This is a genomic window from Acidithiobacillus sp. IBUN Pt1247-S3, assembly GCF_041146875.1.
GTDB lineage: Bacteria > Pseudomonadota > Gammaproteobacteria > Acidithiobacillales > Acidithiobacillaceae > Igneacidithiobacillus.
Window position 1 is genome coordinate 1 of sequence record NZ_JBFRXP010000002.1, and the last position, 57,223, is coordinate 57,223.

Annotated in this window: 53 protein-coding genes, 3 tRNA genes and 1 pseudogene (1 of these 57 cut by a window edge); 37 read left to right on the forward strand and 20 right to left on the reverse strand. The window is 57.7% G+C overall.

The genetic code is table 11. The features are described 5' to 3' along the window. Window positions 1-290 precede the first annotated feature (290 nt). From AB4090_RS01920 to AB4090_RS01930, 3 genes are all read left to right on the forward strand, one after another. A complete protein-coding gene (locus tag AB4090_RS01920) occupies window positions 291-1,703 on the forward strand; it encodes an APC family permease (RefSeq protein WP_369572172.1) in 1,413 nt (470 codons plus the stop codon). 95 nt (window positions 1,704-1,798) lie between these two features. Next, a complete protein-coding gene (locus AB4090_RS01925; protein WP_369572173.1) occupies window positions 1,799-2,008 on the forward strand; it encodes a plasmid stabilization protein in 210 nt (69 codons plus the stop codon). Further along, window positions 2,001-2,423, forward strand: coding sequence for a type II toxin-antitoxin system VapC family toxin (locus AB4090_RS01930; protein ID WP_369572174.1), 423 nt, complete (start codon window positions 2,001-2,003; stop codon window positions 2,421-2,423). Before AB4090_RS01925 ends, AB4090_RS01930 begins: the two co-directional genes overlap by 8 nt. Before the next feature lie 19 nt (window positions 2,424-2,442). On the opposite strand, the gene AB4090_RS01935 is transcribed toward AB4090_RS01930, so the two are convergent. Both AB4090_RS01935 and AB4090_RS01940 read right to left on the reverse strand, forming a co-directional pair. After that, window positions 2,443-3,597, reverse strand: a complete 1,155-nt coding sequence (locus AB4090_RS01935; protein WP_369572175.1) for a D-alanyl-D-alanine carboxypeptidase family protein — start codon at window positions 3,595-3,597, stop codon at window positions 2,443-2,445. A 12-nt stretch (window positions 3,598-3,609) separates the two neighbouring features. Continuing rightward, window positions 3,610-5,082, reverse strand: coding sequence for a Do family serine endopeptidase (locus AB4090_RS01940; RefSeq protein WP_369572176.1), 1,473 nt, complete (start codon window positions 5,080-5,082; stop codon window positions 3,610-3,612). A 136-nt stretch (window positions 5,083-5,218) separates the two neighbouring features. Here AB4090_RS01940 and mrdA point away from each other — a divergent pair, with 136 nt between their 5' ends. Both mrdA and kch read left to right on the forward strand, forming a co-directional pair. After that, window positions 5,219-7,066, forward strand: a complete 1,848-nt coding sequence (mrdA, locus tag AB4090_RS01945; protein ID WP_369572177.1) for a penicillin-binding protein 2 — start codon at window positions 5,219-5,221, stop codon at window positions 7,064-7,066. A 215-nt stretch (window positions 7,067-7,281) separates the two neighbouring features. Further along, entirely contained in the window at window positions 7,282-8,520 is a 1,239-nt protein-coding gene (gene kch / locus AB4090_RS01950) for a voltage-gated potassium channel protein (RefSeq protein ID WP_369572178.1), read from the forward strand. On the opposite strand, the gene AB4090_RS01955 is transcribed toward kch, so the two are convergent. The 3 genes from AB4090_RS01955 to AB4090_RS01965 form a co-directional block, all read right to left on the reverse strand. Then, window positions 8,521-9,552 (reverse strand): septal ring lytic transglycosylase RlpA family protein, encoded by a 1,032-nt coding sequence (locus AB4090_RS01955; protein WP_369572179.1) that lies wholly within the window; start codon window positions 9,550-9,552, stop codon window positions 8,521-8,523. 124 nt (window positions 9,553-9,676) lie between these two features. Continuing rightward, the gene (locus tag AB4090_RS01960) at window positions 9,677-10,180 is read right to left on the reverse strand and encodes a hypothetical protein (protein ID WP_369572180.1); all 504 of its coding nucleotides are present in this window, start codon (window positions 10,178-10,180) and stop codon (window positions 9,677-9,679) included. A 14-nt stretch (window positions 10,181-10,194) separates the two neighbouring features. Further along, a complete protein-coding gene (locus tag AB4090_RS01965) occupies window positions 10,195-10,575 on the reverse strand; it encodes a glycine zipper domain-containing protein (protein ID WP_369572181.1) in 381 nt (126 codons plus the stop codon). Window positions 10,576-10,711: 136 nt separating this feature from the next. Here AB4090_RS01965 and AB4090_RS01970 point away from each other — a divergent pair, with 136 nt between their 5' ends. The 3 genes from AB4090_RS01970 to AB4090_RS01980 are packed head-to-tail and all read left to right on the forward strand — an operon-like array spanning window position 10,712 to window position 12,705. Next, window positions 10,712-11,104, forward strand: a complete 393-nt coding sequence (locus tag AB4090_RS01970) for a hypothetical protein (protein WP_369572182.1) — start codon at window positions 10,712-10,714, stop codon at window positions 11,102-11,104. Then, window positions 11,104-11,739 carry an ATP/GTP-binding protein gene (locus AB4090_RS01975; protein WP_369572183.1) on the forward strand — a complete coding sequence of 212 codons (636 nt, stop codon included), beginning with the start codon at window positions 11,104-11,106 and terminating at the stop codon, window positions 11,737-11,739. The genes AB4090_RS01970 and AB4090_RS01975 overlap by 1 nt, the downstream gene beginning before the upstream one ends. Window positions 11,740-11,796: 57 nt before the next feature. Then, window positions 11,797-12,705, forward strand: a complete 909-nt coding sequence (locus AB4090_RS01980; RefSeq protein ID WP_369572184.1) for a hypothetical protein — start codon at window positions 11,797-11,799, stop codon at window positions 12,703-12,705. On the opposite strand, the gene AB4090_RS01985 is transcribed toward AB4090_RS01980, so the two are convergent. The 15 genes and pseudogenes from AB4090_RS01985 to AB4090_RS02055 all read right to left on the reverse strand — a co-directional run bounded on the left by AB4090_RS01985 (window position 12,706) and on the right by AB4090_RS02055 (window position 30,687). Continuing rightward, on the reverse strand, window positions 12,706-14,292 hold the full coding sequence (locus AB4090_RS01985) for a SulP family inorganic anion transporter (protein WP_369572185.1): 1,587 nt from the start codon (window positions 14,290-14,292) through the stop codon (window positions 12,706-12,708). A 128-nt stretch (window positions 14,293-14,420) separates the two neighbouring features. Then, window positions 14,421-16,769, reverse strand: a complete 2,349-nt coding sequence (gene metE, locus AB4090_RS01990) for a 5-methyltetrahydropteroyltriglutamate--homocysteine S-methyltransferase (RefSeq protein WP_369572186.1) — start codon at window positions 16,767-16,769, stop codon at window positions 14,421-14,423. Between the two features lie 103 nt (window positions 16,770-16,872). Further along, entirely contained in the window at window positions 16,873-17,652 is a 780-nt protein-coding gene (gene ubiE / locus AB4090_RS01995) for a bifunctional demethylmenaquinone methyltransferase/2-methoxy-6-polyprenyl-1,4-benzoquinol methylase UbiE (protein WP_369572187.1), read from the reverse strand. Window positions 17,653-17,663: 11 nt separating this feature from the next. After that, window positions 17,664-18,320, reverse strand: a complete 657-nt coding sequence (locus AB4090_RS02000) for a glutathione S-transferase family protein (RefSeq protein ID WP_369572188.1) — start codon at window positions 18,318-18,320, stop codon at window positions 17,664-17,666. 22 nt (window positions 18,321-18,342) lie between these two features. Beyond that, a complete protein-coding gene (gene metW, locus AB4090_RS02005; RefSeq protein ID WP_369572189.1) occupies window positions 18,343-18,951 on the reverse strand; it encodes a methionine biosynthesis protein MetW in 609 nt (202 codons plus the stop codon). After that, complete coding sequence (locus tag AB4090_RS02010; RefSeq protein ID WP_369572190.1) at window positions 18,948-20,099, reverse strand: homoserine O-acetyltransferase; 1,152 nt, start codon at window positions 20,097-20,099, stop codon at window positions 18,948-18,950. The genes metW and AB4090_RS02010 overlap by 4 nt, the downstream gene beginning before the upstream one ends. 95 nt (window positions 20,100-20,194) lie before the next feature. Next, a complete protein-coding gene (locus AB4090_RS02015; RefSeq protein WP_369572191.1) occupies window positions 20,195-20,878 on the reverse strand; it encodes a hypothetical protein in 684 nt (227 codons plus the stop codon). A 16-nt stretch (window positions 20,879-20,894) separates the two neighbouring features. Then, window positions 20,895-22,511 carry an ABC transporter permease gene (locus AB4090_RS02020; protein WP_369572192.1) on the reverse strand — a complete coding sequence of 539 codons (1,617 nt, stop codon included), beginning with the start codon at window positions 22,509-22,511 and terminating at the stop codon, window positions 20,895-20,897. Next, window positions 22,508-23,485, reverse strand: a complete 978-nt coding sequence (locus AB4090_RS02025) for an extracellular solute-binding protein (RefSeq protein ID WP_369572193.1) — start codon at window positions 23,483-23,485, stop codon at window positions 22,508-22,510. The genes AB4090_RS02020 and AB4090_RS02025 overlap by 4 nt, the downstream gene beginning before the upstream one ends. After that, window positions 23,482-24,588: an ABC transporter ATP-binding protein gene (locus AB4090_RS02030; protein ID WP_369572194.1), complete on the reverse strand. Its 1,107-nt coding sequence runs from the start codon at window positions 24,586-24,588 to the stop codon at window positions 23,482-23,484. Before AB4090_RS02030 ends, AB4090_RS02025 begins: the two co-directional genes overlap by 4 nt. Beyond that, the gene (locus tag AB4090_RS02035; RefSeq protein WP_369572195.1) at window positions 24,578-25,573 is read right to left on the reverse strand and encodes an OprD family outer membrane porin; all 996 of its coding nucleotides are present in this window, start codon (window positions 25,571-25,573) and stop codon (window positions 24,578-24,580) included. The genes AB4090_RS02030 and AB4090_RS02035 overlap by 11 nt, the downstream gene beginning before the upstream one ends. A 430-nt stretch (window positions 25,574-26,003) precedes the next feature. Further along, window positions 26,004-26,141, reverse strand: a pseudogene (locus AB4090_RS02040) (IS3 family transposase); the annotation flags it as partial. A 433-nt stretch (window positions 26,142-26,574) separates the two neighbouring features. Continuing rightward, a tRNA-His gene (locus AB4090_RS02045) sits at window positions 26,575-26,650 on the reverse strand. A 67-nt stretch (window positions 26,651-26,717) separates the two neighbouring features. Beyond that, window positions 26,718-27,794, reverse strand: a complete 1,077-nt coding sequence (locus AB4090_RS02050; RefSeq protein ID WP_369572358.1) for a ribonucleotide-diphosphate reductase subunit beta — start codon at window positions 27,792-27,794, stop codon at window positions 26,718-26,720. Window positions 27,795-27,858: 64 nt separating this feature from the next. Next, window positions 27,859-30,687 (reverse strand): ribonucleoside-diphosphate reductase subunit alpha, encoded by a 2,829-nt coding sequence (locus AB4090_RS02055; RefSeq protein WP_369572196.1) that lies wholly within the window; start codon window positions 30,685-30,687, stop codon window positions 27,859-27,861. Window positions 30,688-30,876: 189 nt separating this feature from the next. On the opposite strand from AB4090_RS02055, the gene tldD reads away from it, so the two are divergent. The 29 genes from tldD to pheT form a co-directional block, all read left to right on the forward strand. Continuing rightward, window positions 30,877-32,319, forward strand: a complete 1,443-nt coding sequence (gene tldD / locus AB4090_RS02060; protein WP_369572197.1) for a metalloprotease TldD — start codon at window positions 30,877-30,879, stop codon at window positions 32,317-32,319. 113 nt (window positions 32,320-32,432) lie between these two features. Then, entirely contained in the window at window positions 32,433-34,355 is a 1,923-nt protein-coding gene (gene ftsH / locus AB4090_RS02065) for an ATP-dependent zinc metalloprotease FtsH (protein WP_369572198.1), read from the forward strand. Then, window positions 34,352-35,197 (forward strand): dihydropteroate synthase, encoded by an 846-nt coding sequence (gene folP, locus AB4090_RS02070; RefSeq protein ID WP_369572199.1) that lies wholly within the window; start codon window positions 34,352-34,354, stop codon window positions 35,195-35,197. The genes ftsH and folP overlap by 4 nt, the downstream gene beginning before the upstream one ends. Window positions 35,198-35,204: 7 nt before the next feature. Next, window positions 35,205-36,557 (forward strand): phosphoglucosamine mutase, encoded by a 1,353-nt coding sequence (glmM, locus tag AB4090_RS02075; protein ID WP_369572200.1) that lies wholly within the window; start codon window positions 35,205-35,207, stop codon window positions 36,555-36,557. A 69-nt stretch (window positions 36,558-36,626) separates the two neighbouring features. Beyond that, window positions 36,627-37,424, forward strand: coding sequence for a triose-phosphate isomerase (tpiA, locus tag AB4090_RS02080; protein ID WP_369572201.1), 798 nt, complete (start codon window positions 36,627-36,629; stop codon window positions 37,422-37,424). Window positions 37,425-37,426: 2 nt separating this feature from the next. Beyond that, window positions 37,427-37,834: a preprotein translocase subunit SecG gene (gene secG, locus AB4090_RS02085; RefSeq protein ID WP_369572202.1), complete on the forward strand. Its 408-nt coding sequence runs from the start codon at window positions 37,427-37,429 to the stop codon at window positions 37,832-37,834. Window positions 37,835-37,871: 37 nt separating this feature from the next. Beyond that, window positions 37,872-37,956: transfer RNA gene (locus AB4090_RS02090), tRNA-Leu, on the forward strand. Window positions 37,957-38,080: 124 nt separating this feature from the next. Continuing rightward, on the forward strand, window positions 38,081-38,437 hold the full coding sequence (locus AB4090_RS02095; protein WP_369572359.1) for an NADH-quinone oxidoreductase subunit A: 357 nt from the start codon (window positions 38,081-38,083) through the stop codon (window positions 38,435-38,437). Further along, on the forward strand, window positions 38,428-38,904 hold the full coding sequence (locus tag AB4090_RS02100) for an NADH-quinone oxidoreductase subunit B family protein (protein ID WP_215871631.1): 477 nt from the start codon (window positions 38,428-38,430) through the stop codon (window positions 38,902-38,904). Before AB4090_RS02095 ends, AB4090_RS02100 begins: the two co-directional genes overlap by 10 nt. 5 nt (window positions 38,905-38,909) lie before the next feature. Then, window positions 38,910-39,506: an NADH-quinone oxidoreductase subunit C gene (locus tag AB4090_RS02105; protein WP_369572203.1), complete on the forward strand. Its 597-nt coding sequence runs from the start codon at window positions 38,910-38,912 to the stop codon at window positions 39,504-39,506. Beyond that, entirely contained in the window at window positions 39,493-40,746 is a 1,254-nt protein-coding gene (locus tag AB4090_RS02110) for an NADH-quinone oxidoreductase subunit D (protein WP_369572204.1), read from the forward strand. The genes AB4090_RS02105 and AB4090_RS02110 overlap by 14 nt, the downstream gene beginning before the upstream one ends. Further along, window positions 40,743-41,231, forward strand: a complete 489-nt coding sequence (gene nuoE / locus AB4090_RS02115) for an NADH-quinone oxidoreductase subunit NuoE (RefSeq protein ID WP_369572205.1) — start codon at window positions 40,743-40,745, stop codon at window positions 41,229-41,231. Before AB4090_RS02110 ends, nuoE begins: the two co-directional genes overlap by 4 nt. A 3-nt stretch (window positions 41,232-41,234) precedes the next feature. Beyond that, on the forward strand, window positions 41,235-42,542 hold the full coding sequence (nuoF, locus tag AB4090_RS02120) for an NADH-quinone oxidoreductase subunit NuoF (RefSeq protein ID WP_369572206.1): 1,308 nt from the start codon (window positions 41,235-41,237) through the stop codon (window positions 42,540-42,542). Further along, window positions 42,542-44,860: an NADH-quinone oxidoreductase subunit NuoG gene (nuoG, locus tag AB4090_RS02125; protein WP_369572207.1), complete on the forward strand. Its 2,319-nt coding sequence runs from the start codon at window positions 42,542-42,544 to the stop codon at window positions 44,858-44,860. The genes nuoF and nuoG overlap by 1 nt, the downstream gene beginning before the upstream one ends. Window positions 44,861-44,869: 9 nt before the next feature. After that, window positions 44,870-45,895, forward strand: coding sequence for an NADH-quinone oxidoreductase subunit NuoH (nuoH, locus tag AB4090_RS02130; protein ID WP_369572208.1), 1,026 nt, complete (start codon window positions 44,870-44,872; stop codon window positions 45,893-45,895). A gap of 10 nt (window positions 45,896-45,905) precedes the next feature. After that, the gene (gene nuoI / locus AB4090_RS02135; RefSeq protein WP_369572209.1) at window positions 45,906-46,397 is read left to right on the forward strand and encodes an NADH-quinone oxidoreductase subunit NuoI; all 492 of its coding nucleotides are present in this window, start codon (window positions 45,906-45,908) and stop codon (window positions 46,395-46,397) included. 18 nt (window positions 46,398-46,415) lie between these two features. Beyond that, on the forward strand, window positions 46,416-47,015 hold the full coding sequence (locus AB4090_RS02140) for an NADH-quinone oxidoreductase subunit J (RefSeq protein ID WP_369572210.1): 600 nt from the start codon (window positions 46,416-46,418) through the stop codon (window positions 47,013-47,015). Beyond that, on the forward strand, window positions 47,012-47,317 hold the full coding sequence (nuoK, locus tag AB4090_RS02145) for an NADH-quinone oxidoreductase subunit NuoK (protein WP_308389300.1): 306 nt from the start codon (window positions 47,012-47,014) through the stop codon (window positions 47,315-47,317). Before AB4090_RS02140 ends, nuoK begins: the two co-directional genes overlap by 4 nt. A gap of 1 nt (window position 47,318) precedes the next feature. Further along, window positions 47,319-49,301, forward strand: coding sequence for an NADH-quinone oxidoreductase subunit L (gene nuoL, locus AB4090_RS02150; protein WP_369572211.1), 1,983 nt, complete (start codon window positions 47,319-47,321; stop codon window positions 49,299-49,301). A 3-nt stretch (window positions 49,302-49,304) separates the two neighbouring features. Beyond that, entirely contained in the window at window positions 49,305-50,792 is a 1,488-nt protein-coding gene (locus AB4090_RS02155; protein WP_369572212.1) for an NADH-quinone oxidoreductase subunit M, read from the forward strand. A gap of 9 nt (window positions 50,793-50,801) precedes the next feature. Next, the gene (gene nuoN, locus AB4090_RS02160; protein ID WP_369572213.1) at window positions 50,802-52,247 is read left to right on the forward strand and encodes an NADH-quinone oxidoreductase subunit NuoN; all 1,446 of its coding nucleotides are present in this window, start codon (window positions 50,802-50,804) and stop codon (window positions 52,245-52,247) included. Next, entirely contained in the window at window positions 52,247-52,561 is a 315-nt protein-coding gene (locus AB4090_RS02165; protein ID WP_369572214.1) for a DUF2818 family protein, read from the forward strand. The genes nuoN and AB4090_RS02165 overlap by 1 nt, the downstream gene beginning before the upstream one ends. Window positions 52,562-52,597: 36 nt before the next feature. Beyond that, window positions 52,598-52,672: transfer RNA gene (locus AB4090_RS02170), tRNA-Val, on the forward strand. Window positions 52,673-52,723: 51 nt separating this feature from the next. Continuing rightward, complete coding sequence (gene thrS / locus AB4090_RS02175) at window positions 52,724-54,655, forward strand: threonine--tRNA ligase (protein ID WP_369572215.1); 1,932 nt, start codon at window positions 52,724-52,726, stop codon at window positions 54,653-54,655. 15 nt (window positions 54,656-54,670) lie between these two features. Further along, complete coding sequence (infC, locus tag AB4090_RS02180) at window positions 54,671-55,189, forward strand: translation initiation factor IF-3 (protein ID WP_369572360.1); 519 nt, start codon at window positions 54,671-54,673, stop codon at window positions 55,187-55,189. 10 nt (window positions 55,190-55,199) lie between these two features. Continuing rightward, entirely contained in the window at window positions 55,200-55,397 is a 198-nt protein-coding gene (gene rpmI / locus AB4090_RS02185) for a 50S ribosomal protein L35 (RefSeq protein ID WP_215871617.1), read from the forward strand. Window positions 55,398-55,415: 18 nt separating this feature from the next. Further along, entirely contained in the window at window positions 55,416-55,778 is a 363-nt protein-coding gene (rplT, locus tag AB4090_RS02190) for a 50S ribosomal protein L20 (RefSeq protein ID WP_369572216.1), read from the forward strand. 17 nt (window positions 55,779-55,795) lie between these two features. Further along, window positions 55,796-56,824 (forward strand): phenylalanine--tRNA ligase subunit alpha, encoded by a 1,029-nt coding sequence (gene pheS / locus AB4090_RS02195; protein ID WP_369572361.1) that lies wholly within the window; start codon window positions 55,796-55,798, stop codon window positions 56,822-56,824. A gap of 8 nt (window positions 56,825-56,832) precedes the next feature. Further along, window positions 56,833-57,223: the 5' end (the start) of a phenylalanine--tRNA ligase subunit beta gene (pheT, locus tag AB4090_RS02200; protein WP_369572217.1), read on the forward strand. 1,976 nt of this gene lie beyond the right edge of the window; the window shows 391 of its 2,367 coding nt (coding positions 1-391); it begins with the start codon at window positions 56,833-56,835; its stop codon lies off the right edge, out of view.

Below are 57,223 nucleotides of genomic sequence, written 5' to 3' on the forward strand. Positions count from 1 at the left end.
CTCCACCAAAACTAGTGCTTCGTTCCCTTCGACGCAGGGTACGGCTGCCTCGCGTGCGAAAAACCGGGCTATACCACCCTCAAATCCGCCCAAACAACACAGCCCCACGGCGTGATCCCCGCTGGAACCTTCCGGCAACCACGCTACACAGCCAGAATCGCTCTACCCATGCCCGCAATGCGTAGGACTGCGAGGGCAATCGCGGAAATTGGGACCTTATAATAATCTTGACAATCGCTGAGTACGCGCTAGCATGTGTGCAACTTAGTTGCAAAATAGGTGTCCGCAAAATGTCCGAGGCCAGCGCCAGCGCCTTACAGAAAGATGTCGTGGGTTTTTGGGGCCTGGTTGGCCAGAGTATTTCGGGGATGGCGCCGACCTGTGATGTCGTTGCCTTCATGACTGCGGGTGCTGCCTTCGCCCTGGTTGCCATGCCGCTTTCCTACCTGGCGGCCTTTATTTTGATGTTCATTGAGGTGAATACCATCTACCACCTCACCAAGCATCGTGCGTCGGCGGGGGGGTATTACAGCTTCGTGTCTGCTGGCTTGGGGGCGCCCGCGGCGATGGTGACCGGTTTTATGGTCATTTTTTACCAAACCTTGAGTGTGGGGGCGATCCCGGTGTATGTGGGCGGCGTCTTCCTGCCGGGCCTGGCGCGTGGTCTGGGCATCGATCTTCCTTCCTGGTTTTGGATTGCCAGTATCCTGTTTTTTATTGGCGTGCCCTGGCTCTTGAGTGTGGCGGGCATTCGCCCGAGCATTCGCACCGTCGCGATCACCAGCTTGCTGGAAATCGCCTTTCTGGTTGGCAGTTCGCTGTTCATCATCAGTCGGGCGCTGCCCACGCATCCCTTGGAGCCATTCAGCTTTACGGACGTGGGCTTCAAGGGCGTGGCCATGGGGATGATCTTTGCCATTACCAGCTTCATCGGTATCGGTAGCCATACCCCGCTGGGCGAGGAGGCGCGCGGGGTACGCACGCAAAATGGGCGAGTGATCGGCAAGGCGGCATTGGTGTCTTTGAGTCTGGTTGGTGCTGCCTTGATTCTCTCAGCTTATGCCTTGACGGTAGGCTGGGGCATGCACGACATGCATGCGTTTTCCGAAAACGGGGCGCCGGGGGTGGTGGTCTTTCAGCGCTATTTGGGGTTTTGGGGGGCGGTGGCCTTGGTAATTCTGGCGATCAACAGCGCCATGGCTGATGGCTTGGCACTACTCAATGGCTCGGCGCGGGTGCTCTTTGCCATTGCCCGCGACCGCTTGCTGCATACCCGTTTTGCTTTGGTGAACGGGCAGCGCGCGCCGCAAGGGGCAATCAACTTTCTTGCCGCCCTTGCGCTGGGGCTGGCAATACTCTTTGGCCTCGTCTTTGGCCCCAGCAATGGCTTCAATGTAATGACCACGGCAGTGCTGATTGGCCTGGTCACCGCGCACACCCTGATGAATCTTGCCCTGATGCGCCTGCATACGGGGAGCGACTCGCGTGTGGGTCTTATCTTTTTTCACTATTTTCTGCCAGTCGTTGCCACGCTGCTTTTTTGGTGGGTACTGTGGGAGTCCCTATTCCCCCTGGCCTATCCCTTGGGTTGGTCTTTGGCCTTATGGTTGCTGGCCTTGGTCCCTGCCCTCGGTTACGCCATTTTCCGTTCACGCAGACTATCCCATTCGCAGGCGCATGAACTGGGCACAGGGGCACCCTGAGGCAGGGGTTACAGCCAGGGTCCAGCGCGTGGCATTGCATGGGCAGTGATTTGAACTTAAATTGCAATCAATGCAATCATTAAAAAGAGGGCGATATGGCTAGCAATCTCATTGTACGTAATATTGAATCATCGGTGGTGCAGGCCCTGAAGCAATCGGCGGCTCGCCACGGCCGCAGCGCCGAAGCGGAGCACCGAGAGATTCTTCGCGCCGCCCTGCTTCAGCTACCACGGCGCCCACTTGCAGAGGTTATCGCCAGCATGCCAAATGTCGGCAACGACGAAGACTTCAACACACGTGGATGAGTCTGGCTATCTGGTCGACACCAATGTGATCAGCGAGGCCCGTAAGGGGAAAAATGCAGATCCCGGCGTGCTTGCATTCTGGCAGGAAGTGAACAGCAACTGCCTGTATCTGGCTGTGCAGAGCATTGGCGAGATTCGTCGTGGCGTCGAAAATCTGCGTTATCGGGGTGACCCGGCGCAAGCGCAACGCTTGGGTGAGTGGTTGCGCTTATTGATCGATGGTTATCAGGACCGCATTCTGCCATTCGACGCGGACTGCGCCGAGATTTGGGGTAAGCTGATGTCTCCGCATCCGCACCACCCGGTAGACAAACAGATAGCGGCAATTGCGCTGAGCTATGGTTTGACGGTGGTAACGCGCAATGTTCGTGATTTTGCCGACTCGGGGGTGGCGCTACTTAATCCTTTTCAATGAACTCTGCGCGAAGACTTTCTTACAACGCATTCTCCGCCTCATGCCAGAGGGTACCGATGGTGCCGGCGGGCTTGGATGCGTTGGCCGCTACCAGAGGGGTTTCCCCAACGACCTTGCCGTGTAGCGTAATACGCAGTTGACCGACGACGGCGCCGGCGGCTATACCGTGGTCCCCGAGCTGGTTATAACTGACGCTGCGTTGTAGGCCTTTCTGTTCGCCCTGGGGTACGGTAACCCAAACATCTTTTGCGGCCTTAACGGCAAACTCCTCGGGATCCAGTTGTGGGTCCCGATATTTGCCCAATACCGTCCCGGCTTTCACCGCTTCCACATCGCGGGTAAAGGTATAGCCGTAGTCGAGCAGGGCGACCACATCATTCACTCCGGCGGGCCAGTTTGGTGCCCCCATGACCACGGCAATCAAGCGCCGTCCATCGCGAATGGCGGTGGTGTCCATACAATGCCCAGCAGCATTGGTATGGCCGGTTTTTAGGCCATCAATGCTGGGATGACCAAAGAGGGCAGGATTCCAACTGCGCTGGGTAATGTGGTTGTAGCGGTAATATTTAATCTTAGAAATGTTGATGACCTGCGGATAATCGTGGATCAAATTACGGGAAATGGTGGTAATGTTTAAGGCCGAGAGGTGCAGGCCGGGATCGGGTAAGCCATCGACATCGGTATAGTGTGCCCCTTGCAGGTTCATTTTACGCGCTTCGGCATTCATCTCGTCGACAAAGGTGGCGCGGCTGCCAGCGACCGCTTGGGCCAGGGCCACCGCAGCATCATTACCAGAATCAATGATCAGCCCATGCATGAGCTGACTCACCGTTACCGGTAGGTTGGGCTGAATAAACATGCTCGACCCACCGGTGTGCCAGGCAACATTGCTGACGGGAATTTCTTGATTCCAATGCAGTCGCCCTGCGGCGATGGCGCGGTAGCTGAGATAGGCCGTCATCAGCTTGGTGAGACTGGCTGGCGGGAGCTGCAGGTTGGGATCCTTCTCGGCAATAATGGCGCCAGTGCGGAAGTCCATTAGTACGTAACTTTTACAGTCGGGTATCGGCGGTGGTGGGGGCTGCAGATCCGCAGCCAGCGCGAAGGTACTGCTAAGAGGGAGCAAGGCAATAACCACGAGAGGCGCCCGCAGGCGCCGCAGGGAAAGATTCATCTGTCGATATCCTTAATTTTTGGGCAGATGGACGACCACGAAGAGGCTGTTATGCCCCTGGCGGACTAGCAAAGAGATGGGCTGATGCGCGGGGAGACCCTTAACGATACTCGCCAATTGTTCCGGGCTATCAACGGGCTGCTCGGCGATCTCCTGAATGGCCATGCCCTCATGCAAACCGATCTGTGCCGCCGGACCGGGATAGACACTTTCAATGAGGACTCCGTGCCGTATGCCGAGCGCTTTCTTTTCCGACGCGTCCAGTGTCGTCACGCGCAGGCCTAGGCGACGGATGTCAGCAATCTTTTGCATTTCGGCGTGGCGCATCTTTTGCGGCATGACGCCAATGGTGGCATTGATGGTTTCGGCCTTGCCGTCACGCAAGACGCCAATCGGAACCACGGTGCCCGGCAGGGTGTCACCCACCAGTGGCGGCAACTGTCCAACGCTATATACTGGTTTGTGATCATAGGTAACGATGACGTCACCGGTCTTCAAGCCGGCCTTTGCTGCGGCTTCTCCAGGTTCCACGTTTGCTACTAACGCACCCACCGGCTCTTTCAGGTGCAGTGCCTGTGCCATCTGCGGCGTTACATCCTGAACATCGACGCCGAGCCAACCGAACTGCAATTTTTTGTGGGCGAGAAAATCGTCTACGGCGCGCATGGCGGTATTGATAGGGATGCTGAACGATAGCCCCATGTAGCCACCGTCATTGGTGTAAATCTGGTCATTAATACCGACCACCTGACCCGACATATTGAAGATCGGCCCACCCGAGTTGCCGGGATTGATGGGTACGTCGCTCTGAATGAAGGGAATGTATTCGTCGTCATTGGGCAGGGAGCGATCAAGGGCACTGACCACGCCTTGGGTTACAGTGTTGTAAAAGCCAAAGGGCATGCCGATGGCGAGCAGCCATTGACCAACTTTGAGGTCGTTGGAATTCCCGAGCTGCACCGTGGGCAGGTCGTGGGCATCGATCTTCAAGAGCGCCGTATCATAGCGCACGGAAAGGCCGAGCACTTTGGCGGGATAGGCGTGATGATTGGTTAAGGTAACGATGATGTGATGCATGCCGCGTACCACGTGGCCAGCGGTGACGATGTAGCCGTTGGGAGAGATGATGAAGCCAGATCCGAGGGCCTCTTCTTTCTCTTTTTGCGGTGGCTGAGCCCCAGGCATGTTTTGGAAAAACTGATAGAAAGGTGAGTTTTTCGGGAAAGGGTTTTGCCCTTGATTGCTACCAACAACCTTGGTATCGGAATCGTCGATCTTGACGATGGCATTGCCATATTTCTCGACGATGGGGCTGAAATCGGGCACCGGTACCATTTTCGGCCCAGGTGCATGCAGCACTGGCTTAGGGATAGGCATTTCCTCATTGGCCGCAAAGGAGACACCAACGGCTCCCAGGCTAAGGGCAAAGAGGGCACTGCTGACGCCCAAGATTACTTTACGAGATTTTGCGAGTTTAGCGGTCATAATCGGCTGTTCCCCTTTTGTTTGACGAAAACTATGACGGAATGGCCGCGGGGAAGTTCCCAGACACACTATGAACAAGGATAAATCTGTTCCCGTGCGGGGAACTCTTTCGCCTCAGAAGCCTCTATCATTGCACATGGATACGCACTGGGATGAATCGCGTCGTTTCCGACGACGCCTGGGTTGGGCGGCGCTGATTTTGCTGGTGCTGCTGCTGGTGCTTCTGGGCCGGGTTATTGTTTTACAAGTCTTCCATTACCAGCGCTTTCGCCAATTGGCACATGCCAATCACACCGCCATTGTTCCTCTCGCCCCGCCGCGCGGCCTGATTTTGGCGGATCATGGGCAAGTCCTCGCCGCCAACCGTGCCCACTACGTCCTCGAAATCTTCCCTGATGAGATCCATCACCTGCACGCGACCCTGAGAAAGCTGCGGCAGGAGTTTCCCATCCCGAAAAAGACCGAACGGCACCTGCTGCATACCATTGATGATAAACCGGCCTACCTGCCGCGCGTCCTGCTCGCGAAGCTTACACCCGACCTCGTTGCGCGTTTTGCCGTGCGGCAAGAAAATTATCCTGGTGTTCACCTTGCTGTCCGCTGGCATCGCTACTATCCCTACGGAAGCTTGTTTGCCAACACCATTGGCTATGTTGGTCCAGTTACCAAAAGAGATCTGCAAGGCTTCGATCCACAACAGTACCTGTACCGGCGCACTATTGGCGTCAACGGTTTGGAGTACACGCTCGAGCGCCAATTGCGCGGGCACTTTGGCTATGACGTCCGCAGTGTGAATGCCTTGGGCGATCCTGTGGCACCCTTGCAGCGGGTAGCGCCCAAGGCTGGTGATGTGCTGCGCACCACCCTGCGTTTACGCGTGCAACAGGCGGTCGCGCACGTGATGAGGAAGGAGCATTACCGTGGCGCCCTCATCGCCATCAATCCCAACACTGGCGCTATCCTCGCCAGCGTCAGCAATCCCAGCTTCAACCCCAACTGGTTTGTCGGTGGCATCAGCAGCAAACATTGGAATAAGCTTCTGCACGACCCTTACCACCCCTTGCTCAACCGTACCCTTGCAGGGCTCTATCCTCCCGGCTCTACCATCAAGCCGTTCTATTCTCTCGAGGCATTACAAAAAGGGGTTATCAGTCCTGGTTTTCACACCTACTGCCCTGGTTACATCAGGGTTGGTGGCCATATCTTTTGGGATTGGTATCGCTCGGGTTTTGGTGAGACGGGACTGCGCAAAGCGCTGGCTTGGTCGGTGGATGTCTTTTTTTACAAATTGGCAATGAAGATGGGTATTCACCTGCAGGACCATACGTTGTGGCGTTTTGGTTTTGGCAAACCCGCGCCCATTGACCTCGCGGGCAGTGCTGCGGGGTTTGTGCCGACGCCATCTTGGAAGGTACGTCATCTGCATCAAGATTGGTATACCGGCGATACCGTGATTCTCGGCATCGGCCAGGGCTATCTGTTGGTAACGCCAACGCAGTTGGTGCGGGGGGTGGCGGCCATTGCCAATGGTGGGCGCTTGCCATATTTGCATTTGGTGAAGAATTTGCGCAATCCGAATAGCGGCGAGATCGTTCAGCCGGATTTTCCGGCGGCGCGTCAGTTGCATATCCCGCATTTTGCCTTGCGTGCCGTGCGCGGCGGCATGCACGCCTGCGTTACCTCCGGCACCTGCAAGACGATGGCTTATCCCGGGATTAGCGTCGCCGGCAAAACCGGCACCGCAGAAGTGCCGGTAGGCTACCAACACGGACGAACGATCTATAACGATGACTCTCTCTTTATCGGCTGGGCGCCCTATCATCACCCCAAAATTGCCGTGGCGGCGGTGGTCGAGGATGGTGGTGGAAATGCCTGGCAGGCACTGCCCTTGGCCAAGGCTGCCATCCTCTCGTATTTGCGCCCGAAGCTAAAATTGCATACGTTCACCAATATTGTCGTCGACCCGGCCCAAGCCTTTGGCTGAAGTCGCTTGGAACTTGGGTGTATGCTTGTGTTCTAATACAGTCTCTAGTCAACCGTAAGAATAAAGGTGGGTGTAGATATGTTTTATGCGTTGTTTATCGTTTTGAGTTTGCTCTGGGTCATTGCCATGGTCATGGGCATGAAAAGTACCTTTACCAGTGATGACGCCAGCGATCACTCGTAACCCGTCAAGCTCCGTAGCAGGCACGTGATCTGATGATGCGTGCTACGGAGCTCTTTCATTTTTCGCCCTGGCAGCGGGTCCGCCGCTGGGGCACGCGGGTGCGCGCGGTTTTGCGCCTGGACCGCTGGTTTCCGCAAATCCCGCTAGCTTTGGCGGTGGCGGGCCTCGGCGCTATCTCCGTTTTGCAAGCGCTACCTGCCTTGCAGTCCCTGATCCCGCAGTTGGCGGTCATTACCCCAAGCAGGACTCTGACTGAGCTCCCGGTGATGTCTGATCTTGGGGCTATCCCTGCTCTGGTCATCGGTGTCATTCTCTTGATCATGGCCCTTGGGTTGGTTTTTCGTTCCCGCCTGTCCTGGGCCCTGACGCTAATCATTTCGGCGATCAGTCTTGCGCTCTTGTTGCATCGTTTTCAACATCTCAGTGTTGCGATGTTGATCTTCAACGGGATGATTTTGGTTGGATTACTAGTTTTCCGGCGCCATTTTTCTCGTTCGAGCGTTGCCGCAGGTACTCTCTTCGCGTCTCTTTCCATCATTCTGTTGATGAGCTACGCGGTCTTCGGCTCCTACGTTTTGGGTGCAGGCTTCAGTCCACAGATCAAATCACTAGAGTCCGCCCTTTATTTCGCAGTAGTGACCATGTCCACGGTGGGATATGGTGATATCGTCCCCAAGAGCCCAGAAGCGCGCTATTTCGTCATCTCCATCATTATCCTCGGCATCACCGTTTTTGCTACCTCGATTTCTGCAGTGGTTGTGCCCCTGATCAATGGCCGTATGCAGCGTCTCCTCCTGGGGGAGAAAAGATCGGATTGGAGTGATCACTACGTCCTGATCGGTGACAACCTCTTCGCGCAAAATACCTACCGTGCTCTACGGAGGCGACATTTGCGGGTTTTGGTGGTGGCCCGGGCGCGACCGGAGCCACTGTGGTTACCAGAGGAAGATCTCTTCGTCGGTGACCCGACCGATCCGGCAGTGCTGCGGCGAGCTGGCGCCATGCGCGCCCTGGGGGTGTTGGCACTACGTAATGACGATAGTGAAAATGCCTTTATCGTCCTTACCGCGAAAGAAATGGCGGTTCCCGGGAAAACCGTAGCCTTGGTCGGGAACCAGCGGCATCTGCAGCGCCTGCGCCAGACTGGAGTAGATTTGGTCATTGCGCCCGAGGTCTTAGGTGGGCAGCTCTTGGTGGAAAGCCTGATGGGTGAGGGTTTTCAGGGAGATGCCATGCTTGATACCATTTTTAGTACCGGCGCCAAGGCCTGATCAGTCAACGCCCTTTTGGCTGAGTTGAAAATTTCCCAGTTGTAGTCTACGTAGGCTATGCACATAGCCGGCGGTGTCGTCGGTGCTCGCCAGTGGCCCAATCTTAACGGCATATCCTTGCGCGGCGGGGACCAAATGCGCAGTGGTGATGCCAAAGGCATGCAATTTTTGCTCTTCATGGCGTGCCTGTGGTAGTTCCATGGGCTCGGCGCTAATCAAGTAAATGACGTCTTCCAGTTGTGGGGCTGTGAATACTGGCTGGGCCTGCGATGCAATCGGTGCCGCTCGGCGTGGTGCAGGCCTTGGCTGTGCCGCGACCGGTTGTGCTGGCGGCGCGCCGAAGGCGTTGGCAACCACGGAGCGCAGTTGTGCGCGGGAATGCTGCTGTATCTCAGGAATTGCTGCCGTTGTCGTGGGTGTTTGGCCAGGCACGGTTGGCTGGATATTTTGCACTGGAACCAACTGCTGGAATAACGGTGAGCGATAGGGTGCCGGCGCGCCACTTTGCACGGCCTGAATGCGCACTTGGCTCGTGCCCTGATTGACGATCCCCAAGGCGCGAGCGCTACCAATCGACAGATCCATGATGCGCCCGGAGACGAAGGGGCCGCGATCATTTACCAAGACGAGAATGCTGCGGCCATTTTGTAAATTGGTGACGCGGACGCAAGTGGGGAGGGGTAGCACGCGGCTTGCCGCCGTCAGGCGGTTATCGTGAAAAGTGGTGCCCATGGCGGTCACGTGACTGGAGGACGCGATGTTGTACCAGGAAGCAATGCCTGTTTGCGCGTAACCTTGCGCACTTGGCAATGGGTGGTACCACTGTCCATTGATCTCGTAAGGCTGGTTGTAGGCCGCCTGCAGGTTGGGAGACGGGGCATAACAGGTGGTACCCGTAGAATACGCCACTCCCGGGCTAGGACTGCGTACTGAAGGCGATGGTGTGGATACGCTGGCACAACCGGCCAAGGTGGCGAGTCCCGCAGCAACGCAAGACCAGCGCAGTAGGCTATTGAGTGCCGATTCCTGCATGAGTCTGGCTACCCCCGTTCCAAATGGCGATCTACCGCGCAGGAGTGATATGAAACACTACGCGAGGTGTTGATCTTAGTCCAATGAAAGATAGAAGAAAAAGATGGTTTTGCCAAGTGTTGCGCTACCCTTCTCCCTTCCAGATTTTTTGCCGACTCTGTAGCCAGCTTTGCATGGTATGTAGGTCCCGCCGCAGCAGACTGGCCATGATCGCAAGGGAAAAACATAGAACCCCCAGAGCCGTCCACCACAGAAACGTGGGCATGCCAAAGATCATGTTGACGAGAAAAACACCCAGTATCGGCCCGAAGAGAAACAAACTCAGCATCCATTCGCGCCGAAGTAGTTCTATGCTCGCCCCGAGACGATCCAGTCGGAGGGGGTGGGGGATACCATCAGTGGTTTTCAGTGCGATGATTTCGTTGCGGTGCAATAAGACTTCGCAGTTTTCATGGTCAGCTGTTCGTCGCGAGGAGGGCACCTGTAGCGCCATCTCTTTCTCATTAATGGCTACCCTCGCCCAGCGTAGGGGTCCGGGGCCGGCAACGACGATGCCCTGTCGTTGCCAAAGCGGAACGGATTTACGCCAAATAAGATCCCCTTGCAGCCATTCGCTATCCTTTCCCAAAGTGCAGCTTGTCCTTAGTTAGGCGAACAGGTATAGCCGGGAGGGCAGCTAGGTGGCGTTTGATACTGTGGCGCCGTAGGGGTACAGGTATATCCTGGGGGGCATGGCACACTATTGGCCGGCGGCGCGTAATACCCAGGTTGCGGTGCTTGCGGGTACTGTTGCTCCTGCGACCTCGAGATGCCGTAGCCAGCCAAGCCGCCAAGGCCCGCACCAATGGCAGCTCCGGCCAAGGGTGAACCCGTCTGATTGCCAATGACCGCACCAGCGATTGTACCCAAGAGCGCGCCACCAGTGGCGTTAGCCGTGGTTCCGTTACTGGCGTACGGATTATTGGCACAACCCGCCAAGACGACGGGAACAAATGCTATAGCTATCCAACGCTTTGTTGACATTGATAACTCCCCTCTATCCATACTATAAGGATTAGCTTTATACAACTTCCGTATGATAGCATTTATAGCGTAGTGCAAGTATATGCCCTGTTATTGTCTGAGGCTTGCAGAGACCCCGTAAAAAGAGGATAACTCCATGAAAAAGAATGTGATAATGATGGCGTTGTTGCTCGGAGTGACAGGCTCGTTAAGCGCCTGTAGTTCCACTGTTGCGCCCCAAATCAATCCAGTACCCTATTATACCTATTATCCGGCATCCCTGGCCACGGTTGTGAATGCTACGGAAAGAGCTTTGCCCGCGGCGGGTATGCGCTTTACCGGCACGAAAACCGTGAATCCCCAGACGGTGGAGCTACGTGGATTTACCGCTGGCGGGGATGCAATTTTGATTACTTTGCATGGGGTTGGAGCGTCCGTTACAAAATTTGACGCGCGGATTGGGTTGTATGGACACCTGCGCGATGTGCAGGAGATAGAGCACTGGGTCGGTCAATACGTCGGGCAATCGATGCCGGCTCCTGCTTCTTGATGACGAGTACTGATACAGACCCGTCTCTGCCATTAGCACCGCGCAAGACAAGAAAGATTTTGATTGCCGGTCATGTCGGAGCGGGAAAGACTACGGTACTGCAAACGCTGTTCGGTGATCAGGCGCTTACCACCGACGCGCGTTACAGTGAGGCCGTAATGAGCGGCAAAACGAGCACCACCGTTGCCATGGACTATGGCGTGATCGATTGCCCAGCGAGTAATGACCGACTACACATTTATGCAATCCCTGGGCAAGAGCGTTTCCAGTTCATGTGGGAAATCCTCAGCAAGAATGCAGCGGGGATTCTTCTGTTGATGGATGCACGTATTTCCAAGCCTCTGCAGGCAATCCACCTCTATTTGGATCGTATCCTACCCTATCTTCACCAACCCGCGGGGGTCGTTGCGCTCAATAAACTTTCTAACGCGGAGCGCGGCCAGCTTCATCTGCCAGCCTATCTTCGCCACGGCGACCTCCGTTTGCGCCTCACTACTACCGACGTGCGTAACCAGGAGGAAGTGCTCACCCTATTGCGTCTCCTCATCGGCGAAATCGGCCAGAGGAATGCTATGCATGATGAGCTTTCCTTAGGGGGTATCCGCAGTGAGGCGCCAAAACCCTCTCCGCGGTAAAATTTTTGTTTTCGACTAAGTGTCCGGGTATGCAGAGGCAAGTCAGGAGCGTGATCCGTGCAGGGTTTGATGCTGATCCTGGAAATTGTGGTGGTGGCTTTGATCGCCATCGAGGTATACATCCGTTTTACTGGGCGACGCAAAGGCAAGAAGCTTGTGCGCGAGCCGGAGCCGCCCCCGGTTTCTACCGAAGCTGGGCAAGTAGCTTCCGCCCCGGTTCCAACGACTCCAAGAGCCGTGCAGGGGCAAGTGGTACAAGAGGAGGCCCTCAGCGGGGAAGACCTGCTGCGGGAAGCCGATATTTACATGCAGTATGGCCATTACTCCCAGGCAGCAACCGTTCTGCGCTGGTATGTGGATCTGCAGCCCGGTGATGGTCGCGCCATTAACCAATTGCTTGACGCCTATCTCGCCCTAGAGGAGCTGAATGCCTATGCACAGCTTCTGGACAGTCTTGGTGAGGCGGGAGCTGCACCTGGTGACCAGGCGTGGTGGAAACAACGTGTTGGCGAAGGTTTGCGTCGCGACCCCGGAAACCTGGAGTTGCTCGTGCTGGCGGAAAAGATGGGTATGCCTATTCCCTCTCCGGAAGCGGAGTTGCAGGAACCAATGACTGCGGCCAAGGCGCTGGCATTAGTGTCGCGTAATTCTGATCCTCAGTATGGCATTGCCATACTTCATGCAGCGATTCTGGAAGAACCGCTACGCTTGCCGCTCTATGCGGAACTATTGCGAATTACCCACAATCAACGAGATATTGAGCGCTACATCAATGCCCTGATCCTGATGAACTTGGCTCTTGGTGATGGTGGCGGCAGTATTCGTGAGCGTATGTTGCGTGCGGGCATGAACCTTGGTCCCCATCCTCTTTGGGAGCGTCTTGCTGTCGATGGCAGAGACCCTGCCGCGTTACGGCGATTCGCATCTGAGCGTAATCTCAAGCTATCTACGAAGCTGCCAGAATAACTAGATCTTGGCGCTTAGCACCGGGTTGTCGAAGTGTTGTTCATAGACGTGAATCTGGCGCAGGGGTGCGGATTGCTCAAAATTGCGGATTACTTCCAGCACATCATGGTCGATGAAGGCAACCTGCGCGCCATCCAGGGTGATGCTGCTGCCGTTGGGCAGGGAGTCCAGCAGGCGTGCCAAGCGCGCCTTGTTCACGAAGGTCAGTTCCCGCTTGAAGCATAGCAAGTAGTTACCGGGGCCTTCTTGGCGTAGCTCCAACGCACTGTGATAATTTGCACGCAGCACGAAAAATAAACCGACAACAAGCCCCACGCCCACACCAATCAACAGATCAGTAAAGAGCACGGCAACAATGGTAATCACGAAGGGCAGGTATTGTGTCTTGCCCAGGTGGAACATGTGTCGAAAGACGCGCGGATGCGCGAGCTTGAAACCAACGACAATGAGTACGGTAGCGAGACTGGCTAGGGGGATCAGGTTCAAAGCACGCGCTAAAAAGATCACTGCAATCAGTAGGAAGATCCCGTGCAGAAAGGCCGAAGCCTTGGTGCGACCACCTGCGGTGATGTTGGCACTGCTGCGGACAATGACCGCGGTAACCGGCAGTCCGCCAATGACACCGCTGACCAGATTGGCGACACCTTGACCGATCAATTCACCATCCAACGGAGTGCGGCGCTTGAAGGGATCAAGCTTGTCGGCGGCCTCGATAGAGAGCAGGCTCTCGAGGCTAGCCACAATGGCTATGGTCACACCTACAACCCATACTTCTTGATTACTAAGGGCCCTCCAATCCGGGAACTGAAACAGCCTGCCGACATCTTCGATGGAGTGAATGACGGGTAATTGCACCAGACTATCGGCAGAGAGATGCAGGATCGGTAAAAATTGCGAAAAACCAAGGTTGAGTAAGGTCCCCGCCAGCACCGCGACCAGCGGGCCAGAAAACCAGTTCTGGCGCTTTAGGGCAGGTGTCACATCCCAGACAATCAGAATGCCCAGGCAAAGCAGGCTGATCAACAGCGCACCCCACTCCACGTGTGCCAAGGCCGCGTAGATACCGGAGAAGGTATTGTCGGTCGTGCCGCTGGCAAATTCCTGACTACCGAATTGGCCAAGATCGAAGCCCACCGCGTAGGGAAACTGCTTCATGATGAGGATGATACCAATGGCTGCGAGCATGCCCTCGATAACCGCTGACGGAAAAAAGTAGGCAATACTACCTGCACGCAAAAAACCCAGTAGCAGCTGAATGGCACCGGCGATGACTACCGCCAGCAAAAAGGCCGAAAAACTATGCAAATCCTGGAGCGCGACAAGAATGATGGCGGTGAGTCCGGCGGCCGGGCCGCTGACCGAGAGGGCCGAGCGGCTGAAAAATGGCACCACAATCCCGCCAACGATGCCAGCCAAAACGCCCGCTAACAATGGCGCACCCGACGCCAGTGCGACGCCTAGGCACAACGGGATTGCCACCAAGGCGACGACCAGCGCGGCGGGGATGTCATGACGCAGGTTGCGCAAGGGCGAGAGAGATGACGCTACGCTGTCGCCAGCGCTGCTGGCAGACGGATCTACAGGCATGATTTTCGCTCCCATTTTGGTTTCGTTGGTTAGACTAGACGATTGCACGTCCGGTTCCAAGGCACCAGTTCCACGGCATAAAAAACCCCCGCAGGGCGGGGGTGATTTTGCTATTTGTGGCTTTGGGGTCAGGCTAAACGCTGGCGAATTTCCTTGGTCGCCTTGACCATGTTCTCCAGCGCCGGGGTGACCTCGGCCCACTTCCGGGTTTTGAGGCCGCAGTCGGGGTTGATCCAGAGCCGTTCGGCTGGCACTACCTTGGCGGCTTTCTCCATGAGCTGCACCATCTCTTCCACGCTCGGAACGCGCGGGGAGTGGATGTCATAGACGCCCGGTCCGATTTCGTTGGGGTAGTTGAAGGTGGCGAAGGCGTCCAGCAATTCCATCTGCGAGCGCGAAGTCTCGATGGTGATAACGTCAGCGTCCATGGCGGCAATGGCCGGCAGGATGTCGTTGAACTCTGAGTAGCACATGTGGGTGTGGATCTGCACGTCATCGGCAGCAATCTGCGCCGAGATACGGAAGGCACGCGAGGCCCAGGCTAAGTACTTGTCCCAATCCTTGCGCTTGAGGGGCAGACCTTCGCGGTAGGCCGGTTCGTCAATCTGGATAATGCCAATGCCGGCGTCGATCAGATCTTTGAGCTCATCGCGGATGGCCAGCGCGATCTGCAGTGCGGTGCGCTCGCGCGGCTGATCGTCACGTACGAAAGACCACTGCAGGATGGTAACTGGACCGGTAAGCATGCCCTTCATCGGCTTGCTGGTAAGAGACTGGGCGTACTTGGCCCATTCCACCGTCATCGCGTGTGGGCGGGAGACGTCACCAAAAATCAGCGGTGGCTTCACATAGCGCGAGCCATAGCTCTGCACCCAGCCGTGGCGGGTGAAGGCAAAACCAGCCAACTGTTCACCAAAATACTCCACCATGTCGTTGCGCTCGGGTTCACCGTGCACCGGTACGTCTAGACCCAGGCGCTCCTGCTCCTTCACCACCAACGCCACTTCGGCCTCCATGGCCTTGTGATAATCGGCATTAGAGAGCTCGCCTTTGCGGTTTTGCAGACGTGCCTTACGGATTTCCGGGGTCTGCGGGAAACTGCCAATGGTGGTGGTGGGGAAGGGCGGTAGCTTGAAGCGTGCGGCCTGCGCCTTGGCACGTGCCGGGAAGGGGCTGGCACGATGGCCATCATCGTTGCCCAGTTCCTGCAAGCGGGCGTTGACGGCGGCGTTGTGAATGCGCGGCGAACTCTTGCGCGATGCCACTGCCTTGCGTGCGGTCTCCAGTTCCGTCGCGACTGCTGCGGGGCCGTCGTTGATGGCGCGCGCCAGCACGTGCAGCTCATCGAGCTTTTGCACGGCGAAGGCGAGCCAGGACTTGAGTTCATCGTCCAGTTCCGCTTCCTGAGCCAGATCCACCGGGCTGTGCATCAGGCTGCACGAGGCTGCGATCCACAGACGATCGCCCAATGCCTTCTGCGCTGGGGCGAGGAGCTCCAGGGCGGCGTCGAGGTCGGCGCGCCATACATTGCGGCCATCGACTACGCCCAAGGAGAGGATCTTGTCGGCGGGGTAGTTGGCGAGAAAGGTGTCGTGCTGGGCTGGGGCACGGCGCAGATCCAGGTGCAGGCCGGAGACCGGCAGCTTCTGTAGGCGTGCCACATGCTCGGCGACGGACTCGAAGTAGGTTGCGAGCAGAATCTTTGGGGTTTTGCCTTGGGCCAGTTGGGCGTAGGCGCCATCCAGCGCGCTCAGCCATTCCTGCGGCAGGTCGAGTACCAGTGCGGGCTCATCCATCTGTACCCACTCGACGCCAGCGGTGGCGAGTTTGGCGAGGATTTCCGCATAGACGGGCAGGATCTTGGGCAACAGGCTCAGGCGGTCAAAACCGCTGTGGCGCGGCGCTTCACCATGACCGGCGCAGCCATCGTCGTGGCGATGGCCAGCCTCGCCTTGGGCAGCTCCCGGCTCTTTCTCCTTGCCCAACCACAAATAGGTGAGGGGGCCGACCAGTACTGGCTTGGCATTCAGGCCCAGTGCCTGCGCCTCTTTTACCTGGGCAAAAATCCGCTCGCTGCTCAGGCGGAAATCCATACCCTCGTGAAATTCGGGGACGATGTAGTGGTAGTTGGTATCGAACCACTTGGTCATTTCCATGGCTGGCTGAGTCTTGGAACCACGTGCCATGGCAAAGAAGGTGTCACGGTCGACCTCGCCACCGCTAAAGCCGTAGCGCGGTGGAATGGCGCCCAGGGTGCAGCTCATGTCGAGCATCTGGTCGTAGAAGGTGAAATCGCCTACGGGAATCAGATCGACGCCACAGGTCTGTTGGATGCGCCAGTGGCGCTCGCGCAGTTGCGCGCCCCGCGCCTCCAGCTCGGCGCCGTCGATATCGCCAGACCAATAGGCCTCAGTGGCCTTTTTTAGCTCGCGCTTGTGGCCAATGCGGGGGAAACCAAGATTGTGCACCCGGGTCATGTTATTACTCCTCTGCCAAAATTGCCGCCATGATGCCGCGCCAACCGGCATGGCTCAAGTGGGAAATTTTGCGCAAGGGGATGAATCCCCTTCATCGCACGCCTCAGTCGAGGCGAAAACCGCGATGCAGAGCGACAATACCACCGGAAAGGTTATGCACATCGACGCGCGCAAAACCGGCATCTTCCATCATCATGCGGAAGGTCTCCTGGTCGGGAAAGCGACGGATAGATTCCACCAAGTACTGGTAGCTGTCGCGATCCTTGGCGACGATCTCGCCAATCTTGGGCAGGATATTGAAGGAGTAGAGGTCGTAGATGCTCTGCAGCCCCGGCCAGCGTGGGTGCGAGAACTCAAGGATCAACGCCCGCCCACCGACCTTGAGGACGCGATAGATCTCGGCCAAGGCACGCTCGGGGTGCGTCATGTTACGGATGCCAAAGGCCAGGGTGACGAGGTCGAACTGCTGGTCGGCGAAGGGTAACTCTTCGGCATTGGCCTCGACAAATTCGACGCCAGCGAGCATACCCTTGTCGGCCAGGCGCTTTTCGCCCACCGCCAGCATCTCCGGATTAATGTCGGAAACCACGATGCGTCCATTGGGTTGCAGACGCTTGTACATCAGTGCCGCCAAGTCACCGGTGCCGCCGGCCAGGTCTAGCACCTGCTGCCCCGGACGCGGGCGCGCGAGATCAATGGCGTAGCGCTTCCACAGGCGGTGCACGCCGAGCGACATGAGATCGTTCATCAAATCGTAGCTGCTGGCGACATTGCTGAACACCCCGCGTACCAGTTTTTCCTTTTCCGCCTCGGGTACTTCCTGATAGCCAAAATGGGTGGTGGCAGCAGCTTGCTCGTTTTCCGGCAGATCGTGGTCGGTCATCCCTTTCTCCATTAGATTGAACGCAGCAGCAGGCTGCCTTTCTCGCTCAGATAGTTACGCAGCAGATCGGCAAAATCTGCCCGTACTGAGCCGGCTACTTCAGGCAGCTCCATGAGTTGCGCGGTCCATAGTCGTAGTTTGCCGAGACTTTCCCAGCGCGGCAATGGCCGCAGGGCATGCAGAATTTCCATACGCATAAACAGCGGCGCCAGTGCGGCATCGACTAGGCTGAAGCACTCTCCGGCAAAGAATGGTCCTTGGCCCATGGCTGCTTCGAGACGCTCGAGCTTGTCGAAGAGCTGTCGATGGGCGGCGGTAAAACGCTCCTCTCCCTGCGCCACCATCAGTTGAAATTGGTCGCCCAGGGCATCCCCCCCCAGGGCAATCCAGGCCCGATGCCGTGCCCTTTCCAGGGGGGCTTCGGGGTGCAAGGATGGGGGCAGGGTCTCATCCAGATACTCGTTGATGACCTGCGACTCGAAAAGCACCGTGTCGGTGTCCACTCGCAGGCAGGGGACTTTGCCCAAGGGCGAGATGGCGAGAAACCAGTCAGGTTTGTGCGCCAGATCGATATGCGTCAGGGTAAAGAGCACCTCTTTGTGGAGCAGGGTAATGACCGAGCGCTGCACATAGGGGCAGAGGGGAAAGCTGATTAATTCCAGGGTCATGGGTGGCTCCCGCAGCGTTTGCTCAGTCTGCCCGTGTGCATCGATACAGCGCCACTTCTCCGAGGAGGTTGGGCCAGATACGATTGCTCTGGGTGCTGCGACGGCGATCGTCCAACACCACGCGCTCGCGTACCTCGATGCGATTGTCGCGGCACAGCGCGTCGAAATCGCGAATGGTACATAGATGGATGTTGGGCGTATCGTACCACGAATGTGGCAAGACGTCGGTCATCGGCATACGTCCTTTTACGCCAAATTGCCAACGTGCGCGCCAATGGCCCATATTGGGGAAGGTGACAATGCCCTCGCGGCCGACGCGCAGCATCTCCAGCAATAGATCGCGGGGGTAGTATACCGCCTGCAGGGTTAGCGATAGCACGACGGTGTCTACGCTGCCGCTGGCAAATTGCCGCAGGCCACTGTCCAGGTCCTGCTGGATGACGGGGATCCCACGGCGCAATGCTGCTGCCACCCGTTCATCGTCTACCTCGATGCCGTACCCTTGGACCTGCTTTTCCTTCTGAAGATAAGAGAGAAGCTCGCCCTCCCCACAGCCTAAGTCGAGCACGCGGCTACCGGGCTGAATCCAGTCGGCAATGATTTGCAGATCGCGCCGTAATGCCTGGCTCATAATCCCAACTCCTCTGCCACGCGCTCCAGGTAGGCCTGCATCACCTTCAGGTACTGCGGAATGGGCAGCAAAAAGGAATCGTGACCGTGTTGCGCTTCGATCTCCGCGTAGCTGACATGAGCGCCCGCGGTATACAGGGCCTGGACGATCTCGCGCGAGCGCTCCGGCGAAAAACGCCAGTCGCTGGTAAAGCAAGCAACAAAAAACTTTGCCTGCACTTCGGCGAAGGCCGCTGCAAGGTTGCCCGCGTGAGCCGCCGCAGGGTCGAAGTAATCCAGCGCTTTGGTGATATACAGGTAGCTATTGGCGTCGAAGTGCTCGACAAAGCGGGAACCCTGATGGCGCAGGTAGCTTTCGACCTCAAAATCGATGTCAAAGCCGTAGGATAATTCCTTGCCCAGGCGTGTTTCCCGACCAAATTTTTTGCCCATGGCATCATCGGAAAGATAGGTGATGTGGCCGATCATGCGGGCCAGGGCGAGACCACGGCGTGGCTTGGTGTCGAACTGGTAGTAGCGACCTTGATGAAAATCTGGGTCGGTGATGATCGCTTGCCGACAGACGTCGTTGAAACCGATGTTCTGCGCGCTGAGTTTGGGAGCCGCAGCGATGGCTACCGCATGGCGCAGGCGATCGGGATAGTCGATGGCCCATTGCAGCACCTGCATGCCGCCCAAGCTGCCACCGACAATGGCCGCCCAGCAATCGATGCCGAGATGGTCACTGAGAGTGGCTTGCGTACGTACCCAATCGGCAACGGTGACCATGGGAAAGTCCATGCCCCAGGGTTCACCGGTTGCCGGGTTAATACTAGCGGGCCCAGTCGATCCCTTGCAGGAACCAATGAAATTGCTGCACACCACAAAAAAACGCCGGGTATCAATGGGTTTTCCGGGGCCGATCATGGTGTCCCACCAGCCGGGTTTCTTGTCCTCCAGGGACTGGTAACCGGCGGCGTGGTGATCCCCCGACAGCGCATGACAGATCAGGATGGCATTGCTGCGCGCGGCATTCAGCTCGCCATAGCACTCAAAGCGCAGTATATACCCAGGCAGGCTGCGGCCACATTCTAACAGTAATTCTTCGCTGACTTGCAGGTCCTGGTATTGCACCAGTCCTACGGAATCATCGGGTATGCGCTCCGGCATCAACGCCCCGCGTGCTAATTAGGAACGCTGAGTCTACTCAGGGGCTGTCCCGTGGACAAGCGCCGCAGCGCTTTCTGTGTTTTGGCCTCGGCCGCTTACTCCGGCTGGCCCCAGACGTTTTGCGGTAGCTTCGCGTATTTGCCGGTGTAGACCTGTTTTTGCATCTGGAAGGAAACAGGCACCGGATTGTTGCCCCGGTACCTGATGATCCAGAAGTAATCGAAGGTATGCTTGGGCCAGGTCTTGGGCACCCCGTGGAGCTGGTTCAGGTGCAGGAGCTGACGGAAGGTGACCTGTTGACCGGGGAAATGCTTTTCCAGCTTGGCACTGGCAATGCGCGCATGCTCCCAGAACACAATCACCACCTTGCCATCGTACTTTGGGTTATTGAGCAGGGCAGCGGCCGCCTCTTGCGTGCGCGTGGTCTCCTCCGCCTTCTTTTGTGCTTCCGTTTGCTGCCATTCGGGCACGGCGCTGTAGGCCGTTTCCGGCAGGCTCCAGCTCAGGCTGGTGGGTGTGGCGGTTTCGATGGTGTGCAGGGTCACGCTCATCACCGCCGCCGGTTTGACGCAATTGGGTAACAGGCTCTGACTGGCATCTTTGCCAAGGTAGACCTGGGCGATGGCGCGGGCGCGCTCTTCGCCGATCTTTGATAATCGGTACGGATTCACTTTTTCGCCATGGCGCAGAATGATGATTTCTGCTGGAACCGCCTGGGCGGCTACCGGGATGAGGCTGAGCAGGGGCAAGGCGAGTGCGGCGATCTGTATGGGTTTCATGTTGTTCTCCAATGCATTAACGGCGCAGGAGTAGGCTGCGTGCAAGCCCCAGGATCAGGGCGGAACTGAAAATACCAATCACCGACATGGCCATGCCATTGCCGATGATGCCTTGGCGAAAATTGCCATAAATGTACGTGGAAATGACCTGCGTTCCAGCTGGTTGCAACATGAGGGAAGCGACCAGTTCGCGCATGGACAGGGCAAAGACTACCGTAGCGCCGCCTACCAGCATCGGCCAGGCAATGGGAATCTGCACGCGCAACACATTGTAGAGTGGTGAGGCGCCATGCACGCGCCCGGCTTGCTCCAAACGCGGCGGAATCTGCGCCAGACCAGTGCGGGCATAACGCATGGCAAAGGGAAAGGTCACGGTGGCGTAGGCCACCGCCAGAATGATCGGATGCCCGAAAATCGGCAGCGTATTCCACGGGGCATTCCAGAACAGGATCATACCCACCGCCAGCACCACGCCGGGAATCGCCATGGGTAGGGTAGCAAAGAGATCTACCAAGGCGGCGATGCGCCCGCCGTGGCGGACGATATTGGCGGCGAGCAGGGCGGCAGCCATACCGGCTACTGCGACGCCTGCGGCAAGCTCAAGGCTGGTGAGCAAGGCAGCGAAGCCACTGGAATCATGGGACAACACATGCTGGTAGTGATGCCAGGTGAAATTTCCAGCCTGCAAACCGGCGGTAAGCGCCTTTTCTAAAGACACGACGACGACCGCCCCCAAAGGCAGGATGGTCCCAATCGAAGCAAAGGCGGCGAGCGGCAGGATAGACCAGAAGTATCGACGACTGCCGCGCCGTTGTTGAATCTGTCCGCGATTTTCTTGAACCAATGGCCGGTAAAGGAACCAGACCACAACACCCAAGGCGCAGAGCACCAGGCCAATGGCCGAAGCCTGCGGCAGATTCACTGGCCAGACATTGGTTGCCGCCTCGATACTGGTACTGAGTACCGAGATCCCCGCATAACCAGCCAGTAGCGCCGGCACACCGAATTCTGCGGAGGTGTCGAGGAACACCAGCAGGCCTGCCGCCGCCATAGCGGGCAGTAGGATGGGCAAAATCGCCAGGCGGAAGGCGCCAAGAACCCCAGCACCATGCACCCGCGCCGCTTGCCAGAGACGAAAGTTGCCGTTTTCAAGGCTGGCGCGCAGCATAATGTAGACCAATGGCGTGAGGTGCAGGGCCATGACCGCACCCATCCCCGCGAGGGAATAGAGAAAGTCTTCCAGAGGAGTGCCAAACAGATGGATGACCTGTTCGATCAAACCCACCGGACCCGCCAATAGGCTCCAAGCCTCGGCGGTCAAATACGGGGGAATGAGGAAGGGGATCAGAATTATGGCCTCCCACAACGGGCTGAGCCGCGGGGGAGCATAAAACATCAGTAGTGCCAGACCGAGCCCGAGAGGCAAGGCAAAGAGCACCGCGAAACCCGCCATCCCCAGGGTACCGAGGAGGGCGTGCAAAAAATGTTGGTCTACCCCGAGTTGCAGCAGGGCCGTGCCATGCTGCTGGTCAGCACTGGGTTGCAGTGCCTCATAGAGAATGGCTCCGAGGGGTGCCAAGACCAGCACCCCCAGGATCAGGTAGACCAATAAGTGATTAACAATGCGGCTCACTGGCCGAGGATTTCTTTCTTGAAACGCGCCAGAACTGCCGGTTGCGTTGCAGCCAGTTTTTTCCAGTCCACCGGAATGACTTTGAAGCTGCCGATCTTGGCCATGATGGGCTTGGCCGGAACGCCTTGCCGTGCGGGATAGAGGTTATTTTTCGCTACGAGCTTCTGCCCAGCGGGGGACATGGCAAAGTTGACGAATTCCTCTGCCAGTTTTTTGTCCGGCGCCGATTTCAAAATCAGAATCGGGCGCGGAATCATGATCGTACCTTCCTGCGGATAGACGAGATCGACGGAGTTTCCCTGGGCCTTTGCGGCAACCGCTGCGTGCCCCACACACTCCAACATGCCGCTGCGCTCGCCGGCGAGTACCGGCAAAAGGGCGGCATGGTTGGTACCGGGCCACACGGTGCCATTGGCCTTCAAGGCCGAGAGAAACTGCCAAGCCCGGTTACCGTATTGATCGACAAAGGCGGTCAGAAAGCTGGAAGCTGTACCCGACAACAAGGGGTTCGGAGCGGTGATGCGGTCTTTCCAGATGGGCTGCGTCAGATCGAACCAGCTATTGGGCAGCTTCGCACCCGCGGGCAGGGCCTTGGTGTTGAACACCATGGAAACCGTGTCCAGCCCGTAAGGCAGGAAAGGGGCGGGGGTTTGTGCCGGCTTGACCAGGGTCTTTTCGATGGCTGCCGGATGATAGGGGAAGACCATGCCCTTCTGTGCCAGATCCAGACCCGCGGACCAGCCTGCTACCATCACCACATCGGCGTGGGGGTGATTGGCCTCAGCCGCCAAACGCGCCATGACCTTGCCGGTGCTGGAGGTCCAGACTTCCACGTGGTCACCAGTCTTTTTGCTGAAATCCCGAGCCAAGGCCTTGGCCAGAGTCGCCGGCGCGGCGCTATAGAGAGTAAGGGTGGCGGCTGACGCCGAACTAGCAAAGGCCAAGCCGAGCAGGGTAATCAGTACGTGTTTCATGACAACTCCTCTTGTTTCGTAGCGGTTTGCGGGATGCACCAGCCATGTTGCGGGCGCAGTTTCCAGGTGCGGGGGCCAAGTGACCCGTCGCGGGAAAAGGCGAGCAGTTCCTGCCCATCGGTGCTGCGCAGGGCAAGAAGATAGCGACCATCGTGCCAATGGGCGTGGCGTGCCTCAGCTTTGGCGCCATCCCCTATTTCGCTCGTGTCGATTTCAATATCACTGGGGCGCAGCAGTAAGGTGGCACGGGTAGCGCCATTGAGCGCACTGGTGGCGGGGACTTGCAGGCGCTGCCCCTCCCAAAGGAGTAGGGCGCTGTTGCCGCGATGTTCGAGGACCGGCACCTGAATGCCGCGCACCGAGCCCCCCAAGCGTGCTACCGTGAGACTCGCCGGCCGCTGATATAAACCTTCTGGGGTGTCCCACTGCTCCAGGTGCCCCGCGTTGAGCACCCCCACGCGCTGCCCGAGGTAAAAGGCTTCGCCGGGATCGTGGGTGACATGCAGGGCGGTAATGCCCTCCTCGCGGAAGAGTCCATGCAGAAATTCCCGCAAGTTTTCCCGCACCCCATGGTCCAGGGCGGAAAGGGGCTCGTCGAGAAGGACGATGCGTGGCATGGCGATGATGGCGCGGGCAATGGCCACCCGTTGCTGTTGGCCACCTGAAAGCTCGTGTGGCCGGCGCTTGGCGGCAGCGGCGGGGATGCCCATACGTTCCAGAAGGGCATGGGCACGATTACGGTCGCGCGGCAGGCCACGTGCGCGTAGTGGATAGAGGACATTTTCGAGGATGCTCAGGTGTGGCCACAGGGCGGCATCTTGAAACACCATGCCAATGCCACGTTTTTCCGGGGCCAGCCAAGTACGATCATTGCTGACAGCCTGGCCGCAGATCTCGATGTGTCCGCGCTGCGGCCGCAAGAGGCCGGCGATTGCCGCGAGCAAAGTGCTCTTGCCGGAGCCAGACTCGCCCAGCAGGCAGGCGTAGCTGCCACTCTCCTGTTGCAGGCTTACACCCGCCAAAATGGGCCGCCCACCAAGTTCGACGCTGAGGCCTTGGATATCCAGTCCGATGGTTGACTGCGTTTGTACCTCAGAAGGCATATTGGAGCATTACCCGATTGTAGATGTAGCTATGCCCCTCGTATGCGGCGAGACCATTGTCGATAGCAACGCGATCACGAATGCTCAACCCTTTGACCTGCATTGGGAAATAAGTGAGGTCCAGATAGACGCCGTTGGTTTTTCCTTCGTAGTTGGTATCGAAGCGCGCGTAGCCAGCAAGAAAACGAATCTGTTTCTTCCAGGCGCGATAACTTGCCCCCAAGCGCCACGCATGTCCAGGACCAAAAGCGAGGAGGTTATTGGTCATAAAAGAAGCGTACATCGCTGTATAGTTCCCGTAGGGAGAAACGATCGCACCACCACCAAAGCTGTCGGCGCGCGGCGTCAGGGCGTTATAGGCAAAGAACAGATTGGCATGGGGAATTTTCACCCCAATTTTTGTTCCCCAGAGGGTGGCATTGACGGAGCCTTTCTGTCCAAATAACTTGGCGTGGTATTGTTGTAAAAATCCGTTGTTTTCCCATTCCCGCAGGTATTGCACGGCGACATAAGGAGTAAATGCAGTACTTGTATGCAGGCTATACTGCGCATCGCCGTAAAACATTTGCGCAAACTGATAGAAGTTGTAGTACCACGCAGCGATCTTGGCGCCATCTGCTTGATAGCGGGCACCAAAGGCTAAGGTTCCATTGCTGGCGGGCGTATCTTTGGGCAGTCCGACTTTCTTCACGCCGTAGAGGGGATCTTCATCATAATTGGTGGGATAGTAGAGGTTGTCGCGATAATAATTGTCCGATGTACGGCTCTTCCAACGGAAAATTCGCATACCTTCCAGGCGTAGCCCGGATACGGGCTCGGCCTGTAGGAAAATTCCCTGAAAAGTTTGCGGCAACATGCGCGAGTCGCGGGCACCCAGCCAGGGTGTATTGATAATCTGGTTGCCGACCCGCAGCAACAAGAGTTTGGGTAGCTGATACTGCAAGTACGCCTGACCCAGCGCATTGATCGAGGGTGCCCAGTGCATTTGCGGTAAAAAAGCTCACTCCGGCGCTAAAGCCCGCTAGGCTGCCAGTCTGGGCATTGAGGATGCCACCGAGGCTATAGGCATCGGCGTTCTCTGTATTCCCTGCGCCATACAGTTTGCTGAAATAATACGAGCGTACGACGCCGCTGACACGGCCATTCTGGATGATGCTGGCCAGTGTGTCGGCCTGAGCGCTACTGAGTACACCAGCGCCACTCAAAAGCAGCGCGGCTCCTACGGCGATTCGGGTATGTAGCATGATGCGCGGTCCTGTTCTGTAAAAATTCTTAGCCAGCATCATACCGTCGGAATGTGACAGAACTATGAACCTTTTATGAACTTTTTGTGACACCTATGGTGTCGCAACTCAGCATAGCGGATCAGGCTTGCACTGAAATGAGGTGTCCTGACAATAGTGGACACTGCTGCTTCAAGCGGCTGCTTTCCAGAAAGACTGGGCGAAGACAGCCGGTGCCAGGTAGCCGAGTCGTGAATGACGACGTTGGCGGTTGTAGAAAATCTCAATGTATTCCCGTATAGCGGCCTCCGCCTGGGAGCGCGTCGCATAGTCCTTCCCTCGAAGAGATGAGAGGGAACAGGGGGGCAAGGGATGTTTTCAACCAATGGCGGATACGGCATAGCTCTTGGCCTTGCCCCTTTTTGTGGGGGCTGTTTTCTACGGCGTACCGTTCCAAGGCCTCGCCCAATGTGGTGGTCTCGGCTTCTGAGCTATTACGCCAGATCCCCCGCACCATTTCCGCCTCGGTCACCTTGGCCCAGGCTTCGGCTTCGGTTCGGAATGTCCGCGCTTGGGCCGGAAAAGCGGACTTGCGGATTTTGGCTTGCCAACCAATCCGGGTTTCCGTCCACGTCTTTGCGTTCAAAGAATGTTGCCATGGGAGGGACGCCTGCGGGACAGTGGCTTACTTGGGCTTACTGTCCCTAAAAGCAAGCAGGCAAAGAACAAGGCTCCAGACTTTCGTCTAAGGCCTTGTTTTGTATGGGGTGACTGATGGGGCTCGAACCCACGACAACCGGAATCACAATCCGGGGCTCTACCGACTGAGCTACAGTCACCAAAGAAGCATAATGATAACGCCCAGAGGCCTGCCTTCGCAATATCTCTGGACGCAACCCCGGAAAATCAGTCCCAGCTCAGGGCACCACCGGTTTGATACTCGGTCACCCGGGTCTCGAAGAAGTTCTTTTCCTTCTTCAGATCCATCATCTCACTCATCCACGGGAAAGGATTTTGGATGCCTTCCCATTGCGGCTTGAGGCCAATCTGACTCAGGCGCCGGTTGCCGATGTAGTGGACGTAGTCCTTGAACATTGGTGCATTCAATCCCAGTACGCCGCGCGGCATGGTATCGTCGGCATAGGCGCATTCCAATTTTACGCCCTGCCGGATGAGGGCGATGATTTCCTCCTGGAACTCTTCCGTCCACAAATGCGGATTTTCGATCTTGATCTGGTTGATCAGGTCGATGCCAAAATTACAGTGCATGGATTCGTCGCGCAGGATGTACTGATATTGCTCCGCCGCGCCGACCATCTTGTTTTGCCGCCCCATGGCCAGAATCTGGCTGAAACCGACATAAAAGAACATGCCTTCCATGATCGTCGCAAAGACGATCAGGGAGCGCAGCAAAATCTGATCATTCTCCGTCGTGCCCGTTTTGAAATTAGGGTCGGCCAGGACCTCGATGAAGGGGATGAGGAAGTCATCTTTGGCACGCACCGAAGGTACTTCATGGTACATGTTGAAGATTTCGCCCTCGTCCAGGCCCAGAGACTCGACGATATACTGATAGGCGTGGGTGTGGATGGCCTCTTCAAAGCCTTGGCGCAGCAGGTACTGGCGACATTCCGGCGCCGTGATGTGGCGGTAGGTGCCGAGCACGATGTTGTTGGCGGCTAGGCTGTCGGCGGTCACGAAAAAGCCCAGATTACGCTTGACGATGCGCCGCTCGTCCTCGGTCAGGCCCTTGGGATCCTTCCACAAGGCAATATCCCGCGCCATCTGTACCTCTTGCGGCATCCAGTGGTTGGCGCAGGCCGCCAGATATTTGTCCCAAGCCCACTGATACTTGAACGGCACCAGTTGGTTGACGTCGGCTTTGCCATTGATGATGCGTTTGTCTTCGGCGCGCACCCGGGAGAAGCTGCTGGCCTGGATGCCCGTGTCGCCGCTCCCCGGCGTATCATGATAGGCAGGCATGGTCACGGACTTGGGTTTTTCCTCGATAAAATCAAGCATTCTAGTCTCCGGTTTTCGACCCGCCTTACTGGCAGGCCTCGCAGGTGGGATCGTCGATGGCGCAGGCCTTGAGGCTGCCGGGCACGGCGTTCAGGGTGCCCGTCTGCACCGTGGATTTCTCCGCCGCAGTCGCCCCCAAAGAGCGCAGGTAATACGTTGTCTTGATGCCGCGACGCCAGGCCAAGCGGTAGGTGTCGTCAATCTTCTTACCCGAGGGTTGGCCAAAATACAGATTCAGGCTCTGCGACTGATCCAGCCACTTCTGCCGCCGCGCCCCGGCCTCGATCAGCCATATTGGGTCGGTCTCGAAGGCATTGGCGTACAACGGCTTGAGGGCCGCCGGAATGCGGTCGATGGGCATTACTGAACCATCGAAGTATTTAAGGTCATTGACCATCACCTCGTCCCATAGGTCCAGGCGCTTGAGGTCCTCCACCAAAAACTGGTTGACCACGGTAAACTCGCCAGAAAGGTTCGATTTGACGTAGAGATTTTGATAGATCGGCTCAATCCCTTGGCTCACCCCAACAATGTTGGAGATGGTAGCCGTTGGCGCGATGGCGAGACAGTTGCTGTTACGCATGCCAGCGCGCACCTTCTCGCGCAGTCCTGACCAGTCGAGCTGCTGGCTGCGGTCGAGGTCAACCCCTTGGCTGCGGCTTTGGGCCAAAATCTCGATGCTGTCGATAGGCAGCACGCCCTGGCTCCACAACGAACCGGCGAAGCTCTGATACGCGCCGCGCTCACGGGCGAGGTCGGCGGAGGCATCGATGGCATGGTAACTGATCAGTTCCTGGCTGATATCGGCAAAGCGCACGGCGGCATCCGAAGCATAGGGGATGCGCAAAGCGAGCAGGGCATCGGAGAAGCCCATCAGACCCAGGCCCACTGGGCGATGGCGCAGATTGCTATTGCGCGCCTTGGCCAAGGCGTAGTAGTTGATGTCGATGACGTTATCGAGCATGCGCATGGCCACGCCAATGGTGCGTGCCAATTTCTCGCCATCGATACAGGCGAGGATCTGCTCCGCGCTCATCTCGCTATGTAGCACGAGCGGGTCCTGCCCCTCGGGGAGGCGCAAATGCGCGAGCAGATTTACCGAGCCCAAGTTGCAGACGGCGATCTCTTTATCGCTAGTGTTGAGGGTGATCTCAGTGCAAAGATTGGAGCTGTGCACTACCCCTGCGTGCTGTTGTGGGCTGCGCAGATTGCACGGGTCTTTGAAGGTGATCCATGGATGCCCGGTTTCAAAGAGCATGGTGAGAATCTTGCGCCAGAGTTGCAGCGCCGGTACGCGCTTGAAAACTTCGATAGTGTCGTTGTCGGCCATACGTTCGTAGGCCTCGTAGCGGGCGCGGAAGGCGTCACCAATCAGATCATGCAGGTCTGGTACATCATTGGGGCTGAACAGGGTCCAGTCACCACCTGCCTCTACCCGCTCCATGAAGAGATCGGGAATCCAGTTGGCGGTGTTCATGTCGTGGGTACGGCGGCGATCGTCGCCGGTGTTCTTACGTAGTTCGAGGAATTCCTCAATATCCATGTGCCAGGTTTCGAGGTAGGCGCAAACGGCGCCCTTGCGCTTACCCCCCTGGTTGACGGCAACGGCGGTATCGTTCACTACCTTGAGGAAGGGCACGACCCCCTGACTCTTGCCATTGGTACCCTTGATGTAAGAACCGAGGGCACGCACCCGCGTCCAGTCGTTGCCCAGTCCACCGGAATACTTGGAGAGCAGGGCGTTGTCCTTGATGGATTCGTAGATGCCGTCGAGGTCATCGGCCACGCTGGTGAGAAAGCAGCTCGACAACTGCGGACGCAGGGTACCGGAGTTGAACAGGGTAGGCGTGGAGCTAACGAAATCAAACTGTGAAAGCACCTCATAGAAGGCAATGGCCTGTTCCTCGCGTTCGATTTCCTCGCTGGCCAAGCCCATCGCGACGCGCATCCAGAAGGCCTGCGGCAGCTCAATGCGCCGCTCGCGGACATGCAAGAAATAGCGATCATAGAGGATCTGCAAGCCCAGATACTGGAAGTTCAGGTCGCGCTCCGGGTGCAGCGCCGCAGTGATGCGGTCGAGATCAAACTGCCCCAGGCGCGGGTCGATGAGTTCGTGTGCAATGCCGGTGGCGAGATAGTCGCGGAAGTATTCGCTATAGCGTGCGGTCATCTGCGCCTGGGTGCAGGGCTCTTCGAGCACTTCGCGGCGGATGCGGTCGAGGAGCAGCCGCGCCGAAACATAGGCATAGGCGGGATCGCGCTCGATGAGGATGCGACTAGCGAGGATAGGCGCCTGATAGAGCTCAGTCTCGCTGATCCCGTCGTACAAATTCTTGAGAGTGGACTGCAGGATCGCTTCTGGCGAAACCGCTGTGCCAAGTTCGGCACAGGCCTCTTCAATGACAGCGCGCAGCCGCTCGCGATCCAGGGGCTTGCTACTGCCATCGGTGTGGCGGACCTGCAATTCTGCACTGCTTTCCGTTGTCTGCTGGCGGCGCTGTGCACGCTCGCGTGCACGCTCTTCACGGTAGAGCACATAAGCGCGCGCTACCTCATGCTCACCAGCGCGCATGAGCGCCAGTTCCACCTGATCCTGAATATCCTCGATGTGAAACGTGCCGCCGCCCGGCTGGCGTCGCTCCAGCGCGCCGATCACTTGCCCCGTCAGGCGCGAGACTTGTTCGCGCACCCGCGCACTGGCGGCACCGCCACTGCCTTCCACGGCGAGGAAGGCCTTGGTCATGGCGACTTGGATCTTGCTGGCATCAAAAGTGACGAGGGAGCCATTGCGGCGAATGACGCGGTGATGAGAATCGGAATGGTCAGGGGTTATCGCTTGGGCAGTGCTGGGCATGTTGTCCTCCTTGGTGATCAGACACAAAATATAGTTATCAGACCCCCATTGTCAACACTATATATAGTGTTGACAAGCTGTGGATGACCTGGGGATTTCCGGTGTACGGATTTCTATAAAAACTTAGACTTGTTCTATATCCTTGTGCGGCGCATACTGCAAGCCAATGTTCAGTCGGAGAACCATGTCATGACGGAAAATGCCCTCGACCTTGCTCGGGAAAATCTGCTGCAACCGGCAGGGATTGACGAGGCGGCATTGGAGCGGATTTTCGCGCAACTCAGTCGTCGCGCTCTTGACGATGCCGATCTGTATTTTCAGTACAGTCGCAGCGAGGCGTTTAGCCTGGAAGAAGGCGTGGTCAAGTCTGGCAGTCATAGCATTCATCAGGGAGTGGGAGTGCGTGCCATTCAAGGTGAGCGCCAGGGCTTGGCCTATTCTGATGAAATCGCTGTGGAAGCCTTGCTGGGAGCGGCGGAGGCGGCGCGTAGTATTGTGCATCACCCCGGCGAGCAACGGGCCTTGCAGTGGCGCTCGCGTAGCGGCTTGCAGCTGTATCCCAACGTCGACCCTCTGGCCAGCATCGACAACCGCGAAAAGATCGCCCTGCTCGAGCGCCTGGAGGCGGCGGCGCGGGCAGCCGACCCGCGCGTCGCACAAGTCATGGCCAGTCTCGCGGCGCGTTATGAAGTGGTATTGGTGGCGCGTCTGGATGGCAGTCTGGCTGCCGATTTGCGGCCCTTGGTGCGCCTTAATGTCACGGTGATTGCCGAAGAGAATGGTCGGCGGGAACAGGGCAGTGCTGGTGGCGGCGGGCGTCATGACTATCGCGAATTTCTCGCCAGTGATGTGGCCGAGGGCTACGCCCGCGAGGCGGTACGGCAGGCGCTGGTCAATCTCGAGGCGGAGGCCGCTCCGGCCGGCAGCATGGAAGTGGTACTCGGCCCCGGTTGGCCGGGTATCCTGCTGCATGAAGCCATTGGCCACGGCCTAGAGGGCGATTTCAATCGCAAAGGTACCAGTGCCTTTTCTGGCCGTGTGGGACAGAGAGTGGCGGCGCCTGGCGTCACGGTGGTGGACGATGGCACTCTTGCCGGTCGGCGCGGTAGCCTCAATCTCGATGATGAAGGGCAGCCAACACAATGCACCGTGTTGATCGAGGATGGTATTTTGCGGGGCTATTTGCAGGACAGTCTCAATGCGCGCCTGATGGGCGTCGCCTCTACCGGCAATGGTCGCCGCGAGTCTTACGCGCACTTGCCCATGCCGCGCATGACCAACACCTATATGCGCAATGGTCAGCACGATCCGCAGGATATCATTGCCAGCGTTAAGAAAGGGCTCTACGCGGCCAACTTTGGTGGCGGCCAAGTGGATATCACTAGTGGCAAATTTGTCTTCTCGGCATCTGAGGCCTATCTGATTGAAAATGGTCGCATTACCCGCCCGGTGAAGGGCGCAACACTGATTGGCAACGGACCGGATGTGCTGACACGGGTTGAAATGATCGGCAACGACCTCCAATTAGATCCAGGAGTAGGTACCTGTGGCAAGGATGGGCAGAGTGTGCCAGTGGGTGTCGGGCAGCCGACGCTAAAAATTCGCGATCTCACCGTTGGTGGAACGCAGTAATGTGTCGTTACTCAACAGGGCACGCTATTGTCAGTTTCTAAGCAGAGGTCTAAGATCATACACATTGGGGTATTTTGTACCCAGTCTAAACTCCCGGTGGGGGAGGTGAGGGAATGAATAACGTTTTCAAAAACGTACTTTTGTGGGTGGCGATTGGGGTCATTCTCATTTTCGTCTTCCAGAATCTGAATTCGTCGAGTTCAACGCCAGCACAGGCGATGAACTTCTCGACTTTCGTCAATAGTGTGAAGCAGGGGCAGGTCTCTGACGTCACTATGGACGGTAACCATTTGACTGGGGCGCTTAGTTCCGGCCAGCAGTTCAGCGTCTACACCCCGCCCAACGATACGCAGTTGGTGCCACAACTGCTGGCGGCGGGCGTAAAGATTGACGTTAAGCCCCCACAAGGGCAGTCGCTGTTGCTGGCGCTACTCATTAACTGGTTCCCGATGTTGTTGCTCATCGCTGTGTGGATCTTTTTCATGCGGCAAATGGGTGGCGGCGGCGCGGGTGGCCGCGGAGCTATGAGCTTTGGCCGCAGCCGGGCGCGCATGCTCAGCGAAGAAAACAACAAAATCACCTTTGCCGATGTTGCGGGTATCGAAGAAGCCAAGGAGGAAGTGGCGGAAATCGTCGACTTTCTACGTGATCCCTCTAAGTTCCAACGCCTCGGCGGTCGTATCCCTAAAGGCGTGCTACTCATGGGCTCGCCTGGATCCGGCAAGACCCTGCTGGCCCGTGCCATTGCTGGCGAGGCCAAGGTGCCATTCTTCTCGATTTCCGGCTCGGACTTCGTCGAGATGTTTGTCGGCGTCGGTGCCTCGCGTGTACGTGACATGTTTGAACAGGCGAAAAAGCACGCCCCCTGCATCATCTTCATTGACGAAATCGACGCAGTGGGTCGCCAGCGCGGCGCCGGTCTTGGCGGCGGTAACGACGAGCGGGAACAGACTCTTAACCAGATGTTGGTCGAGATGGACGGTTTTGAGGGAACGGAAGGGATTATCGTCATTGCGGCGACCAACCGCCCCGATGTGCTCGACCCGGCGTTGTTGCGTCCCGGTCGTTTCGACCGTCAGGTGACGGTGCCGTTGCCGGATATTCGTGGCCGTGAACAGATTCTGCAGGTGCACATGCGCAAGGTGCCTCTGGCCCCTGATGTTGATGCCAAGATCATCGCACGTGGTACGCCCGGCTTTTCCGGTGCTGATCTCGCCAATCTGACCAACGAGGCGGCATTGATGGCGGCGCGCAAGAGCAAGCGCCTAGTCGACATGCACGACTTTGAGGACGCCAAAGACAAGGTGATGATGGGCGCCGAGCGCAAGTCGGTGGTGATGAGTGACAAGCAGCGCGAGACCACGGCGTATCATGAATCTGGTCATGCGGTAGTGGCCAAGTTGTTGCCGGGTACGGATCCCGTGCACAAGGTTACCATCATCCCACGTGGACGCGCCTTGGGCCTTACCATGCAGTTGCCTACAGAAGATCGCTTCAACTATGAGCGCCAGGAGATTTTGCACAATATCTCCATTCTCATGGGTGGTCGTATTGCCGAAGAGGTGTTTTTGAACCAGATGACCACCGGTGCCGGTAACGACATCGAACGGGCCACTGATTTGGCACGCAAGATGGTGATGCAGTGGGGTATGTCTACCATCGGCCCGATGGTGATCGGCGAGAAAGAAGAGGAGATGTTCCTCGGTCGGGAAATTTCCAAGCACAGCAGTGTCTCGGAACACACCGCGCAGACCGTGGACGAGGAGGTGCGGGGGATCATCCAGGAACGCTATCAGGTGGCGCGCAAGCTCATTGAGGAAAATCGCGACACGGTTGAGCATATGGCGCAGGCGCTGCTCAAGTTTGAGACCCTGGATGCCGGTCAGGTCAACGACCTTATGGCCGGCCATGATCCGCGTCCACCACAGGATACGAATCCCGGTATGCCAGCGGTCAGTGGTGGAGGTGTCGGCAGCCCCCCCGACCAACTGCCTGGTAATTTGCCCAAACTCAATCCCGGAGAGCATCCCGTTTGAGTTTGACCGTGGCGGAACAGCGACGCCCCTGGCTTCAGGGGCGTTCTTGTATTATGGGGATCGTGAATCTCACCCCGGATTCCTTCTCTGATGGCGGTCAATATGTGTCGGTGCCGGCGGCCCTGGCCCATGCCCGTCGCTTGTGGGAGGAAGGGGCGGATATTCTCGATCTCGGCGCCGAGTCGACGCGGCCGGGTGCGGCGGAAGTCCCGGTGCAGGTGGAGATCGATCGCTTGTTGCCGGCCTTGGCAGCGATCCGTGCCGAGATCCCCTTGCCGATTTCCATCGACACCCGCAAGGCGGTGGTGATGCGCGCCGCCCATGCCTTGGGCGCTACCCTCATTAATGACGTCAGTGCCCTGAGCTTCGATCCCGAGGCGCTGACAACGGTAGCGGAATTGGGGCTCGACGTTTGTTTGATGCACATGCGCGGCACGCCACAGACCATGCAGACCTTGACCAATTATGAAGATCTGCTCGGCGAAGTGACCCATTACTTGGCGGAGCGGCGAGATGCCTGTCTGCAAGCGAGGATTCCGGCGGAGTCCATTCTCCTGGATCCCGGCATTGGCTTTGCCAAGGATGACGCCGGCAATCTGACGCTGTTACGCCATGTCGACCAAATGGCCAGCCTCGGACAGCCCATTATGCTGGGGGTATCCCGTAAAGGGTTTTTGGGGCGCATGGCAGGGGCAGAAAAAGCGGAAGATCGTATGGGCGCTAGTGTGGCGGCGTTGCTCTGGACTTGGCGAAAGCATCGCGCTGCTGTCTATCGGGTGCATGATGTGGCTGCCACCCGCCAGGCAATCCGCATTTGGGAAGCATTGGAAGAAGCAGGATAAGAAGATAATGGCAAGAAAATTCTTTGGTACAGACGGCGTACGCGGTCGGGTAGGAGAAATGCCCATGCGTGCCGATTGGGTGTTACAGCTCGGCTGGGCTGCCGGTAAGGTGCTTACTCAAGGCGTATCGGGCAGACCCCGTGTCCTGATCGGTAAGGATACCCGTCTCTCCGGTTATCTCCTCGAATCCGCGCTGGAGTCGGGTCTTGCGGCGGCAGGCGTCGACGTGTTGCTGGTCGGTCCCCTGCCAACACCCGCGATTGCCTATCTCACCCGCACCCTGCGTGCGCATGCCGGCATTGTCATTAGTGCCTCGCACAACCCGTATGAAGACAACGGCATCAAGTTCTTTTCCGCTACCGGCTACAAGCTGCCCGATTCCGTAGAAGAGGCGATTGAGGCAGAGCTGGAGAAACCTATGGGTTGCGCCGCACCTGAAGCCCTGGGCAAGGCGCGCCGAGTCGACGACGCCGCTGGCCGTTATGTTGAATACTGCAAGACGACCTTTCCTGCTATGGCCGATCTACGTGGCTTGCGTATCGTCATCGATACCGCGCATGGTGCGGGTTATAAAGTGGCACCCATGGTATTCAGTGAACTGGGTGCACAAGTAGAAACGATTGGGGCGCAGCCTGATGGCATCAACATCAACGACGGCGTTGGATCGACCGCTCCGGCAGCAATCGTCGCTGCCGTGCAGGGGCGGCAGGCGGATATAGGGATTGCCCTAGATGGTGATGGTGATCGCGTTTTGTTGGTTGATGCGACTGGTAAGGTCTGGGATGGCGATGCCATCCTTTGGTTGCTTGCCCAAGCCTTCGCCGAACGTGGCGCACTGCCGGGGGTGGTCGGTACAGTAATGACCAATTTGGCGCTGGAAAAAGCGTTGTTGGAACGAAGTATTCCCTTCGTGCGCAGCGCCGTGGGCGACCGCTACGTATTGGAAGCCATGCAACAGATGGGGTACCCACTGGGCGGGGAGAACTCCGGGCACATCATCACCCCAGCAAATACCACCGGAGACGCTATTCTTGCCGCTTTGCAGGTGCTTGCTTTTCTGCAACAGCAAGGTAGCACCTTACATGAGTTGACGAACAGCCTGCAATTGTACCCCCAGGTCTTGCTTGGCTTGCGCCTGCCAGATGCGCGACAACAACTGGAACGCCATGACGTACAGCAATTGTTGCACCAGGCAGAAGCCGAACTCGCCGGGCGGGGGCGCCTTTTGGTGCGTGCCTCGGGCACGGAACCGCTGTTGCGTATTATGGTGGAAGCAGAGGAGCCAGGGGTGGCGCAAGCGCTGGCTGAAGACCTGCGGACGCAAATCGCCGCCTGCGTGGCTGAGGCAGTCGCAGTTTGACTGCATAGGACGAGGGTAAATTGACCCTTGCCGGGTGACTCTTTACACTCCTCGTCCTATTAGCGATTGATGACAAATGGAAGGAAGGGCGACGTGCGGCCGATCATGGTAGCGGGCAATTGGAAGATGAATGGCTTGAATGCAGATGCGGAGCATCTCACGCAAGCGATTCTCGATGCTGGTCTGACGCCAGCCTCGCCGGAGGTGGTCTTGTTTCCACCGTTTACGCTATTGCCCATGGTGCATCAGGTGGCCAAGGGCAGTTCTTTGCGTTGGGGTGGGCAAAACCTTTTCTGGGAGAGCCATGGTGCCTACACTGGTGAGATCTCTGGCGCGATGTTGCGTGACCATGGTTGCCGTTATGTCTTGATCGGGCACTCAGAGCGTCGGCAGATTTTTCAAGAGACGGATGAAATCGTCTTGAAAAAGGTGAAGGCGGCTCTGCATTCCGGTCTGATCCCCATGGTCTGTATCGGCGAGTCGGAGCAGGAGCGGCTGCAAGGGAATACCGAAGAAGTTCTGCGGCGCCAGGTCGAGGCGATCCTGCCGGCCTTGGGCAGCGCTGGGCAGCAGGCCAACATGGTGCTCGCCTACGAGCCGATCTGGGCGATTGGCACCGGTAAGACCGCTGGCCCTGAGCAGGCGCAAGAAGTGCACGCCTTTGTGCGAGGACTCATTGCCGCAAAAAATCCGGACATCGCCCGCAAAATTCTCTTGCTCTACGGCGGCAGTGTGAAGGCCAACAATGCCCAGTCCCTCTTTTCGCAGCCGGATATCGACGGTGGCCTGGTGGGCGGTGCCTCCCTGCAGGCGGCTGAATTTTTACAAATCTGTCAGGCTGCCCATGTGGTAGCCCGAGGTCTTTAATTATGTACACGGCGTTATTGGTCCTCCAAGTCTTGATCTGTGTGGTATTGGTCGGTCTCGTGCTCATTCAGAAAGGGCAGGGCGCTGATATCGGCGCGGTCTTTGGTGGCGGTGGTTCGCAGACGGTCTTTGGTGCGCAAGGCGCAGGAAATTTTCTCAGCCATGTCACCGCTATCCTGGCGGCAATCTTCTTCCTCAATAGCCTCGCCCTTGCCTATTTGTCGGAGCATGAGGCGCATCAAGTTGGTGTGGGTATCGCTCTACCCAGCTCTGCGGCGGCGACAACCGCGCCTACCGCTTCGCCCATCGCCAGCACAACCAGTCCTGCGACTGTTGCGACTCCAGCCTCTGTCGCACAATCTGCAGCGCCGGCCGTGGCAGTGCAAAAATCGCCTGCTTCCAAGCCTTGACGTCTTCGGCAGGGCATGAGAAAGTTTTGACCCACTTGCCGAAGTGGTGAAATTGGTAGACACACCGTCTTGAGGGGGCGGCGGCGCAAGCCATACCGGTTCGAGTCCGGTCTTCGGCACCATATCACAGCCCGCGTGGCTGTTTTTTTGTCTCTGTGATGTTCCAGATATTTGATTATATAGAAAAAAAGTTTTTTATAACGACCCTGATGGGTGTTTGACGACTTTGTTGGAGGGGCTGGCCCGGTGCTCGGACATTATTTGCCTGTGCTCATATTCTTGCTGATCGCTCTTGTGGTCGGCATTGTGCCCTTGGTGTTGGGCAGCAAGCTCGGTCCGAATCGGCCCGACAGCGAAAAGCTGTCCCCTTACGAATGTGGCTTCGAGGCCTTCGAAGATGCACGGGTCAAATTCGACGTACGTTACTACCTTGTAGCGATTTTATTCATCCTCTTCGACCTCGAAATTGCGTTCTTGTTTCCCTGGGCAGTCGTTTTTGATGCTGTGGGCATGACTGGGTTCCTCGCCATGATGGTTTTTTTAGCCATCTTGGTAGTGGGCTTTGTCTATGAATGGAAGAAGGGGGCCTTGGAATGGGAATAGAAGGTGTGCTCGAGAAAGGTTTTGTGACTACCAGTATCGATACGGTAGTCAACTGGAGCCGTACCGGATCTCTGTGGCCGATGACCTTTGGATTGGCCTGTTGTGCCGTGGAAATGATGCACGCCGGTGCAGCGCGCTACGATCTTGATCGCTTTGGCATCATTTTTCGTCCCAGCCCGCGGCAATCCGATGTGATGATCGTCGCCGGTACCCTAGTCAATAAAATGGCCCCAGCCCTGCGCAAGGTCTACGATCAGATGGCCGAACCGCGCTGGGTGGTGTCCATGGGCTCTTGCGCCAATGGCGGCGGTTACTATCACTATTCCTACAGTGTGGTGCGCGGCTGTGACCGGATCGTGCCGGTGGATGTCTATGTGCCCGGTTGTCCGCCGACCGCTGAGGCGCTTCTCTTTGGGCTGATCCAGCTGCAAAAGAAGATCCGCCGCACCCACACCATCGCCCGGTAGCCAGGATGGAAGACTTGCAAACATTGTCCCAGCAGATCGAAGCTGGGCTCGGGCAGCGGATACGCCGCAAGCAGATTGCGCTTGGCGAACTCACCCTGGAGCTCGCGCGTGCGGACTTTCTCGCCAGTTGCACTTGGCTGCGCGACGAAGCGGGCTTCGATCAGCTTATCGACGTGTGTGGGGTGGACTATGCCGAATATGGTGATGGCACATGGGAAGGCGAGCGTTTTGCCGTCGTCTACCATCTGCTCGGTATCCACAGCCGCCAACGTCTGCGCCTGCGGGTGTTTCTCGACGAAGACCTGCCGGTCATCCCTTCGGTCAACGCGATCTGGCCAGCGGCCAATTGGTTTGAACGCGAGACCTTTGATCTATTCGGATTTCTCTTCGAGGGGCATCCTGATCTGCGCCGCATCCTCACCGATTATGGCTTTGTCGGCCATCCCTTCCGCAAGGATTTTCCCTTGGTGGGTACGGTCGAGATGCGCTACGACCCGGACCAGCGGCGGGTAATCTATGAGCCGACGCGCACCGAGGAGCGGGTAGTGGTGCCGCGCATTGTGCGCAGTGATGAAGAGGGGCGTTACGATGCCAGAAATTAGCAACTTCACCATGAACTTTGGGCCGCAGCATCCCTCGGCTCACGGGGTGTTGCGTCTGGTGCTTGAGCTCGATGGCGAGGTCATCGAGCGCGCCGATCCGCATATCGGTCTGCTGCATCGTGCCACCGAAAAGCTCGCCGAGCACAAGACCTATCTGCAGAATCTGCCCTACATGGACCGTCTCGACTACGTGTCGATGATGTGCAACGAGCACGCCTACTGTCGTGCGGTCGAAGGGCTGCTCGGTATCGAGATCCCGCAGCGCGCCCAGTATATCCGTACGCTGTTCGATGAAATTACGCGCGTGCTCAACCACCTGCTCTGGCTCGGTGCCTACGCACTCGATGTCGGCGCCATGTCGGTCTTTCTCTATTGCTTTCGCGAGCGCGAAGACCTGATGGATGTCTATGAGGCGGTTTCCGGCGCACGTATGCACGCTGCTTATTACCGGCCCGGTGGCGTCTACCGTGATCTGCCCGAGCGCATGCCGCAATATGACGCCTCGCCCTATCGTGATGCCAAGCGCCTCGACGAACTCAATGCCAATCGCCAGGGCTCGGTGCTCGATTTCGTCGAAGACTTCACTCGCCGCTTTCCCGGCTATGTCGATGAATACGAAACCCTGCTCACCGACAATCGGATCTGGAAGCAGCGTACCGTGGGCATTGGTGTGGTTGCCCCGGAGCGGGCCATCGCCCTGGGCTTTACCGGCCCCATGCTACGTGCTTCGGGAGTGGCTTGGGATCTGCGTCGTACCCAACCCTACGCCGCCTACGCCGATCTCGATTTTGAGATCCCCCTGGGCAAGGAAGGTGACTGCTATGACCGCTATTTGGTGCGCGTGGCGGAGATGCGCGAGAGTAACAAAATTATCGCCCAATGCGTTGATTGGCTGCGCAAAAATCCTGGGCCGGTGATTGTCGATGACTACAAGATCGCGCCGCCACCGCGGGAAGAGATGAAGACCAGCATGGAAGCGCTGATCCATCACTTCAAACTGTTTTCTGAAGGGATGATCGTGCCGGCCGGGGAAATCTACGCGGCAGTTGAGGCGCCAAAGGGCGAGTTCGGTATCTATATGCTCTCTGATGGCGCCAACAAACCCTATCGCATGAAGATTCGCGCCCCTGGTTTTTCGCATCTCGCCGCTATGGATGAGATGGCGCGCGGGCACATGATTGCCGATGTGGTGGCGATTTTGGCTACCATGGACATCGTCTTCGGGGAGATCGACCGATGAGTGAGTGGTTGTCGCCGGCGTCCCTCGATGAAATCGCCCGTGAGCGAGCCAAATATCCGCCCGAGCAGGCGCGCTCGGCATTACTCGCGGCACTGCGTATTGCCCAGGCAGATCATGGTTATCTCCCCGAGCCCCTCATCGAGCACGTGGCGGAGATCCTTGGCGTGCCGGCTATTCAGGCCTTTGAGGTGGCGACTTTCTACACCATGTACGACCTGCAGCCAGTGGGCAAACACCAGTTTTGTGTCTGTGGTAGCGTCTCTTGTTTTCTAAACGACTCCGATGGGATCCTTGCGCATCTGCAAGAGCGCCTCGGTATTGGCATCGGCGAAACCACCGCTGATGGTCTCTTCACCATCAAGGAAGTGGAATGCCTCGGTGCCTGCAAGGATGCGCCCTTGATGCAGCTTGGCGATCGTTATATCGAGAATCTGACCCCCGATAGCATTGATGCGCTCATTACGAAATTACGGACTGGAGGCTGAGCAATGACGACAGAAACGTATGTAAATGGCGTTACCCTGCGAAACCGCGGCCTACCGAACTCCCATCGCTTAGCGGTGTATCAGGACACTGGTGGTTATCAAGCCCTGCGTAAGGTACTGCTTGAAGGCATGACGCCGGATCAGATCATTAACGAGATGAAGACCTCGGCCCTGCGTGGCCGCGGTGGTGCTGGCTTTCCCACTGGCCTGAAGTGGAGCTTTATGCCCAAGGGCGTAAGTGGAATGAAATACCTGCTGTGCAATGCCGACGAGGGAGAACCAGGTACCTGTAAGGATCGTGACATCATGCGCTACGAGCCGCATCGTCTGGTCGAGGGTATGATCATAGCGGCCTATGCCATGGGCGCCCGTGCTGGCTACATCTATATTCGCGGGGAGTTCATCGAGCCGATTCGCGTGGTCGAAGACGCGATTGCCGAAGCCTATCGCGCAAATTTCCTTGGGGAGAATATCCTCGGCACCGATTTCTCCTTTGACCTTGCCGTGCATCGCGGCGCTGGCGCCTATATTTGTGGCGAGGAAACGGCGCTGATGGAGTCGTTGGAAGGTAAGAAGGGGCAGCCACGTTTCAAGCCTCCCTTCCCGGCGAGCTATGGGCTCTATGGCCAACCGACCACCATCAACAACGTCGAGACCTTCGCTTCGGTGCCCGACATCATCGTGCGTGGTGGCCAGTGGTTTTTGGATCTCGGCAAGCCCAACAACGGTGGTACCAAAATCTTTTCGGTGACCGGACACGTGCAGCGGCCAGGCAATTTCGAGGTGCCCATGGGTACGCCCTTTGCCGAGCTGCTGGAAATGGCCGGCGGCTTGCACCCTGGGCGCAAACTCAAGGCGGTGATCCCCGGTGGTACCAGTACCGCCATGGTTGCTGGCGAACAGATGATGGAAGTGAGTATGGATTACGACAGCATCTCCAAGGCCAGCTCGGCCTTGGGTGCGGGCTCGGTCATTATCATTGATGACAGCGTCTGCATAGTGAAAGTTGTCGAGCGGATCGCGCGCTTTTACATGCATGAGTCCTGTGGTCAGTGTACCCCCTGTCGGGAGGGTATGGGCTGGCTCTGGCGCGTCATGCATCGCATCGAAAACGGCCAGGGGCGTGAGTCAGATTTGGAGCTCTTGCAGAATGTCGGCTCGCGCATCGAAGGGCGGACGATCTGCGCCCTTGCCGATGGCGGTGTGGCACCAGTGACCAGTTCTCTACGGCTGTTCCCGGAAGAATACCTGCATCATGTGCGCCATAAGACCTGTCTGGTCGGTGCCGATGCCACACGGAGAGTTGCCTGATGCCACGCATCGAGATCGACGGGCAGGAAATCGAAGTCGCTGCTGGTACCACCCTAATGGAGGCAGCGGAGCAACTCGGTATCTATATCCCCTTCTTTTGCTATCACCCCAAGCTCTCGGTGGCCGCCAACTGTCGCATGTGTCTAGTGGACGTTGAAAAGCAGGCCAAGCCGCTGCCGGCCTGTGCTACCCCGGCCAGCGATGGCATGAAGGTTGCCACCCGCTCGAAGCGGGCGAGGATGGCACAGCAGGGAGTGCTGGAGTTCCTGCTCATCAATCACCCTCTGGATTGCCCCATCTGCGATCAGGGTGGTGAATGCCCGCTGCAGGACATCACCATGGGCTATGCCAATCCGCACAGCCTGTACACCGAAGAAAAGCGGGTGGTGGAAGACAAGGATATCGGTCCGTTGATTGCGACGGAGATGACGCGTTGCATTCAGTGTACCCGCTGTGTGCGCTTTGGCACCGAGATTGGTGGCATCAGCGAGCTGGGTGCCACCGGGCGCGGCGAGCATATGGCCATCGGCACTTATGTGGCCAAGGCAGTACGCTCTGAGCTTTCCGGGAACATGATCGATCTCTGTCCAGTGGGGGCGCTAACCAGCAAACCTTTCCGCTACAAGGCGCGCTCCTGGGAGCTTAAGCACAGCAAGAGTCTCTGCACCCATTGCTCCACGGGCTGTAACACCGACGTGCAGAGCCTCGGTAAAGAGGTCCTGCGTGTGATACCGCGGACCAATGAGGCGGTGAACGAAGAATGGCTCTGTGACAAGGGGCGCTTTGCCTACGCCGGTTTGCAGGCGGCAGATCGAGTAACGCAGCCCCTGCTGCGTGTGAATGGTGCCTTGCAGGCGGTCTCTTGGGCCGAGGCCCTGGAAGCCGCGGCAAATTCCCTGCAAAAAATCATCGGTCAAGCGGGCCCGGATGCGGTGGCAGGGATCATTACGCCGGCGGCCAGCAATGAAGAGCTTTATCTCTTCCAGGCCCTCCTGCGCGGTCTTGGCGTGCGCGCGATCGAGCACCGGCTGCGGCAGACGGATTTCCGCGCCGATTCTGCCATGCCCCTGTATCCAGCGCTCAATATGAGTCTCGACCAGTTGGAAGGGGAACGGAATATCGTCCTCTGTCATGCCTACCCGCGCGAGCAGCAGCCGCTCACCAACCACCGTCTGCGTAAGGCCGCCCTGGCGGGAGCACAGATCTGGGCTGTGGATAGCAGTAAGCGAGAATTCAACTTTCCCCTGCGCCAGATCCATGGGGCAGCGGGTGCCGACCTCGCCTTATACTCGGAATTACAGCTGATTTTGCGTGACGGCTTGGCATCGCAACATCCCGTATTGCAGTCCCTGGCGGATGCCTTGCGCGCCGCCGAACAGCCCGTATTTCTGCTCGGCAACGGGCTTTTGCAGCATCCGCAAGCTGCGGACCTGCTCGCCAGCATTGCCGAAATCGTGCAACTGGTGGATGGGCGCATCTCCTGGTTGGCAGAGGCGGCCAACAGTGCCGGCGCCTGGTTGCTGGGCTGTGTGCCGGGACGGAAAGCGGGCGGCGTGCAAGTGGAAAATGCCCCCGATGCGTGGAGCGACAAGAGGGCCTTCCTGCTCTATGGCGCGGAGCCCGAGGCCGATGCCATGGATGCGCCGCGCGCGCAAGCAGCCCTCGGTGCTGCCGACTGTGTCATCAGTATCAGCAGCTTTCTTGGCGCGGCCGAAGAATATGCGGATGTCGTCCTGCCGCTGGCGAGTTGGGCAGAGAGCAGCGGCAGTCTCTTCAACAATGAAGGGCGCTTGCAGCAGTACCGCGCGGCAGTTCGGCCGTCGGGCGAATCTCGTCCCGGCTGGAAGATCCTGCGCGTGCTCGCCGATCACCTGGAATTGGCCGGTCTCGACTTCGATGATCTGGAGGCTGTGCAAGCGGCTTGGCAGGGTACGCTGGGTGATTTCCCCCTTGATGTCCCGGGCTTGGGCGTTTTGCCTGAGATCGCTGCCAGCGTCTCGGTGCGGAAAGAAGCTTTGCAGTTGCTTGGTGACTGGCGCATCTATCAGCAAGATCCTCTGGCGCGACGTGCGCCGCCCTTGCAACAAGAACCCATCTGTCGCGTGCATCCCGCCAGCCTGGCGGAGCTGGGAATCAGCGGACCGGCGGTAGAATTGATCGCGGCCAACGGTGTGCGCGTGCAATTGCCGGTAGTTGCCGATGCGAATATCCCTGCCGATGCTGTATGGCTTGATCTCGGCCATCCCGAAACGCAGGCCTTGGGTGGCGTGGGGTCGGTGCTGAGGATGCAGATGCCGAGTTTGCGGGTACGGGCCTAGGGAGGAAGGATGCACGATCTCGTCAATGCGGCTTGGTGGCCGCCGGTCTGGGCCCTGATCAAGATCATTATTGTCCTGATCCCGCTCTTGCTGGGCGTCGCCTACCTCACCTTGGCTGAACGCAAGGTGATTGGCTACATCCAGATTCGTATCGGGCCAAACCGGGTCGGCTTCCGCGGCACGTTGCAGCCCATTGCCGATGCCTTGAAGTTATTGTTCAAGGAAGTGCTGATCCCGAGCACGGCCAATCGCTTCTTGTTTCTGGCGGCACCAGTTCTGGCCTTTGTACCCGCGATGCTGGTCTGGGCGGCGGTGCCTTTCGGTCCCAATGTCGCCATCAGTAACATGAACGCTGGCTTGCTCTACGTCCTGGCAATTGCGGGCTTGGGCGTGTATGGCATCATCATCGCCGGTTGGGCCTCCAACTCCAAATACGCATTCCTCGGCGCCATGCGCGCTGCGGCGCAGTTGGTGGCCTATGAGATCGCTATGGGTTTTGCCCTGGTGGGCGTACTGATGCTGGCCCAGACCCTGAATCTGAGCAAGATTGTTGAGGCGCAGGCGGGTGGGGGCTTTTGGTCCTGGTATTGGTTGCCGCTTTTCCCCTTCTTTTTGGTGTATTTCATCTCCGGCGTGGCCGAGACCAACCGTGCCCCCTTCGACGTCGCCGAAGGCGAGTCGGAGATTGTTGCCGGTTTTCACGTGGAGTATTCGGGGATGGGTTTCGCGCTCTTTTTCCTGGCCGAATACGCCAACATGATTTTTGTCTCCATTCTGACCACCGTGCTTTTTCTCGGCGGCTGGTATCCGCCGCTCAACGTCGTGCCCTTTACCTGGGTGCCGGGCCTGATCTGGCTCTTGCTTAAGACGACTTTCCTGCTGTACGTCTTTCTCTGGATTCGCGCCACCTTTCCGCGTTATCGCTATGATCAGATCATGCGTCTGGGCTGGAAGGTCTTCATCCCCATCACCATCGCCTGGATCGTAGTCGTGGGTATCGCCCTTGAGACCCCGATGCGGGCCATCCTGCGCTGAGGAGATCGTCATGGCCAATCCCATTAAACGTTTTTTTCAGTCCTTCCTTCTGCTCGAAATGCTGCGCGGCATGCAACTCACCGGGCGGTATTTCTTTGCGCGCAAGTTTACCGTGCAATATCCCGAGGAAACGACGCCGCAGTCTCCCCGCTTTCGCGGCCTGCATGCCCTACGCCGCTATGAAAATGGCGAGGAACGCTGTATCGCTTGCAAGCTCTGTGAGGCCGTTTGTCCGGCGTTGGCCATCACCATCGAGAGTGAGGAGCGCGGCGACGGTACGCGGCGCACTAGCCGCTACGATATCGACCTCAGCAAGTGCATTTTTTGCGGGCTTTGCGAAGAATCCTGCCCGGTGGACTCCATCGTCGAGAGCCGCGTCTTGAATTACCACGCCGAGACGCGCAGTGAATTGCTCTACGACAAGATCCGTCTGCTCGGCAATGGCGACCGCCTGGAAACAGAGCTGGCCATAGACCGCCAGTCTGATAGCGCCTACCGCTAGGAGAGAACAAGAAAACGTATGTTGCTCACCACCACCGTCCTTTTTTATATCTTCTCTGCCGTGTTGCTGCTTTCGGCATTGCTGGTCATCACCGCCCGCAATCCTGTCTACTCTGCGCTCTATCTGGTGCTGGCCTTTTTCAATGCGGCGGCACTGTTCCTGCTTCTGGGCGCAGAATTCCTGGGGTTGATCCTGATTCTCGTCTATGTCGGTGCGGTGATGGTGCTCTTTCTCTTTGTGGTGATGATGCTCGACATCAACCTTGCGCGCCTCAAGGAAGGTTTTCTGCGCTACTTACCGCTAGGCCTCGCGGTGGCGATTGTTGGCGTGCTGGAGATGGTGACGGTGTTTTGGACGGCTCCGTTGGGGCGCGTGCCGGCCCCCGGACCGATCCCCGCCAACGCCGACAACACCCGTGCCCTGGGTGAATTGCTCTATACCCATTACCTTTATCCCTTTGAGATTGCGGCGGTGATTCTGCTGGTGGCCATCATCGCCGCCATTGCCCTTACCCTGCGTCGGCGTCCCGATACCAAGGCACAGGTGGTGAGCAAACAGGTGGCGGTAGCCGCGCGTGAGCGTTTGCATATGGTTGACCTGCGGGAGCCCAAGCGATGATCCCCTTGTCACAGTGGCTGATCCTCGGCGCTTTGTTGTTTTCCATTGGTGTGGTGGGCATTTTCCTTAACCGCAAAAACGTCATCATCCTGTTGATGGCAATTGAGATTCTGCTCCTGGCGGTGAATATCAACTTTGTCGCCTTCTCCCGCTATCTGGGGAACCTGCAAGGGCAGATCTTTGTATTTTTCGTACTTACCGTGGCGGCCGCCGAGGCGGCCATTGGCTTGGCGATCCTGGTGGTCTATTTCCGTAATCGCCGCAGTATCAATGTAGAAGACATCGACGACTTACGGGGCTGATATGTGGATCTTTGACTGGCTGCATAGCCTGCCACCCATCTGGGTCTATTTGCTCATTCCTCTGGCGCCTCTACTGGGTTCGCTGGTGGCGGGGCTGGGCGGGTGGTTTTTGCGCGAGAAGGCGCATTGGGCACCCATTGCCGGGGTGGCCTTTGCCCTTTACCTGGCAGTATTTGTGTTGTTAGAAGTCCTGCATGGGCAGACCTTTTATGGCAACGTCTATACATGGGCGGTCTTTGGGAACCTGCCGGTGCCTATCGGTTTCGACATCGATAGCCTGACCGCGGTGATGCTGGTAGTGGTCACCTTTGTCTCCCTCTGCGTGCACGTCTATACCATTGGTTACATGCACGACGACCCCGGCTATGCGCGCTTTTTCAGTTACATCTCTTTGTTTACCTTTAGTATGTTGATGCTGGTCATGGCCAACAACTTCCTGCAGCTCTTCTTCGGCTGGGAGGCGGTGGGCTTAGTGTCTTATCTCTTGATCGGCTTCTGGTTTACCCGCGAAAGTGCCAATCAGGCCTCGCTCAAGGCCTTTATCGTCAATCGCGTGGGTGACTTTGGTTTTCTGATTGGCATTGCGGCGATCTACCACTACTGCGGTAGCCTCGACTACCGCACCGTCTTTGCCATGATACCTAGTCTAGTCGGGCATACGGTGACGATTATCCCCGGTCATCCCTGGTCGGTACTCACCTGGATTGCCATCTTGCTCTTTATTGGCGCCATGGGTAAATCGGCGCAGGTGCCGCTGCATGTCTGGCTGCCGGAATCGATGGAAGGCCCAACGCCGATCTCTGCCCTGATTCACGCGGCCACCATGGTCACGGCTGGCATCTTCATGGTTTCGCGTATGTCGCCCATCTATGAACAGTCAGCCACGGCCCTGAGTGTGGTCATGGTCATCGGCGCCATTACGGCCCTGTTCATGGGTTTGATTGGCATCGTGCAGAATGACATCAAGCGCATCATTGCCTATTCGACTTTGTCTCAGCTCGGTTACATGACCGCAGCGCTCGGCGCCTCAGCCTTTTCCGCAGCCATTTTCCATTTGATGACCCATGCCTTTTTCAAGGCGCTCCTCTTTCTGGCCGCGGGTTCGGTCATTCATGCCATGCAGAACGAGCAGGACATTCGGAAGATGGGCGGTCTGCGGCGGCATATGCCCATTACTTACCTTACTTTTCTGGTAGGTAGCCTGGCCCTCTGCGGTATCCCGCCGTTTTCCGGTTTCTTCAGCAAGGATCTGATCATCGAGGCCGTCGGCGAATCAAGCATGACCGGATCGACCTTTGCCTACGTGCTATTGGTACTTGGTGCCCTGGTCACCTCGCTCTATACCTTCCGTATGTTTTTCCTCGTCTTCCACGGCAAGAAACGCATGGATGAGCACACCCAGGCACATCTGCACGAATCGCCCTGGGTGATTACTGTGCCCCTGATTGCCCTGAGTATCCCGGCGCTGCTGGCGGGTTGGTTCTTTATTGCCCCGGTGGGTTTGGGGGACTTCCTCAATAGCTCCCTGCAAATCCGTGCGCAGTGGAATACCATTGGGGAGATCGCTGCGCACTGGCAGGGTGCGGGGATGTTCCTGCTGCATGGCCTGACTGCCTGGCCGTTCTGGTTGGCAGTCCTGGGCATTGCGTTGGCGGCCTGGTTTTACCTGCTGCACGACGGCGTACCGGCGGCGCTCGGCACATTACTCGCGCCGGTCACCTGGGTGCTGCGCAAGAAATATGGTTTTGACAGCTTCAACCAACTGGTCTTTGTCCGTGGCGCGTTGCTTCTGGGGCGGCGCTTCTGGCATTGGGGCGACGAGGCCATCATCGACGGTGGCATGGTCAATGGCAGTGCCCGCCTAGTGGCGCGTGCGGCCTTGTCTTGGCGGCGTTTGCAGACCGGCTACATCTATCACTATGCCTTTGTCATGATCATCGGGCTCGTCCTTTTCATGACCTATTTCATGATCTGGAGGGGCTAAACGATGCATTCCTTTGGCCTGCTCAGCGCCGCGATTTGGGTGCCGATCATTGGTGGCTTTTTGGTCTTGGCGGTGGGTGACCGCGCCAGCGGTAATATCGCACGCTGGCTGGCGTTGCTAATATCTCTAGCCACCTTCGCCATCACCCTGTCTCTCTTCACGGGTTTTGATACCCACACAGCAGCGATGCAGTTCGTCGAACGGGTGGCCTGGATTCCGGCCTTTCATATCCAGTATTTCCTCGGCATCGACGGGATTTCGTTGTGGTTCATCCTGCTCACCAGTTTCCTGACGGTGCTCGTGGTGATTGCGTCCTGGCGCAATGTCAGTATGCGGATTGCCCAGTATCTGGCGGCTTTCCTGATCATGGATGGGCTTATGATCGGCGTTTTTTGCGCCCTTGATGCCATCCTCTTCTATGTCTTCTGGGAGGCGATGCTGATCCCCATGTTCCTCATTATTGGGGTATGGGGAGGGCCGCGCCGGGTCTACGCCACTATCAAATTCTTCCTCTATACCTTTCTTGGCTCGGTGCTGATGCTGGTCGCCTTTCTGTATCTGTATTTTCACAGTGGCGATAGCTTCAGCCTGCTGGCCTTTCAGAGGACACCTCTGGGTGCGGCCGCACAGATCTGGATTTTTCTCGCGTTCCTTATCGCTTTTGCAGTGAAGATCCCGATGTGGCCGGTGCATACGTGGTTGCCCGACGCCCACGTTGAGGCGCCTACCGGCGGTTCGGTGATCCTCGCGGCGATCATGCTGAAGATGGGGGCCTACGGTTTTCTGCGGCTGAGTCTGCCGATCACCCCCGATGCGAGCCATCAGCTGGCGTGGCTGATGATTGCGCTATCGTTGATTGCCATCGTTTACATTGCTCTGATTGCCATCGTCCAGCAGGATATGAAAAAGCTTATTGCCTATTCCTCCATTGCGCACATGGGCTTCGTGACCTTGGGCTTTTTCGTCTTTACCCAGACGGCGGTGGAGGGCGCGATCATCCAGATGCTCTCCCATGGTTTCGTGAGTGCTGCCATGTTCCTCTGTGTGGGCGTACTTTACGACCGTATGCACACCCGCGACATCCAGGCCTATGGCGGTGTGGCCAATGTCATGCCAATTTTTGCTAGTTTTATGATGCTTTTTGCCATGGGTAACGTCGGCCTGCCGGGTACCTCGGGCTTCGTCGGCGAATTTATGGTGGTGCTGGGCACCTATCAGGTGCATCCGTGGCCGGCAATCATTGCTGCAACCGGTCTCATTACCGGGGCTGGTTATACCCTCTGGCTGTTCAAGCGGGTGATCTTTGGCGGCATCATCCATGTGGAAGTGGCTGCCCTCAACGACGTCAACGGACGCGAGATCCTGGTCTTGGGCACCTTGGCGGGCCTGGTGTTGCTTCTCGGCGTGTGGCCAGCGCCTTTTCTCGATATTGTTCATCAATCTGTGACGCACCTGTTGCAACAGGTCGCTGTCAGCAAAATTCCCGGTTGAGGAGGCGGCATGCAGAACGCCCTAGTTCATTGGTCTTTCGCGATCCCCGAGATTTGGGTGTTGGCAATGGCCTGCGTGGTGCTCCTGGTGGATGTATTCGTTGGTCAGCGCCAGCGCGATATTGCCTTCGTACTCACGATTTTTACGTTGCTCGCCGCCATGGCTCTGACTTGGTTGGAAATGGGGCATAGCGGGTCGGCCTTTTTCGGGCAGTTGCGCCTCGATCCTTTTACCAATATCGCCAGTTTTTTCGCGGAGTTGCTGACCTTGTTGGTGTTGCTCTACTCGCGCAAGTATCTGCTGCTGCGCGCGCTGTATCGAGGTGAGGTCTTCGTGCTGCTGCTCTTTGCCCTCCTGGGGGCGATGATCCTCATCTCTGGCGCCAATTTGCTGGTTTTATATCTGGGCCTGGAGCTGCTCGCCCTCAGTCAATATGCCCTGGTCGCCTTTCAGCGCAACAACCTGCGGGCCACCGAGGCCGGTCTCAAGTATTTTATCCTCGGCGCCCTGGCTTCGGCCCTGCTGCTTTACGGTATGTCGCTGCTTTATGGTCTGACGGGTACCCTCGACCTGCACCAGATTGCCATCGGCCTTGTCAACGTCGGCAGCGGTAACTTCCTGTTGATGCTCGCTATTGTTTTTCTGGTTGCCGGCATTGCCTTCAAATTTGGTGCAGCGCCATTCCACATGTGGCTGCCAGATGCCTATCATGGTGCGCCGACCCCGGTCACCTTGTTCATGTCATCGGTGCCCAAAATCGCTATCTTCGCACTCTTTTTGCGTATTCTGGTCGACGGTGGCTATGGTAGTATCGAGATCTGGCGCCAGCTTTTTGTTGCTCTGGTAGTCGTCTCTCTGGTAATCGGTAACGTGGTGGCCATCGCCCAAACGAATCTCAAGCGCATGTTGGCATATTCGACGGTGGGCAATATGGGTTTCCTGGCCCTGGGTATCGTCGCAGGAACCCAGAATGGTTTGGCCAGTGCCTTTTTCTACGCGGTGGTCTATGCCTTTATGGCCATTGCCGCCTTTGGTCTGATTGTGTATCTCAGTCGCGAAGGTTTTGAGGCCGAGGAAATCAGCGATCTGCGCGGTCTGGTGCGTACCCGCCCGTGGACCGCCTTCCTGCTGCTCATCATCATATTCTCGCTGGCTGGGGTGCCGCCGACCATCGGATTTTATGCCAAACTCGCGGTCTTCCAGGCCCTTATCGAGGCGCATTTTATCTGGCTTGCGGTCTTTGGCGTCCTCATGGCCGTGGTCGGCGCTTTTTACTACTTGCGCGTACTCAAGGTTGCATTGTTCGATCCACCGGCGGAAGATTTGGCCTATGGTGCCGATGATCCGCTGGCGGCTTCTGTCCTCACCCTCAATAGCCTCGCCCTGCTCATTCTCGGTATTGTCCCGGGCGCCTTGGTAGCGTTCTGTTTTCATGCCTTGCAGGGGGTTCTCTGATGGATTTGCAGCAATGGGCCTTAGTTTATATTTTGCTGGCGTTCATCGTGGCAAATCTGCCGTGGTTGAGTCGGCGCCGTTTTTTTTTCGGTAGCAGTGAACCGCTTAAGACCTTGCCTTGGTACCTCGGTGAATGGTTTGCCATGTATGTCCTCATGGGTCTCATCGGTATGGGCGTGGAGCGTCTGCTTGATGGCCATAACCATGGGCAGGGTTGGGAGTTTTATGTAATTGCCCTGTGCATGTTTGCCGTCTTTGCTATCCCCGGTTTTCTCTGGCGCTTCAACATTGTCCCGATGCTCCATCGATCTTGACGAGTAACGGCAAACACTGATACTTTTGCCCGACTTAGGCGCGTAGCTCAGGGGGAGAGCGCTACCTTGACACGGTAGAGGTCGGCGGTTCGAAACCGCCCGTGCCTACCACACCCGCACCAGAGGGGCCTGGCTCACTGGTGCTTTTTCTTTGGAGATGGCATGCCCGAGATACGTCTGCCGGATGGCTCCGTACGTTCTTTTCCGGCACCGCTGAGCGGGGCGGAACTCGCGCGCAACATCGGCGCTGGCTTGGCGAAGGCCGCGCTGGCGCTGCGCGTCGACGGTCAACTGCGCGATCTCAGTACCAATCTTGAGCACGACGCCGAGGTCAGCATCATCACCAAAGACAGCCCCGAAGGGTTGGAGATTCTGCGCCACTCCACCGCGCATCTCTTGGCACAAGCGGTCAAAGAGCTGTTCCCTGGCGCGCAGGTGACCATTGGGCCAGTCATCGAGAATGGCTTTTACTACGACTTTGCCGCGCCCAAGCCCTTCACCCCGGAAGATCTCGAGGCCATCACTGCAAAGATGCACGCCTTGGCACAGGCGGACCTGCCGGTACGTCGCGAAGTCGTCAGCCGCGACGCGGCGATCGAGCGCTTCCACGCCATGGGCGAGGAATACAAGGTACAAATCATCAAGGATATCCCGGCGAGCGAGCACCTCAGCCTGTATCATCAGGGGGATTTCGTCGATCTCTGTCGTGGCCCGCATGTGCCGCGTACCGGTGTGCTTGGCGCCTTCGCCCTGCGCAGTGTGGCGGGCGCGTATTGGCGCGGCGATTCGCGTAACCCCATGTTGCAACGCATTTACGGTACAGCCTGGGCGACACAGAAGGATCTCGATGTCTTCCTGCAGCAGCAAGCCGAGGCCGAACGTCGCGATCATCGCAAAATCGGCACCGAGCTCGAGCTTTTCTCCATCCAGGAAGATGCCGGCGGTGGTCTGGTCTTCTGGCACCCCCAGGGTGCGCGGGTGCGCAAGGTCATCGAGGACTTCTGGCGCGCCGCCCACAGCAGTGCCGGTTATGAGTTGCTCTTCACCCCGCATATTGCACACGAAGACCTCTGGTATACTTCCGGGCATAAGGACTTTTATGCCGAGTCGATGTTCCAACCGATGGAAGACGAGGGGCAGCCCTACCAGCTCAAGCCCATGAATTGTCCGTTCCATATCTTGGTGTACAAGAGCAAGTTGCGCTCGTATCGGGAGTTGCCTATCCGCTGGGCAGAGCTGGGTACCGTATATCGGCATGAAATGTCTGGCGCATTGCACGGCCTGATGCGCGTGCGCGGTTTTACCCAGGATGACGCCCATATCTTTTGCCGGCCCGATCAGATCGAGACCGAAATTGCCGGTGTACTTGAGCTAACCCGGCGCATTCTCAGCACCTTCGGCTTCGAGCGTTACGAGATCAATCTTTCCACGCGCCCCGAGGGCTCGGTAGGTAGCGACGAGATCTGGGAAACCGCGACCAAGGCCTTGGAGGGCGCATTGCAACGGGCGGGTCTGGACTACCAGATCGATGCCGGTGGTGGTGCTTTCTACGGCCCCAAGATTGATCTCAAGATCGAGGATGCCATTGGTCGTAAGTGGCAATGCAGCACCATTCAGCTTGATTTCAATCTGCCGCAGCGTTTTGGCATGGAGTATGTGGCCGAGGATAGCAGTCGTCAGGTGCCGATCATGGTCCACCGCGCCATCTTTGGTTCGGTGGAGCGGTTCTTTGGCGTACTCATCGAGCACTACGAGGGCAAATTCCCGTTCTGGTTGGCGCCGAGCCAGCTGGTGGTGGCGCCCATCAGTGAGCAGCACAGTGATTATGCCGAGCACGTTGCGGCGCAATTGCTGGCGCAGGGCTTGCGTGTCGAAACAGACTTGAGAAGCGAGAAGATCGGCTATAAAATACGCGCCCACACTTTGCGCCGGGTGCCATTTATGGCCATTGTTGGCGAGCGGGAAAAGGGTGAGGGTACGGTCAGTTTGCGCGATCGCAATGGCAACGACCTCGGTTCCATCCCGGTGGAGATGTTGGGTAAGACTTTGCAGCGTATGGATGTGCAACGGCAGCAGGCCTTGGAACTGGCCTAGGGGGAGGGTAGGGCAATCGCGACAGAAAAAGAGGTCCGCATCAATCGGGAAATTCTTGCGGCAAAGGTACGGTTGATTGGGGACGAAGGAGAGCAGTTGGGTATCGTTCCCTTGCATGAGGCCCTAGCCACTGCCGAAGAGGCTGATCTTGATCTCGTAGAGATCGCCCCGCAAGCTGTCCCCCCGGTCTGCCGGGTCATGGATTATGGCAAGTTTCGCTTTCAGGAAAGTAAGCGGCAACACGACGCACGGAAGAAGCAGAAACAGAGTCAGGTCAAGGAAATCAAGTTTCGGCCGCGTACCGACGAAGCGGATTATCAGATCAAGCTGCGCAACATCATCCGTTTTCTGGAAGATGGAGACCGCACGAAAATCACTCTGCGTTTTCGCGGGCGCGAGATGAGTCATCCCGAGCTGGGTATGGAGTTGCTCAATCGGGTGGAAGCAGATTTACAGGAACTGGGTGTGGTCGAGCAGCGGCCACGTATGGAAGGGCGGCAGATGGTCATGGTCATCGCCCCCAAAAAGAAATAGGAGAGGCAAGATGCCGAAGATGAAGACCAATCGCGGGGCCGCCAAGCGTTTCAAGCGCACCGGCTCGGGGAAATTCAAGCACCGGCAGGCGTTCTTGAATCACATCCTCACCAAGAAAAGCACCAAGCGCAAGCGTCATCTGCGCCACACCCTGGTAACGTCTGGCAGCGAACAGGCCGCTCTGCGGCGCATGCTGCCCTACGTCTGAGTTCAAAGGAGCACGTAGATGGCAAGAGTTAAACGGGGCGTTACCGCCCACGCTCGTCACAAAAAAGTCCTGGCTCGCGCCAAGGGCTTCCGTGGCCAGCGCAAAAGCAATTTCCGTATCGCCAATCAGGCGGTAATGAAGGCCCTGGTCTATGCCTACCGCGACCGGCGTACCAAGAAGCGCGATTTCCGCAGCCTGTGGATTGTGCGCATCAATGCCGCCGCCCGTTCTGAGGGCTTGAGCTATAGCCGCTTCATCAACGGCTTGCAGCGCGCTGGCGTGAGTCTGGATCGCAAGGTTCTGGCCGATATCGCAGTACGCGACAAGGCCGCCTTCGCGCGTCTGGTCACCGTCGCCAAGGGTCAGCAAGACGCCGCTTGAGTCCACGCAAGGAGGCTATGGTGGAGAATGCAGTGCCCCTGGCCTCCGTCGCGGAAGTAGCAGAGGCCATTGCCCGAATTCAGCAGGTTGCTGATTTGGAGCAGTTGCGTGTGCAATGGCTCGGCAAGAAGGGTCAGATCACCCAGGCCATGCAGGGGCTGGCGGGGCTTGAACCAGAGCAGCGGCGCGCCCGTGGTGCAGAGCTCAATCAGCAGAAGAACGCCATCCAGGAACTGCTCGAGCAGCGGCGCACGCAGCTCGAAAGTCAGCTACTCCAGCAGCGCTTGGCTAGTGAATCAGTAGACGTCACCCTGCCGGGCCGTGAGACCGAGCGCGGGGGGTTGCATCCTGTACGGCAGACACTGAACTGGATTGAGGGCTATTTTTCTCGCCTGGGCTTCGATGTGGCCGACGGCCCAGAGCTCGAAGACGATTTTCACAACTTCACTGCCCTCAACATCCCCGAAGATCACCCAGCGCGGGCGATGCACGACACCTTCTATCTACAAGATGGAAGAGTTTTGCGAACCCATACTTCCCCCGTGCAGATTCGCTACCTCGAGCAGCATCAGCCACCCCTGCGCATGATAGCGACCGGGCGCGTGTATCGTCGCGATTCGGACATCACCCATACCCCTATGTTTCATCAGGTGGAAGGCCTGTATTTGGACGAGGGCGCGAGTTTTGCCGATCTGCGCGGTCTATTGGCTGATTTTCTTCAGGAATTCTTTGGCAGTAGCGGCTTGCCGGTGCGCTTTCGTCCCTCCTATTTCCCTTTCACCGAGCCCTCGGCGGAGGTGGATATTGGTTGCGTGATCTGCAATGGCGCGGGCTGTCGGGTTTGTAAGGATACTGGCTGGTTAGAGGTGCTCGGTTGCGGCATGGTGCATCCGGCGGTGCTGGAGATGGCGAAGGTTGATCAGGAGCGCCTTACCGGCTTCGCCTTTGGCCTGGGGGTGGAACGCCTGAGCATGCTGCGTTATGGCATCAACGACCTGCGCCTGTTCTTTGAAAACGACCTGCGCTTCTTGCGCCAGTTTGCCTAGGGAAACTCATGCGCGTTGCACTGGAATGGTTGCGGGACTATCTCGACACGGAACGTACGGCCGAGGAACTGGCCGAGACCCTGAGCATGATGGGCCTGGAAGTCGAGGCCCAAGAAGCGGCGGCACCCGCGTTTTCCGGTGTGCTCGTCGGCCAGGTGCTGCGTGTTTGGACCCACCCTGCTGCCGACAAACTGCGCGTGGCTGAGGTGGATGTGGGTGCTGAGGCATCCAGCCAGATTGTCTGCGGTGCCGCCAACCTGCGCGAAGGGATGATCGTCGCTGCCGCCCTGCCTGGCGCGAAGCTGCCAAACATGGAGATTGCTGAGGCCGAGCTGCGCGGTGTGCGCTCGGCGGGCATGCTTTGTTCCGCCACAGAATTGGGTATCGACGATGGCAGTA

Bases quoted from the DNA above. Each gene is read 5' to 3' on its own strand.
- AB4090_RS01970 (WP_369572182.1), top strand. From the start codon at position 10,712: ATGAAAAAGAATGTGATAATGATGGCGTTGTTGCTCGGAGTGACAGGC.
- AB4090_RS02100 (WP_215871631.1), top strand. From the start codon at position 38,428: ATGGGAATAGAAGGTGTGCTCGAGAAAGGTTTTGTGACTACCAGTATC.
- AB4090_RS02030 (WP_369572194.1), bottom strand. From the start codon at position 24,588: ATGCCTTCTGAGGTACAAACGCAGTCAACCATCGGACTGGATATCCAA.
- AB4090_RS01940 (WP_369572176.1), bottom strand. From the start codon at position 5,082: ATGACCGCTAAACTCGCAAAATCTCGTAAAGTAATCTTGGGCGTCAGC.
- pheS (WP_369572361.1), top strand. From the start codon at position 55,796: ATGGTGGAGAATGCAGTGCCCCTGGCCTCCGTCGCGGAAGTAGCAGAG.
- AB4090_RS02140 (WP_369572210.1), top strand. From the start codon at position 46,416: ATGTTGCTCACCACCACCGTCCTTTTTTATATCTTCTCTGCCGTGTTG.
- secG (WP_369572202.1), top strand. From the start codon at position 37,427: ATGTACACGGCGTTATTGGTCCTCCAAGTCTTGATCTGTGTGGTATTG.
- nuoE (WP_369572205.1), top strand. From the start codon at position 40,743: ATGAGTGAGTGGTTGTCGCCGGCGTCCCTCGATGAAATCGCCCGTGAG.
- kch (WP_369572178.1), top strand. From the start codon at position 7,282: ATGATGCGTGCTACGGAGCTCTTTCATTTTTCGCCCTGGCAGCGGGTC.
- AB4090_RS02055 (WP_369572196.1), bottom strand. From the start codon at position 30,687: ATGCCCAGCACTGCCCAAGCGATAACCCCTGACCATTCCGATTCTCAT.
- metW (WP_369572189.1), bottom strand. From the start codon at position 18,951: ATGAGCCAGGCATTACGGCGCGATCTGCAAATCATTGCCGACTGGATT.
- AB4090_RS01965 (WP_369572181.1), bottom strand. From the start codon at position 10,575: ATGTCAACAAAGCGTTGGATAGCTATAGCATTTGTTCCCGTCGTCTTG.
- AB4090_RS02015 (WP_369572191.1), bottom strand. From the start codon at position 20,878: ATGAAACCCATACAGATCGCCGCACTCGCCTTGCCCCTGCTCAGCCTC.
- mrdA (WP_369572177.1), top strand. From the start codon at position 5,219: ATGGATACGCACTGGGATGAATCGCGTCGTTTCCGACGACGCCTGGGT.
- AB4090_RS02035 (WP_369572195.1), bottom strand. From the start codon at position 25,573: ATGCACTGGGCACCCTCGATCAATGCGCTGGGTCAGGCGTACTTGCAG.
- ubiE (WP_369572187.1), bottom strand. From the start codon at position 17,652: ATGACCGACCACGATCTGCCGGAAAACGAGCAAGCTGCTGCCACCACC.
- AB4090_RS02105 (WP_369572203.1), top strand. From the start codon at position 38,910: ATGGAAGACTTGCAAACATTGTCCCAGCAGATCGAAGCTGGGCTCGGG.
- AB4090_RS02155 (WP_369572212.1), top strand. From the start codon at position 49,305: ATGCATTCCTTTGGCCTGCTCAGCGCCGCGATTTGGGTGCCGATCATT.
- AB4090_RS02165 (WP_369572214.1), top strand. From the start codon at position 52,247: ATGGATTTGCAGCAATGGGCCTTAGTTTATATTTTGCTGGCGTTCATC.
- nuoI (WP_369572209.1), top strand. From the start codon at position 45,906: ATGGCCAATCCCATTAAACGTTTTTTTCAGTCCTTCCTTCTGCTCGAA.
- AB4090_RS02050 (WP_369572358.1), bottom strand. From the start codon at position 27,794: ATGCCTGCCTATCATGATACGCCGGGGAGCGGCGACACGGGCATCCAG.
- AB4090_RS01955 (WP_369572179.1), bottom strand. From the start codon at position 9,552: ATGCAGGAATCGGCACTCAATAGCCTACTGCGCTGGTCTTGCGTTGCT.
- AB4090_RS01985 (WP_369572185.1), bottom strand. From the start codon at position 14,292: ATGCCTGTAGATCCGTCTGCCAGCAGCGCTGGCGACAGCGTAGCGTCA.
- thrS (WP_369572215.1), top strand. From the start codon at position 52,724: ATGCCCGAGATACGTCTGCCGGATGGCTCCGTACGTTCTTTTCCGGCA.
- nuoF (WP_369572206.1), top strand. From the start codon at position 41,235: ATGACGACAGAAACGTATGTAAATGGCGTTACCCTGCGAAACCGCGGC.
- AB4090_RS01935 (WP_369572175.1), bottom strand. From the start codon at position 3,597: ATGAATCTTTCCCTGCGGCGCCTGCGGGCGCCTCTCGTGGTTATTGCC.
- AB4090_RS02010 (WP_369572190.1), bottom strand. From the start codon at position 20,099: ATGCCGGAGCGCATACCCGATGATTCCGTAGGACTGGTGCAATACCAG.
- rplT (WP_369572216.1), top strand. From the start codon at position 55,416: ATGGCAAGAGTTAAACGGGGCGTTACCGCCCACGCTCGTCACAAAAAA.
- AB4090_RS01920 (WP_369572172.1), top strand. From the start codon at position 291: ATGTCCGAGGCCAGCGCCAGCGCCTTACAGAAAGATGTCGTGGGTTTT.
- nuoH (WP_369572208.1), top strand. From the start codon at position 44,870: ATGCACGATCTCGTCAATGCGGCTTGGTGGCCGCCGGTCTGGGCCCTG.
- nuoN (WP_369572213.1), top strand. From the start codon at position 50,802: ATGCAGAACGCCCTAGTTCATTGGTCTTTCGCGATCCCCGAGATTTGG.
- nuoL (WP_369572211.1), top strand. From the start codon at position 47,319: ATGTGGATCTTTGACTGGCTGCATAGCCTGCCACCCATCTGGGTCTAT.
- AB4090_RS01925 (WP_369572173.1), top strand. From the start codon at position 1,799: ATGGCTAGCAATCTCATTGTACGTAATATTGAATCATCGGTGGTGCAG.
- metE (WP_369572186.1), bottom strand. From the start codon at position 16,769: ATGACCCGGGTGCACAATCTTGGTTTCCCCCGCATTGGCCACAAGCGC.
- glmM (WP_369572200.1), top strand. From the start codon at position 35,205: ATGGCAAGAAAATTCTTTGGTACAGACGGCGTACGCGGTCGGGTAGGA.
- AB4090_RS01975 (WP_369572183.1), top strand. From the start codon at position 11,104: ATGACGAGTACTGATACAGACCCGTCTCTGCCATTAGCACCGCGCAAG.
- AB4090_RS02110 (WP_369572204.1), top strand. From the start codon at position 39,493: ATGCCAGAAATTAGCAACTTCACCATGAACTTTGGGCCGCAGCATCCC.
- rpmI (WP_215871617.1), top strand. From the start codon at position 55,200: ATGCCGAAGATGAAGACCAATCGCGGGGCCGCCAAGCGTTTCAAGCGC.
- nuoK (WP_308389300.1), top strand. From the start codon at position 47,012: ATGATCCCCTTGTCACAGTGGCTGATCCTCGGCGCTTTGTTGTTTTCC.
- tpiA (WP_369572201.1), top strand. From the start codon at position 36,627: ATGACAAATGGAAGGAAGGGCGACGTGCGGCCGATCATGGTAGCGGGC.
- nuoG (WP_369572207.1), top strand. From the start codon at position 42,542: ATGCCACGCATCGAGATCGACGGGCAGGAAATCGAAGTCGCTGCTGGT.
- AB4090_RS02025 (WP_369572193.1), bottom strand. From the start codon at position 23,485: ATGAAACACGTACTGATTACCCTGCTCGGCTTGGCCTTTGCTAGTTCG.
- ftsH (WP_369572198.1), top strand. From the start codon at position 32,433: ATGAATAACGTTTTCAAAAACGTACTTTTGTGGGTGGCGATTGGGGTC.
- tldD (WP_369572197.1), top strand. From the start codon at position 30,877: ATGACGGAAAATGCCCTCGACCTTGCTCGGGAAAATCTGCTGCAACCG.
- AB4090_RS02000 (WP_369572188.1), bottom strand. From the start codon at position 18,320: ATGACCCTGGAATTAATCAGCTTTCCCCTCTGCCCCTATGTGCAGCGC.